The sequence below is a fragment of the Thiohalobacter thiocyanaticus genome (genome assembly GCF_003932505.1).
In the GTDB taxonomy this organism is placed as follows: Bacteria; Pseudomonadota; Gammaproteobacteria; order Thiohalobacterales; family Thiohalobacteraceae; genus Thiohalobacter; species Thiohalobacter thiocyanaticus.
The window spans coordinates 1,542,138-1,598,443 of the sequence record NZ_QZMU01000001.1 but is presented as its reverse complement, the minus strand read 5'-3'; the positions used below and the strand labels follow the sequence as shown (position 1 = coordinate 1,598,443).

Genomic DNA, 56,306 nt, shown 5'->3' with positions numbered 1-56,306 from the left:
GGGGTGCTGGAACTGGACGCCGACGGCCGGGTGCAGATGCCCGACCAGTACCCCGACCAGCGCCTGCAGCAGCCCGGCTCCGGCAGCTATGCCCAGGTGATCGCACCCGGCACCGACCAGTCAGCTGCACCGGTTTGGTCCTCACGTTCCCTGCTGGGCCGCGAACTGGACTACCGCCATATCCCGCTGGACTCCGGCCAGATCCACTTCGAGCGGATCGCCGCCGGCCGGGACGGTCTGTTCGAGCTGCGCTTCGGCGTGGTGTGGGAATACTCCCCGCGCGAAAGCCGGGATCTGGTGCTGCGGGTGCTGGAGTCGGACGCGGCCTTCCGCGACCAGCTGTGGCAGTTCCGCCGCAGCCTGGTGCTGTGGCTGGGCGTGGCCGGCGCCATCCTGCTGGTGGTGCAGGTGCTGGTGCTGCAGTGGGGGCTGCGTCCGCTGCAGCGCATCTCGGCCGACCTGCGCCGCATCCACGCCGGCGAGACGAGCGCCCTGGGCGGCGTCTATCCCCATGAGCTGAGGCCGCTGACTGATAATCTCAACGACTTCGTTCAGGCCGAGCGTACCCAGCGTCAGCGTTACCGCGATGCCATGGCCGATCTCGCCCACAGCCTCAAGACCCCGCTGGCCGTGATCCGCGGTGCGGTGGCCCAGCCGCAGGCGGCGGATCTGAAGCAGGTGATCGGGGAACAGACCGCGCGCATGCAGGAGATCGTCGACTACCAGCTGCAGCGCGCCGCCATGGCCGGCCGCGGCGGGCTGCGCGAGCCGGTCAATCTGCGCGCCCCGCTGCAGCGGGTGGCGGATTCGCTGGCCAAGGTGCATGCCGACAAGGGACTGGACTTCGGGCTGGAGGTCGACCCGGAGCTGCAGCTGGCCATCGAGTCCGGCGACCTGATGGAACTGCTGGGCAACCTACTGGACAACGCCTGCAAGTGGGCCGCCTCCCGGGTGCGGGTGCAGGCGGCGGTCGACAGCGATGAACTGCGCCTCAGCGTTGAGGACGACGGCCCGGGTATCAGCGCAGCCGATCGGGCCGGGATCCTCCGGCGCGGCGTGCGTGCCGATGAGTCCACTCCCGGCCATGGCATCGGCCTGGCCATGGTGCGCGACATCGTGCAGGCCTACGATGGCCGGCTGGAGATCGATGCCAGCCCGGCGCTGGGCGGGGCGCGGCTGGTGCTGGCGTTTCCCCTGAAAGGCTGAATTCAGCCGCGCCGTGCCGGGTCCATGGCCGGCGCCGGCCCGGTGACATGCAGGCGAGCCGGCTGGCGTGCCAGCTGTTCGTAGAGCCGAAGCAGCTTTGCGGTCATGCGCTCGCTCGACCAGGTGCGGGCATAGTGCCGGCCCTCGTTGCCGAGCAGGGCGCGGAAACCGGCGTTGTCCAGCAGCTGGCCCACCTTGTCGGCGAAATCCTCCACCTCTTCCCGGGCCACGATCGCCCCCCGACCCGCATCCAGGATGTCGTGCGTGCCCATGCGGGCGGTGGAGACTACCGGCACTCCCAGCGCCATCGCTTCCAACAGGACCAGGCCCTGGGTCTCCGTGCGCGAGGCGAAGGTGAAGACGTCAGCGGCGGAATAGCAGTTCCATAGCGCCGGGCCGCGCTCCAGATAGCCGATGAAATGCACGTTATTCTCGATGCCGAGTTCGGCAGTGAGTTGCTGCAGATGCGCCCTGGCCGGACCCTCGCCGGCGATGACCAGGAGTACATCCGGTACACGTGTACTCAATTCCTCGACCACCTCGAGCAGAAACCGGATGTTTTTTTCGTGCGCGACACGGCCGATGTGCATCAGGATCGGACGGTTCTGATCAATATCGTGTTCCGCGCAGAAGCGGCGGCGATCACCGCGCTGGAAGTCTTTCAGCGCCAGCCCTGTGGGGATGATGCTCATGGGACTGCGCACGCCGTAATCCTGCAGGATCCGCTGCATCGCGGTCGAGGGCACGATCAGGCCGTCGACGGCATTGCACTGGCGCCGGGTAAAGGTCCGCGCGACCTGGCGCAGCAGCCGGCGGGGCAGAAAGGGGATGTAATGGAACAGGTATTCCTCGAAATAGGTGTGGTAGGTCTCGACTACCGGAATATCGAGCCTCCGGGCCAGCTTCATGCCCAGGTAATGAGCCACGAAGGGCGTGTGTATATGGATGATGTCGGGACGCCAGGCCGCGATGTCATGTCTCTGGTGCCAGAGTGTGCCGGCGCGCATCATCCTGTCCTCCGGGTCCAGCCAGACCCGGCGGGCGTCGATGCGGATGATGTCCTGTTCCTGCGCGGCTTCGCGTCGTAGCGCGGCGCGATCAGTCTGACCTCGTGACCCAGCGCGCGCAGGCTGCGCATGAAGGTCCTGATCGAGGTCGAGACGCCGTTGACCCTCGGGAAGTAGACGTCGGAGATCATGAGAATGCGCATGCGCTTCGCCCTGGCGTGTGGATGAGGAAGAGGGGCGGGGCAGGTTCAGGCCGCATCGCGGCGGTTGTGTACCAGCCTCGGGATCGGTTCGGCCGCTGTCGCCAGCCGGTCCCAGTAGACGATGCTCAGGCTGCCGTCAGGGTCCTCGACCAGGGCGCTGCAGCTCTCCACCCAGTCGCCGTCGTTGCAATAGAGAATCCCGTCGATGTCGCGAATCTCCGCCTTGTGAATATGGCCGCAGACCACGCCGTCGACGCCGCGCTCGCGGGCGGCCTCGGCCACGGCTTGCTCGAAATCAGCGATGAACTGCACGGCGTTCTTGACCTTGCCCTTGATATAGGCGGACAGCGACCAGTAGGGGTAGCCGAAGCGGCGGCGGAAGTGATTGAACCAGTGATTGATCCAGAGCATGAACTGATAGCCCATGTCGCCCAGCACGGCGATCCACCTGGCGAACTTCACCACGCCGTCGAACTCATCGCCATGCAGGACCAGAAGCTTCCTGTCATCGGCGGTGATATGGACGGCGCTGGATCGGATTTCGATGCCGCCGAAATTCGCCTCCGCGTAATCCCGCGCAAACTCGTCATGATTGCCGGGGATGTAGATCACCCGTGTTTCCTTGCGTGCCTTGCGCAACAGCTTCTGCAGAACATCATTATGGCTCTGCTGCCAGAACCAGGAACGTTTCAGCGACCAGCCGTCGACGATGTCGCCGACCAGATATAGATAGTCGGATTCGTGATGGCGCAGGAAGTCGAGCAGGAATTCGGCCTTGCACCCACGGGTGCCAAGGTGCACATCGGAGATCCAGATGGCCCTGCAGTGTCGGGTCTCACTCATCGGCTTCACCGGCTTTGGGTTTATAGCGTTTTAGCAGCGCTGGATGACAGCCTGATGAAATATCGATTGCGATTTTAAGACATACAATATGGCTGCAATATTCACCCTGTGTAATGGCCCCCCCGTACAGGACATATCAGGTTGATCACCATGCTGAAAGCGTTTGTGCTGGTACTGCTGGGATTGTGCGCGTTGATGTCGCAGGCCGCCGAGACGCTGTTGTATCGACAGCATCAGAGCGGAGAGGATTCGGAGCTGACCTTGAGTTACCGCCAGGAGGGTGAATGGGTATTGATCGCATCCCAGTCGGACACACAGGTCTACTTCAGCCGCTGTAGTGACAGCGGGGATACCCTGCAATGGCAGGTCAGCGGCGAAGGCGTGAATCTGGAGGCGCGGCGCCAGGACGAGACCGTGGTGGTGAGCGGTACCGGCCGGGGCGGGACGATCGACTACCACTTCGCCCTGGACGGGCTGCCCTGGTATCAGGCGCTGTCTTTTGCCCTGGGCCAATGGCTGCTGCGCGCTGACGAGAGTGATGACACGCTGGAATTCTGGATGCTACGGCCGGATAATTATCGCCCGGTGCGGCTGCAGGCGTTGCGGCGTGAGCCGAGTATGCTGACGGTTGGTGCGGGGCTGCGGCAGGCACGTCGGGTGGAAGTCCGACCCACGGGATGGCGCGGCAGTCTATGGTCGGCAAGCTATTGGTTCGAGACGGACACCGGCCGCTTCCTGCGCTATGAGTCGGGCGCACTGGTGCCGGGGATGGCGCAGACGCGGATCGAACTCAGTACGATGTCACCCTGAGGGATGACTCAGGAGCCGATCTCCATCAGTTCGTCCAGCCGGCCCTCCATGTGCAGTTCGGTCAGGTCGGCGAAGCCGCCGATCCATTCCCCGTCGAGGGTGAACTGGGGTACCATGCGGGCCCCTTGGGTGAGGCGACTGAACTCGCGCAGGGCGGCCGGGTCGCCGTCGATGCGGATTTCATTGTAGGCGATGCGCCATTTCTGCAGCAACGCCTTGGACTTGTCGCAGATCGGGCAGTGCCCGGTGCTGTATACTGTCAGTCTTGCCATGCTCGTCCCCGGATCCTTACCCCACAAGTCTCCGCAGGGTGCGCACTATGTCGACCACCACAGTCCAGACCCGACCCGCCGTCATGACCGTTGCCGAGCTCGGCGGGGATACCCTGCCCGGGCTGCTGGAGCGCTATGGCCTGGCATTGGTCGCGGTGGCGGCGGAGGCTGAGATCCCCGGCAGCTTCTGGGGCGAATCCGAGGCCGGACTGATCGGCGCGCGGTTGTATGTGCGCCCCGACACCCCGGTGCACTCGGCCCTGCACGAGGCCTGTCACTATGTCTGCATGGACGCGCCGCGGCGCGGCGGCCTGCACACCGACGCCGGCGGCGACTATGCCGAGGAGGATGCGGTATGCTACCTGCAGGTGCTGCTGGCCGACCACCTGCCCGGCGTGGGCCGTGGCCGGTTGCTGGCCGACATGGATGCCTGGGGCTATAGTTTCCGCCTCGGCTCGGCCCGGCTCTGGTTCGAGAGCGACGCCGAGGACGCCCTGGCCTGGCTGCAGCGCGAGGGGGTGGTGGGTGCGCGCGGCGAACCCACCTGGAAACTGCGGGATGCCGATCTTTGAAATCTGGCTTCCGTAGCCTCATCTTTGGCAATTCGACAACTTTCAAACCGAAGCTCCGTCATTGCGAGTACCCAAAGGGCATAAACGCAGCGTGGCAATCTCATAATGCAGTCTCAGCCGGTTGGAGATTGCCGCGGCGCGAAGCGCCTCGCAATGACGATAACTGAACAGGAGCAAACCATGTCCGATGCCCCGAAAGGCCTGATGGATTTCGTCAGGGACGCCAAATCCCGCATCAGGGAGGTCGACGGTGACCAGCTCGAGTCGATGAAGCAGGAGCGCCCCGACCTGATGATCCTGGACGTGCGCGAATCCAGTGAGCACGAATCGGCCCACATCGAGGGCGCCATGCTGATCCCCCGCGGCATCCTGGAGGCCGCGGCCGATCCGCAGTACCCCAAGCGGGCGGAACCGCTGGTCAATGCCCGCGACAAGCCCGTGGTGGTGTACTGCGCCTCCGGCGGGCGTTCGGCCATGGCGGCCGACACCCTGCAGAAGATGGGCTTCAAGGAGGTCTACAGCCTGGCCGGCGGCATCGAGCAGTGGGACAAGGACAACCGACACCTGGTGCGCGAGGCGCGCTACGTCTGAGTCCTGCCCGCGGGTTGAATTTATTTAAAATCATATTGTTACTAAGTACGCCTTGCTTGCGTGTGCCCATCCCAACCCGACGACGGCCCCGGGCCGCGGCGGGTTGAGTTTTTTCCCGCCCCGCCGACACAACTCCTGTAGTCATGTAACAGCGGATTTTTCCATGGCTTTGTGGAACCTCAAAGGCAGGACCATCCTGGTGGTGGATGATTTTCCCGAGATGCGCTCAATGCTGCGCAGCATGCTGGCCATGTACGGGGCCGATACCATCGAGCAGGCGCGCAACGGGGAGGAAGCCATCGAGCGGATGCAGGCGCGTCGCTTCGAGATCGTGCTGTGCGATTACAATCTGGGCGAGGGCAAGGATGGCCAGCAGGTCCTGGAGGAAGCCAAGCATCGTGACCTGCTGCCCTATGACACCACTTTCGTCATGGTCACTGCCGAGAACACGTCCGAAATGGTCATGGGGGCGCTGGAGTATCAGCCCGACGCCTACCTGTCCAAGCCGGTGACCAAGACGGTGCTGCAGGCGCGGCTGAAGAAGCTGCTGGACAAGAAGGTCCTGCTGACGCCGGTGGCCAGGGCACTGGCACAGCAGGACTACAACAGGGTCATCAGGCTGTGCGACGAGCTCATCGACCAGGGCAGCAAGTTCCGCTACGAACTGCTCAAGCTCAAGACCGACATGCTGCTCAACATCGGCGAATTCGACCAGGCCGAGACGCTGGTCGGCGAGATACTGATGACCGCGAACTGCCCTGGGCCCGGATGGGGCTGGGCCGGGTCCAGTTCCACCGTCAGGACTATGCTGCCGCGATCGCCACCTTCGACACCGTGATCGAACAACAGCGCAATTTCGTCGCCGCCTATGACTGGCGCGCCCGGGCACTGGAGCGCAAGGGCGATCCGGCAGCGGCCCAGGACAGTCTGCAGGCGGCGGTGGCGGTCTCGCCCAAATCCGTGCAGCGCCAGCGGGCGCTGGCCGACATCGCCGACTTCAACCCAGACTATGACACCACCGAGAAGGCCAGGCGTCAGGCCCTGCGGGTCGGGCGCGCCTCGGTGCTGCGCCAGCCCACGGACTTCAGCGGCCTGGCGCGGGTGCTGGTCAAACAGGGTAACGCCAAGGAGGCGGCCAGGATCGTCGATCAATTGCGCCACGAATGCCGGAATGATCCGCGGGCCGGCCTGGTCGCGGCCGTGGCCGAAAGCGGGGTACACCAGGCCCTGGGCAGGCCCGAGCAGGCACAGGCGGTGCTGGAGGACGCGCTGGAACTGGTCCGCAACCAGCCCGAGCTGCTCGATGAGGCGGCCGGCAATGAGCTGATTCAGACCTGCCTGGCACAGGGGTGCACCGACCAGGCCCACGAGATGGCCCGTGCCCTGGTCAAGAACCACCATGATGACGAGGGCGTGCTCAGCCGCCTGTCACGGGTCTACGAGGAGGCCGGGCTGGCCGAGGCCGGTGCGGACCTGATCAGTACTGCCCGCAAGGAGGTCGTTGACCTCAATAACGAGGGCGTGGCCCTGGTCAATGCCGGGAAGATCGAGGAATCCATCGACTTCTTCACCAATGCCGTGAAGGTGATGCCCAACAATGCCGTGTTCAATCTCAACGCGGCGCACTCCCTGGTCCTGTATATGAAGCACAGCGGTCCCAGCAGGGAACACCTGAGTCGGGCGCTGGACTATATCCGGGCCGCCGAGCGTGACGAAATCCACCGTGACTGGCGCAACAATCTCAAGCGTGCCTGCCGCAGCATGGCGGGTGCCATGCAGAACGGCTGATACGAGGAGCCTGTATGTCCACCGAGCCGGAGCCTTATGACTTCTCGCTGATCCTGGCCAACTCCGTCCATGACATGAAGAATTCCGTCGGGATGCTGATTGGCGCGCTGGATGAGCTCGGCGCGGGCGAGACCGCGGCCAGCGATCCCGCCGTGCGCGACATGAGCAAGCTGCGCTACGAGGCCAAGCGGCTGAACTCCAACCTGATCCAGCTGCTCTCCCTGTACCGGATCAATGAGCTGGGCTATGCGCTCAATCTCATGGAGAACGATGTCGAGGAGGTGGTCGAGGAGTGCTTCCGTGGAAAACAAGAGGCCTTCATGCAGCTGCAGGGCGTGGATTCGAGAATGGACTTGGACCCGGATCTGGTTCTTGTTCTTTGACGCGAGCTGGTTCAGCAAGCCGTGCTCAACAGCGTGATCAACAAGCCATCGTTACCACCCGCGGACCCGCATCCGCATCGGTGCCAGGGGACCGTCGACGGCCGGTTTGGCCCTGTTACTTGGAGGACAAGGACGGGCTATCCGAGGTCCATTGCAGGTCAACTCCGCCCCACGATTTGGTCCAGGACGCATCGATTTCCGCAAGCGGCTCCACCGGGGCGGGTCTTGTATTTCACGCCCACCTCGCCCGCAGCACCGGCACAAAGGACCTTGGGGCTACATTCGAACTGGCCAACACGGTTCGACGGCGGGGGCGGTTTTACCCATGTATCTGCCGTGACCTAAGGGGGCAGGGGTCATGGGTAGGGTCGAGCGGGGGAATCTGGGCTAATGCCGATCCCGACCTGCACCTGGACCTGTCACCCTGACTCTGACCCCAAAACCCGGATGGCACTTCATCATAAGCTGGTTTCAGTCTATCCGTCATTCCCGCGAAGGCGGGAATCCAGTGCCTGGCAGTGCAGGCAAACCCTCGCGATCCCCGCTTGCGGGGATGGTCGTGGCTTTAAATCATACCATTCCCCTGACCTGTGAAAACCATGACTGACTTCATCCCCCTCAACATCGCTGTACTCACCGTCTCCGACACCCGCACCGAGGCCGACGACACCTCCGGGCGCACCCTGGCCGAGCGGCTGGAGGCGGCCGGCCACCGGCTGGCGGCGAAGGCCATCGAGCCGGACGACATCTACCGCATCCGCGCCCGGGTCTCGGGCTGGATTCGCCGCTCCGGACACTCATGCCGTTGATCAGCAAGGCTGGCCGGCACCGGCGTGACCGTGCGCGACGCACGCCGGAGGCGATCAGGTGCTGCTGGACAAGGAGATCGAGGGTTTCGGTGAGATCTTCCGCATGCTCTCGTATGACGAGATCGGTACGTCCACCCTGCAGTCGCGCGCGCTTGCCGGGGTGGCCAACGCCACCTACGTCTTCTGCCTCCCGGCTCCAGCGGCGCCTGCCGCACCGGCTGGGACAAGCTGATCCAGCAGCAGCTGGATATCCGCACCCGGCCCTGTAACCTGGCCCAGCTTATCCCGCGTCTCCGCGAGAGTAAGCGGCTCCCAGCTGCCGTCGAAATCCTGCAGGTCGACTTCCTGCAGGCGGCGGTTCACATAGAGCCGGTCCAGCGTGTCGTCGGGCAGTTCGACCGGCTCGCCCCCGCGGTCGAGATAGCGCCAGTGGCCGTGGCGGACTCAGCTCGACAACAGGGTCACCAGATGTCGTCGAAGCGGATCGGTATATTCTGTTGCCAGAGACGAAGTCATTGAGTCTTTCAAGGGATCTGCTGCGGCCTGTTACTCGTTCGTCGGCCAGCGCGGCCAGGGCGACCGGTCCATTTAGGTGGGTTGGTTTCATCAGGACATGATTGGGGATTTGCGGCTGGAGGGTTTGACCAAGTATATTCGCCCCACAGCGGTTGGGGATTCTTTTAGCGGCGGTTAAATAGTTGCAGGCGATCTTAACCATAAGAATATTCTCGTTGAAGAGGCAAAGGAAAGCGGATTTATAGCAATTGAGTGCCGTTTTTGTCTTCCCGTCCGTGAATACGTATAAGCTTATGAAAAGGCCTGCGCACCCTGGGAATGCCGAGGCTCACAAATATCCAAGCCGAGAAAGCTTACGCAAACTGCCGAGAAGATCCGGGCTGCGGACTGGATGCTGTTACAAGGATACTGGCAGTTAAACAGCTGATTTATGCCCTGGGTCGCACGCATCTTACAAAACCCGGCCCCCTATAACCTGGGTCATACAAGATCGAGATGAGAGGGCGCTGCGAGCGGTGGACGCAAAATGTGAACGAGACCTGCGATCGGCGCCTCCACCCCGGCGAAGCTGGAAGAGGCGCTGGCTACACTGAGCCTGCCGCTGGTGGCCAAGGAGGTGCGCTCGGCCCGCGGTGAGGGCGTGTTCCTGATCGACAGCCGGACCGCCCTGCAGGAGTACGCCCGGCGTAACGAGGTGTTGTACCTGCAGGAATACCTGCCCATTGAGCGTGATCTGCGCATCGTCCACGTCGGCGACCGGGTGGTCAGCGCTTACTGGCGCCGGGCCGCGCCCGGGGTATTCCACACCAATATCGCCCGCGGCGGAACAGTCAGCTTCGACGGGGTGCCGGAGGCGGCCGTCGCCCTGGTCGAGCGCGTCGCTCGCCGGCTCGGTATCGATCACGCCGGCTTCGATGTCGCCGAGGTGCAGGGCCGGTTCTATATCCTGGAGTTCAATCCCCTGTTCGGGCTGGAGGCACTCAACCGCCAGGGCATCCGTATCGCGCCGCTGATCGACGATTATCTCTCACGTGTCGATGGTGGTCCCGCCGACCGTGATCCGGACACGCCGCTGGCGGCGTGACAATCGGGCGGATTCGGTCATGTCTCCGAGCTGTAGAGCAGCTTGTACAGTGACTGCACCACCTGCTCATGGCGCGCTTCGTTGAGTTCCACGTCCTCGGCCATGTAGCGGTTGTAGCTCTTGGTCATTTCCGCCAGCCGGGTGAAGCGCAGCAGACGCAGCCGCTCTCCGTCGTTGAGCAGCATCAGGCTGCCGACATGGAACAGCCCGGCGGGAACGATATAGCTGCGGCTGTCGTCCTCGGACGTGAGTACGATACAGCGCTGGTACTGGGTGTGGGCGCCGTGACCCTCGATGCCGCGCACCGCCACGGCCCGGGTGGTCCCGGGGATCAGGCGGGCGCCCAGCTGGAGTGACAGGTCGGGCCGGGTTCGCATCCAGCGGATCACCGCCAGGCACCAGCGGTCCGTGTCCTTGCATTCCTGCACCGCCAGCAGCGAGCCCACATTGATGTTGATATGCACATCCGCCGGGCAGGTGAAGCCGAAGCCGCTGTCGCTCTCATCCAGCGTATCCAGCTGCGCCACGCTCTGGGTGATGCGCTGTTCCAGCGCGGTCTCGATCTCGGTTTTGGCGCGGCTGGAGGCGACATTGGCGCGTTTCCAGACATCGTCGTCGCGGGCGGTGTAGTCGAAGCCGTAGCTGCGCGGCTTGATCACGCCTTCCGCCAGCTTGCGACGCACATCGGACTCGCGCCAGCTTTCCTGCTCCATCGGTACCAGCGACAGGCCGCTGGTGCCCTGCATGCGGTCGCCGTGCATGTGGATCTCGAAGGACTCCGGGTCGAACTCGACCCGGCCCGAGAGGTAATGATGGGCCGGTGTGAGTCCTGCCACCACCAGTGCCTGGCTGCAGCGTTCGGCACGCGCCTCGTTGCGGGTCGGGCGCCGGCTCCAGGCGTTGCGCAGCCGTCGCAGCAGATCGCGCTCCTGGTGTTCGCGGTAGCTCAGGTCCTTGCGCTGGGTCAGCGTCCTGACCTTGTCGGCGGTGATGCGTTCCAGTTCGCGGATGTCCAGCAGGCGGGTGGCCGCGCGCTCGCCGGGACGGGCGGCCACACCGTGGCGGGGCGGGGCGTCGCTGTCCAGGTCGATGAAATAGCGCTCGGCCGTGAGTTCCTCCAGCGGTGTGTCGAACTCCTCGCCGTGGCGCAGGTGCACAGCGCCGGCCCACTTGCGCAGCCGGACATAGACATCGTGGATCTCGTTCTGGAACAGATGGAAGGGGTTGCACAGGGCCGCAACCACGATCTGGGTGTAGGCGATGCCCACCGACCAGTCCGACATGTGTTCGACCCGTTCGGTGGCCAGGTCGTGGCCCTCGGCGAAGCGATACAGCTGATGGATTTCCCGCCACACGCCGGGCGGGGCATCGCGGTAGATGGCAAAGGCGATCAGCACCCGGCGCGAGAGCTGTTCGGTGGCATGCAGCAGGCTTTCGTGCAGGATGATGCGCGTCTCACCGTCGAGCTGACCGGGATCGCGCGCCAGTTGCATGGCCAGCAGCTTGTAACCGTTGGCCATGGCCTCCAGCAGCGCCTGGGCCTGTTCGTAGATGGCGATCTTCTGCGGTTTGAGTGGAAAGTTGACCTGGCCGCACTGGGTGCAGAAACGCTCGATCAGGTGGCCAGCTTCACTGGCGAAGGCGGCCATCACGACATGGCGCGCGGGGGCCTCGAGCACGGTCTGGTTGATGCGTTTGAGCCGGCCGACGACCGCCTCGGCGAATTCGGCCTGGTTGAGCTTGGGCAGGCCGTCCAGCCAGCGCTGGATCACGGCAGGGGCGTCGTCCGCGTCGGCCTGATGAATCAGGGGAGGGATGCTGAGGTCGAGCTGTGTCATCGCGTCCCAGGAGTCTCCCGCTCAGGATGGTGGAGGGGACGGCTCGCCGCCGGCCCCGGTTTCATCCTCCTCGACCTCCACCCGGGGGTCAAGTTCCAGGACCGCGGGCGAGGTGCGGGCCATGGCGACGAACTCGCCCTGCTCCTCAGTCGGGATGATCGCCCCCACGCGCCGGCGGCGGGCGGAATACAGGGCCAGAATGACCAGCAGGATGGCGAAATACAGCATCAGGCCTTGGCTGCCCGACCATTCGATGGCCACACCGGCCAGGATAGGGCCGATGCTGGAGCCGATGCCGCTGAGCAGCAGCAGGCTGCGGCTGGACTCGAGCATCTGGCTGGCGTCCAGGTGGTCGTTGGTGTGGGCCACCGACAGCGAGTAGACCGAGAAGGCGCAGCCGCCCAGGGCTACCGACAGGATCAGGGCGTACCTGAGTTCGATGGCGGCCAGGAAAAACACGGCCAGGGCCGCGGCCGCGCCGAGCAGGCTGACATTCTGCAGTACCAGCCGGCGGTCGTGGTTGTCGGACAGATGGCCGATGGGCCACTGCAGCAGGGCGCCGCCGAAGATCACCGCGCTCATGAACAGGGCGATGCCGAAATCGGTCAGACCCACGCCGGTGGCATAGATCGGCCCCAGGCCCCAGAAGGCGCCGCTGACCAGCCCGGAGATCAGGGCCCCGATCACGCCCAGCGGCGAGGTGCGATACAGTTGGCGCAGGCCCAGGCTGGGCACGCTGACCGCGGCCGGCTGGAGCATGCGGGTCAGCGCGATCGGCACCAGGGCGAGCGAGAAGAACAACGCGCTCAGGGCCAGGGGTTCGGTACCGTCGAAGCCGTAGATCAACAGCATGTACTGGCCCGAGCCCAGAGCCAGGAGGTTGATGGTCATGTAGATGGCGAACAGCCGGCCGCGATTCTCGTTGGTGGCCAGATTGTTCAGCCAGGACTCGATGGCCAGGTACATGCCCAGCATGCTGATGCCGGTGAGGATGCGCAGCAGCCACCAGACGATCGGGTCGACCCACAGAGCGTGCAGAATGACCGAGGCGCAGCCGATGGCGGCGAAGGCCGAGAAGCTGCGGATGTGCCCGACATTGTGCTGGATGCGCGGGCAGATGTAGGAGCCGATTACGTAACCCAGGAAGAAGCCCGACATGATGATGCCGGTCAGGTCGTTGGACAGGAACTCGGCGCTGGCGCGCAGGGCCACCACGGTGCCGAGCAGGCCGGAGCCGAGCAGCAGCAGGGCGACCGCCGTAAGTAGCGAGTAGATGGAGTAGAAGGTTCTCAGCATGGCGGCCCGGCCAGTTGATAGCGCGTGAGCATAGCAATGACGCTGCGGTGAGGGAAGCGATCAGATCGACGGTCGGCGTCAGGGTTTGAGCGCCGGTTCCTGCACCAGCACCCAGGGCGCGGTGACCACCGCCCACAGCTCCGGATCGCGCTCGCGCCAGTCACGGGCGGTGTCGGTGTCCAGATGATTGAGAGCGCCGCCTTCCAGCCACGCCTCGACCGCCGCCCTGTCGTCGTTGGCGAAGGCCACGGCGACCGCGACCAGGTCCAGTTCCCGGGCCACCCGGATGACCACGCCGCGGGCGAAGTGACGTTCCAGCTCCGCCCAGCGGATGCGGGCGGTTTCCTGGTTGAGTGACTCCGGCGTGTGTGGCGGGTGTGACTGATCCATTCCTGCTACCGCTGTTCGCGTTGCTCCGCACAGGCCAGGCACAGGGTGATGGCCGGGTCGAAGTTCAGACGGCCGGCACCGATCGGATCGCCGCAGTCCAGGCAGTCGCCATAGTCGCCGCTGTCGATGCGCTTCAGCGCGGCCTGGATGCGGCGGTATTCGTCCTGCGCCCGGGCCTCGCCCGCGTGCGCCATGGCCTGGGCCTGCATGGCGTCCATGCGTGACAGCCGGCCGGTGCGGCTCTGGTCAAGCTCCACGGTCCGGCCGGCCTGGCGCCGGGTCTCGGCCATCGCCTCCAGCTCGCGGGCACGATCCAGCAGGCGCTGGCGCAGGGCCTCGATGTCGATGTCGTCGCGCATGGATACTAACGTTCTCATTAATAAATGATAACGCAGGCCGGAACAACCCGATACGGTACTACCTCAGTCCGGCTCAGCGTGGACCACGACGCGGTTGCGGCCGCCTTCCTTGGCCCGGTACAGGGCCTGGTCGGCCTGTTCCAGCCAGGCCTGATGGCTGGCCAGTCCGGGGGTGAGTTCGGCCACGCCCAGGCTGATGGTGTGGTCGATCGCCTTGCCCTCGTATTCCACCGTCAGCGCCTCGATCTTCTTGCGCAGCCGCTCGGCCACGTAGCGGGCGCTGGCGGCATCGGTGTCGGTAAGGATGACGACGAATTCCTCGCCGCCGTAGCGCCCGGCGATGTCGGTGGTGCGGACGGTGTTGAGCAGGGTGGCGGCGGTCACCCGGATGACCTCATCCCCGGCCTGATGGCCGTGGGTGTCGTTGACCGGCTTGAAGTGGTCGATGTCGAACATGATCAGGGAGCAGGCTGCCTTGCTGCGCTGGAAGCGGGCGAACTCCTGCTGCAGGCATTCCTCCCAGTAGCCGCGGTTGTTCAGGCCGGTGAGCCGGTCGGTGCGTGAGAGTTGGGCGAGCTGATCGTTGGCGCTCTCCAGCTCCAGTTTGCCCAGGGCGGTGTCGGTGACGTCGTAGATGATCACGCCCACGTGACGGATCCGGCCGTCGGCCGAGCCGACCGGGATCAGGGTGACGTTCTGGTACATGTGCTCGGCCGGTGAGCTGATGGGGCGATAGGTACGGAATTTCAGCAGATAGGGGCGCTGCTCCCAGGTGGTGAAGGAACGGGTATTGAGTTCGAACACCATGTCCAGCTTGCGCTTGAACCAGGCCTCGGGGATCTCGCCGAACAGGCTGAACAGGTTGTGGCCCATCACATGCGCGGGCGTCAGGCCGCTGTGGTTCTCCATGAAGCTGTTCCACATCTGTACCCGGTAATCGCGATCCAGCACCACCAGGCCGACATCGATGGTCTGCAGCATGTCCATCAGCCAGTGGATTTCCTTGATGTCGATCTTGCTTTCCATGCTCAGGCGTATTTCAGGTAGGCGATGCGTTCGTTGAGCAGCGCGAGCGATTCGCCGCTGATGAACAGGATCAGGTCGCAGTGGATGTCGCGGTCCTCGATGGCGTAGTCCAGTTCGATGACCAGTATCTGCTCGTTGCTGTCCTGCCGGGCGCGCAGCAGTTCCTCCCAGGAGGTGTGGCGGCCGAGTACGGTGGGATGGCTCTGGCTGAAGTCGATGTCCAGCTGTTCGGCGATGCCGTTGAGGCAGGCGCCGATCAGGATGCCGGCCGTGTCCATGATCAGCTCGGTCTCGGCGCTGGCGTCGAGTGCGCCTTCATAGTGCATCAGCTCGGCCAGCTGGGCGAAGCTGGACTCGGTGAAACTCAGCAGCGCCTCGCCGCCGATGCCGGCGCCGATGAAGCCCTGGCTGACCACGAAGACGGCCTCGCTGAGACTGGCCTGGGCCAGGGCCTGCTGCAGGGCGTTGCGTTCGACCAGCTGGAGTTGCGGCACCGGCAGCTTGACGAATACCCCCAGGCTGCGGGCCAGCAGATCGGCGGCCCGGCCCATGGCGATGTTGACGATCTCCTGGTGCACGTCCAGTGCCTCGACGGCGATGTCGATCTCGCGCGGGGTCTGGTGGGCGGCGTCGAAGCGGATGCCGAACTTGTTCAGAATGGCCTCGACCTTGTCGACGTCGATGGGTTTCCTGATATAGTCCATCGCCCCGAGTGCCAGCACCCGGTCGCGGGCCTCGGGCTGGACATCGCCGGAGACCACGATGACCATCGCGGGCAGATCGCGGTGGCGGATTTCGGCCAGGGTTTCGTAACCGTCGAGCACCGGCATGTTCAGATCCAGGAACAGGACATCGCCCTTGCCGGCGGCGATCGCCTCCAGGGCCTCCTGACCGTTGGTGGCGAAGCTGATCTCGACATCCCAGCCCGGCGGCAGGGCGCGCGCCATCTGCTTGCGGGCGAAGCTGGAGTCGTCACAGATCAGAACGGGTGTCGGCATCGGTTGTGTCTGGCTATACCGGCGCGATACGCGGTAGTTGTTATGTACGATGTGCGGCCATTATCCGGGTGCATCGGCCGCTTTGCCATAGCCGGGCAGGCTCAGTCGCCGCCGCCGGCCATGCCGTCAAACAACCGGCGGGCATTCTCCAGCTGCAGCTTCCGGGCCAGCTCCGGTTCCAGCCGTCCCAGCCAGTCCCGGTGGAAACCGATGAAACGGCCATATTCCTCCCAGCCGGTATCGGTGCGGTCCCAGCCGTCCATGGCATCGACCGGCCAGACCGGATCCGAGCCGACCATGAAGCGTGCCGGAAAGCGCCGGATCAGGCTTTCCCATTCCGGCAGCAGGGCGCCGTCGTCAGCGGTGATCGGGTGGCGCACGAACCGCCAGGGGTCGCGGGCCGACAGCTCCGCCCAGACATTGGGGCAGGCGGCAAGCACCTCAGCGACGGCTTCAGGCGCGAGGATGGCGCCGGCGTGGGCCCACAGGATGCGGGTCTGCGGATGGGCCCGGCACAGCTCCAGCAGATAGGTGTTGCGGCTGAATTCGGTGTGCAGCATTACCGGCACCTCGAACTCCGCGCCCAGTTCCAGCAGGGTGCGGATCACCGGGGTGTCCCAGCGCGGGGAGAAGCCGCCGATCAGGTGCAGCTCGCCGATACCCCGGTAGTCTCCGCCGGCCAGGGCCTCCCGGGCGCGTTGCGGGACCTCTTCGTCGAAGGCCCAGCGCGACCACTCGCCGCTGTCGCGGTAGGGACTCCAGATGGGGATGACGCGCTGCGGGGCCAGCCGCTGCAGTTCCAGCGCCAGTTCCGGCGGGGTGCCGATCACCACGGCCAGTTCGACGCGGTGGTCGGCAAGGATATCCACTGCCTGCTGCGCGGAGGTCGCATCCTTCTGGCTCCACTTGTAATGGATATGGACATCGGCCAGCGGCCGGAGCTCGGCGGCAAAGGTGTTGCCGCCAGGCAACAACAATGACAGGAAGAGGGCAAGGTGCCGGAAAGGCGCCATCGTATGCGGCTTCATGATCCCGTCAGTTGATTCTGTGCCGACGCCAGCAACTGCAGCTTGGCATGGCGCGGCAGCCGTTTGATGGCAACTTCCCGGCGGCTGGCGGTGGCCCGGGAATGGCCGGCCTCGAGGTAGACCACCGCCTCGGGTGTGCGGCCGCGGAAATAGCGTGCGCCGCGGCGGCTCGCATGCTGCCTGAAGCGGCGTTCCACGTCAGTGGTGATGCCGGTGTACAGGCTGCCGCAGCTGCAGCGGATGATGTAGACCTGCCAGTTCGTGCCCGTGTTTGCCATGACGCAGAAATATACCCCCGGATTGACGTATGACAAAATCCGGCGAAATACCGCCTCCGAATGCCGCCGCAGGATTGACAGTCGGGGCTCAGGGTCTAGCCTTTCAGTAAGTGAACCCTGTCATATTTTCAGGCGCTATACCATGCCTGGATGCGCCAGGGCCGGAACCGGATGGCGGCTCAGCTGTCTCCGGGAATGCATACCGCAAACAAATAATGAGGAGACGCAGATGTTTCGTAACATGTTTGGCGATACCCCTCGCCTCAGTCGTGTCGGGGCCGGCCTGATAACCGGCCTGTCCCTGCTGGCCGTTCCGGCCGCGCAGGCGGACGAGCCCTCGGGCTATGTCACCGATAGTCCCGGCACTATCGTTCGCACAGATTTCGGCGAATGCGTGCACACCTCCAGCTGGAAGGAAGGCATGGCCATCATGGAATGCGAGCCGAAACTGGCCGAGGCGAACCGGCCCGAACCCGAGACCGAAGTGGCGGCCATGGAGCCCGAGCCCGAACCCGAGCCCGTGCTGCGTCGCATCAGTCTGAGTTCGGATACCTATTTCGAGTTTGACAAGGCGGAACTGACACAGGAGGGCAAGGACAAGCTGGGTGATATCGCCCGGACCCTCAAGCAGTCCCGCGATCCCAGCATCCGTATTGTCGGCCATACCGACCAGATCGGTTCCGAGGAGTACAACCTGAAACTCTCGCGGGAACGCGCACAGGTTGTGGAGCGGTACCTGCTGGAGCAGGGTGTACCCGCCCAGGCGCTGGAGGTACAGGCCATGGGCGAGGCCAACCCGGTGAAGCAGTGCGAAGGGATGCGCGGACAGGCACTGATCGACTGCCTGGGCCCCAACCGGCGTACCGACATCGAATTCTCCGCCTTCGAGGTGGTGGAGGATCCGGCGAGGTAGAACCGGACCGACCGTGCCGATGCTGTATCGCGCACGGTGGACAGATGACGCCACCCTTGTTTGACGAGGGTGGCGTTTTTTGTTTCCCGGCTTTCTTCCGCCGCCGGCATGGATTACTGTGTCGGCAAACCGGGCAGAAAAGGGATAACCAGATGCAGCAGGAGCCGACCTTTCGCGAGAGTGTCAATCTGATGGTCGATCGCGCGATCAGCGCTGTCGGTCTGGACGAGGGCACGGCCAACGCCATCAAGGCCTGTAACGAGGTGCTGCAGGTACAGTTTCCGGTCAAGATCCGCGGCAAGATCGAGGTCTTCACCGGCTGGCGCGCCACGCACAGCACCCACCGCCTGCCGGCCAAGGGCGGTATCCGTTACGCCTCCTATGCCGACCAGGACGAGGTCGAGGCCCTGGCCGCGTTGATGACCTACAAGTGCGCCATCGTGGACGTGCCCTTCGGCGGCTCCAAGGGGGCGCTCAACATCGATCCGAACCTGTATGAGCGCGAGGAGCTGGAGCTGATCACACGCCGCTTCGCCCTGGAGCTGGTGCGCAAGGGTTTTCTCAACCCCTCTACCAACGTGCCCGCGCCCGACATAGGTACCGGCCAGCGCGAGATGGCCTGGATGGCCGATACCTACAAGCAGCTGCATCCCGAGGACATCAACTACACCGCCTGTGTCACCGGCAAGCCGGTCCATCACGGTGGTATCCGTGGCCGGGTCGAGGCCACCGGGCGCGGCGTGCAGTACGCGCTGCGTGAATTCTTCCGCCATTCAAAGGATGTCAGGCGCGCCGGGCTGGACAGCGGCCTGGACGGCCAGCGCGTTGTCATCCAGGGGCTGGGCAATGTCGGTTATCACGCTGCCAAGTTTCTGTCCGAGGATGACGGCGTTCTGATCACGGCCATCATCGAGCGCGACGGCGCCCTGATCAACGACGCCGGCCTGAACGTGGAGGAGGTCTATCAGCACATCATCCAGCACCACGGCATCAGGAACTTCCCGGGCGGTACCTACGAGGAAAATGGCGATGCGGTGCTGGAGAAGGAATGCGACATCCTGATCCCGGCAGCGATGGAGGGCCAGATCACCCTGGACAACGCCGAACGGATCCAGGCCCGGTTGATCGTGGAGGCGGCCAACGGCCCGGTCACCTACGGCGCCGACGAGGTGCTCAACAAGCGCGGCGTGGTCATCGTTCCCGACGCCTTCGCCAATGCCGGCGGCGTGATCGTGTCCTATTTCGAATGGATCCGGAACATCTCCCATATCCGCTTCGGGCGTATGCAGCGCCGCCATGACGAGGTGCGCGGCCACCAGATGGCGGCCTTCCTGGAGGAGATGACCGGGGCCAGTATCACCGATGAGATGCGCACCCGGATCGCCCACGGTGCCGACGAGGTGGACCTGGTGCGTTCCGGCCTGGACGACAGCATGCGCATGGGGTATCAGGAGATCAGCGAGGCCCTGCGCGAGAGCGAGACCATCAACGACCTGCGCACGGCTGCCTATGCCGTGTCCATCCGCAAGATCGCGCGCTCCTATCTGGATGTGGGGTTATTCTGAGTGAGGAGGCGCAGGATGGGTGAAGCGCAGCGCAACCCATCGCGTCATCGCGGAGCGATTGAATGATGGGTTACGGCACAGGTGCCTTCACCCATCCTGCAGTTACGGGTCACCCGCCTGCGGGTTGTCCTGCCGCGGCAGTTCGAGAATGACATGTTTGCCCAGCGCCCTGCGCATCTCGTCGATGCTGGGCGTCTCCGCCCGGGACGGGTGATCGAAGGCCCCGCCGCAGATCAGGGCGCGCACCTCCGGCCGGTTCTCGGCGTGCAGCCGCATGTGCCAGGCCTGCATGATATCGCCCACGTCCGAGCCGAACAGGCCGATGCCGATGCCGATCCCGAACCGAGTCGCCACCCGTACTTCGCCCGCCTCAACCACTTCATGACTGCGCCGGCTCACGCCGGTGATGACGAATTCACCCGCGCGCACCGTCTGCGTGGTGTCGCTGACCGTGTTGATCTCCAGCTGGCAGTGTGGTGCGAAATGATTCACGCCGCCCCCGGTGATCCGGCCGTCCTGGAAATACGCCCGTGCAGAGCGCGCCGGAATGGTGATCGCCTCGGGCAGGATCACCCGCGTGCCCACCGGCGGTGCATACCAGGGGCTGGCGGTTCCGCGCGGGGTTTGCGTGGCGCAGCCCGACAGACCCGTTGCCACAGTGACAACAACGCAGAGGACGCAGAGACGCAGAGACGCAAAGGCGAGTAAGGCAGAACTTTCTGCGCCTTTGCGTTTCTGCGTCCTCTGCGTTGACATCGCCACTGCCTGGAAGGATTACCGGATAGACTCGATGCTGTGGCGCCGCTCCAGTACCTGCGGCGTGATCAGCGCATAGCCCTGCTGCTGCCAGTGGGCCAGCTCCGTGATCGCCGACGGGGTCACGACGATGAAGTCCTGGAAATCCTCGAGGCGATAGCCGTAGTCCTCCGCCGCCAGGCCGCAGACCCGGAATTCAACGCCCAGCTGGGCGTAGTAGCGCATGCGGTCGACCGCGTCCTGATATTTTTTCTCGTTGTGCGCGGCGACGGTGACGATTTCGGTGCCGTGAATAATAACCTTGATGTCCATGAACTCCGGTGCCTGGCCGTAGGGCTCCTCGGTCAGGGGGTTCATGTAGGAGCGCAGCCAGTAGAGCGCGCTGTTGATCTTGGCCGGTTCGTCGAAATAGAAGTCGAATATGACCCTGGCCTCACCATAGGGGGTTTGCTCGAAGCGGGCGCCGGCGGTGTCGGTCTCCGCCGGCGCCCCCGGCAGCCAGAGCAGCAGGACGAGGGCGGACAGGATACGCAGCAGGGGCATGGCGGGCCTCCGTGAACGGGGTGTGCTTCAGGCAAGCATAGTTCCCGCCGGCGTCCAGGCAATAAAAAACCCCGCCGGTTGGCGGGGTTTGGCTTGCGCCCGGGATGGTAAGGGTTCAGCCCTGGGCCACCACGTTGGCAGCCTGCAGGCCCTTGGGACCCTGTTCCACGTCGAAGCTCACGGCCTGGCCTTCGGCCAGGGTCTTGAAGCCGCTGCCCTGAATCGCGGAGAAGTGCACGAACACGTCATCGCTGCCGTCAGCCGGCGAGATGAAGCCGTAACCCTTGGACTCGTTGAACCACTTAACAGTACCAGTACTCATGTAGATTACCTCAGTAAATCATGTTTCAAGATTGTGAATCTAATTGCAGTCGGGAAAGGCAAGGTGCAGGAGTAACCAAAGGGTGCTTCTGATGACCTAACGAACGTGCAACTAAATCTTTCTGCGGTCGCGGGAGCGGTTTTCGTCTCGCCTGCACGCGCCACATGACGAAGTATACACGATTATAAAAAAATGCAAGCAGAATTTTCTCAGCCGCGCGCGGTGCTGGAATCGGGGTCCGGCGCGGCGTGACGCGGCCAGGCGCTGGCATCGATGGTATCGCGATAGGCGTGCCAGGTGGCGTGTCCCAGCAGCGGCAGCAGTACCACGAAGCCCAGCAGGGCGGTGGCAAAACCCGCCAGCACAGAGGTGAAAATGATCAGCGCCCAGACCAGCAGCGCGGTCTTGTTGCGCAGCACCGCGTTGGCGCTGGTGATTACGGCGGTGATGGCGTCGACCCGCCGGTCCATGATCATGGGCAGGGAGAAGGCGCTGGCGGTGAAGACCACGGCGGCGAACACGGCGCCCACCGCGCTGCCGACGAGCAGGAAGCCCGCCAGTTCGCGCAGGCCATAGTCGGCCTCGACCGGAAAGAAGATATGCACCATGGTGGCCGCGCGCGCCCAGATCAGAAAGATCACCAGCAGCACCATGGAGAAGATCAGCAGGTCCTTGAGGTGGCGCCCGCCTTCGCGCAGGCAGTGGCCGGGTACCGGCCGCTGGCCGGCCTCGATCTGGCAGCTGAAGGAGTACAGCCCGATGGCCAGCACCGGACCGATGAACAGGAAGCCGGTGGCCAGCCCGAGATACAGGCCCAGGGTGCCGAAGCGCCAGCTCAGGGCCGCGATCAGTGCGCTGAGCAGGGTCATGACCACCCCGTAGCCCAGGCTCAGGGCCGGGGCCCGGCGCATGTCCTCCAGCCCTGCGCGCAGCCAGCACAGCGGCGCGGTGGGCTCCAGCGTACGCGCCGGGGCGGCAAAGGGCAGGGCGTCGCTGTCTGCGCTGTCCTCGCGCTCGTCCATGGAGGTCTCGCCCTCAGATGAATTCTGGTTGTAATCAAGGCAGGAATATCAGCATAAGAATCGGACGCAAGGGCGAGAAATTCAAGCGGCGGCCAGGAGGACAGTGTCACGAATTTTTACAGTTTCTGCAGGGCAGATATTTTTTCCCTAGTAATAACAATCAAATGCAGCTCTTGCACGATTCGTGCATAGGTCTGTCATCACGCAAGACGCTGCCGGATTCCCAGGGCTCCGGCACCAATACCAATAAAGGAGAAACAGAGATGAAACTGATAAAAACACTCGCGCTGGCGGCTACCGGACTGCTGGTCTCCGTGCAGGCACAGGCCGTTGCCGTGGACCTGAGCGGCTGGACCGCGGAAGGCGGCAGCTCCAGCTGGAATGTCCAGGCCGGCAACGACTCGGTACTGCAGACCGTCAATGGTGCGCCCACGGTCTTTTTCGACCCCACCGCCACCAGCAGCCAGAATACGGCCCTGAGCGGCAACATCCGGGTCGGCTCCGACGGCGATGATGATTTCATCGGCTTCGTGCTGGGCTACAACAGCGGCGAGATCTTCTCCTCCAGCGCCGATTTCTACCTCATCGACTGGAAACAGGGCGATCAGTCTGGCTGGGGCCAGGGGTTGGCCATCTCCCATGTCACCAATGGCTCCAATGGCAACACCACCGGCACTGGCGGTTCCTACTGGCAGCACACAGCAGGCGAGGTGAGCCTGATCACACGGGCGAACAGCCTGGGCAACACGGGCTATGCCGACCTGGTCGACTATGCTTTCAACATCATCTTCACCAGCAACCTGATCGAGGTGAGCGTCAATGGCACCACCGAGCTGAGCATCACCCCGGCGGATGTTTCCGGCGTGTCCAGCTTCACGGACGGCAGCTTCGGGTTCTACAACTATTCGCAGGCCCAGGTGCTCTACAGTGCCATCCGCTCAACTGACTGCTCGCAGACCCCCGATGCCCCCGAATGCCAGACAGGTACCATCCCTGAACCAACGACCGTGGCACTGCTGGCCATCGGCCTGATCGGCATGGGCGCGGCCGGCAGGCGCAAGCTGGTGCGATAATCGGCAGCGGTTGCCCCTCAAGCCAGGCCCCGTTCCGCAGGAACGGGGTTTTTTATGCCGGCAATCCCCGGTGGAACATATAAAGAAGCCCGCCGGGATACGGCGGGCTTCTGTGACTGGCCGTCGATTCCGACCCTGCATCAGCTATGTGGAGCCCCGCCACGGGACCGGTTTCCCACTCAGGGACAGGCGCTTCACAGAGCGGTATTGAGCGATTGCACGCGACCGGAAATACCGGTTATAGCTGCGCAAGGCCAGCAGGCTGATCAGTCCGATCAGCAACAGCCTCTGCACCGGCGGCGCTTCAGTCGCTGCCTGATGGCTGGTACCGGCCGTCGCCGGTACCTGATAGCACTGACACTCGGCCTGCAGGCCGGCGCCGGACAGTCCTGCCTTCAGTGCAAGTGACGCTCCGAGTACGAGCACGAGCGCCCCGCACAGACGTGTCAGCCGGGTTACTGGACGAAGTTTCTTTGTTCTCATCATCTCCCCACCTCCTCATGACCATCACTCTGTCTCGTCATTTTTTTGTCTATCAATTTCCACCTTACATACCGGAATCCGGAAAAATATCGGCAATACCGGCGGTCATGCGTAGGACATCAGGCAGTATCGGGGTCGGGCGGAAGCAGGGGCACTGATTGGGGTATGCCTGACAGCGGCGGCAATCAATTGATTATTTGTAAGATTAAGCCATCCAATACTCGAGCCCACCGGGGCGCTGAGCTGGCCGGCGTTGTGCCAGGCAAAAAAAACCCGCCGGGATGCGGCGGGCTTGTCGTGCGGGCCTGTTATCAGCCGGCGGCCTTCTTCTGCTCGGAAGGCGCGTCGTCCGGGTCGTAGCCCAGGTTCGGCGCCAGCCAGCGCTCGGCCTCTTCCAGGCTCATGCCCTTGCGCCGGGCGTAGTCCTCGACCTGGTCGCGGTTGATCTTGCCCACGCCGAAGTAGCGCGCCTCGGGGTGGCCGAAGTAGAAGCCGCTCACGGCCGCGGTCGGGACCATGGCGAAGGACTCGGTCAGCGCCAGGCCGGCGTTGTTGACCGGGTCGATCAGCTTCCACAGCAGCGCCTTCTCGGTGTGCTCGGGGCAGGCCGGGTAGCCGGGGGCGGGACGGATGCCCTGGTACTGTTCCTTGACCAGGGCATCGTTGTCCAGCGCCTCGTCACTGGCATAGCCCCAGAACTCCTTGCGCACCCGCTCGTGCAGCAGCTCAGCGAAGGCCTCGGCCAGACGGTCGGCCAGGGCCTTGAGCATGATGGAACGGTAGTCGTCGTGCTCCTGCTCGAAGCGTTCCACATGCTCGTCGATGCCGATGCCGGCGGTCACGGCAAAGGCGCCGAGATAGTCCTTCAGGCCACTGTCCTGCGGCGCCACATAGTCGGCCAGGCACTGGTTGGGCCGGCCCGGCGGCTTCTGGTTCTGCTGGCGCAGGTGATGCAGGGTGAGCAGCGACTTGCCGCGTGAGTCATCGGTGTAGAGCTCGATGTCGTCATCATTCACCTGGTTGGCCGGGAACAGGCCGAACACGCCGCGTGCCTCGAGCCACTTCTCGTCGATGATCTGCTGGAGCATCTCCCGGGCGTCGTTGAACAGCGAGCGGGCATGCTCGCCGACCACCTCGTCGTCGAGGATCTTCGGATAGCTGCCGGCCAGTTCCCAGGTCTTGAAGAACGGCGTCCAGTCGATGTACTCGGCGATCTGCTCCAGCGGATAGTTGTCGAAGCGCAGCACGCTGTAGCCGTCACCATGCACGACTTCCGGTCTGGGCTTGTCACCCGCCGTGGCGTCGGCACCCTTGTCGAAGGCCGCCGGCCGGGTCGGGGTATAGCTATCCCAGTCGATCGGGGTCTTGTTGGCCCGCGCGGCTTCCAGAGTCACCCAGTTGGTCTTGGCCTTCTTGCCGGCGTGCATCTCGCGGACCTTTTCGTACTCGGCCTTGATCTCGGCGACGTAGTTGTCCCTGTTGGCCTCGGAGACCAGGTTCTGGGCCACGCCCACGGCGCGCGAGGCATCCTTGACGTAGACGGTTGCGTTGCGGGTGTAGTGGGGCTGGATCTTCACCGCCGTATGTACGCGCGAGGTGGTCGCGCCGCCGATCAGCAGCGGGATGTCGAAGCCTTCGCGCTCCATCTCCTTGGCCATGTGCGCCATCTCGTCCAGCGAGGGCGTGATCAGGCCGGACAGGCCGATGATGTCGACGTTCTGCTCGCGCGCGGTGTCGAGGATCTTCTGCGCCGGCACCATCACGCCGATGTCGATGACCTCGAAGTTGTTGCACTGCAGCACCACGCCGACGATGTTCTTGCCGATGTCGTGCACGTCGCCCTTCACCGTGGCCATCAGGATCTTGCCCTTGGCCTGCTGGCCCTCGGACTTCTCGGCCTCGATGTAGGGGATGAGATGGGCCACGGCCTTTTTCATCACGCGCGCGGACTTGACCACCTGCGGCAGGAACATCTTGCCCTCGCCGAACAGGTCGCCGACCACGTTCATGCCGTCCATCAGCGGGCCCTCGATCACGTGGATCGGGCGCTCGGCGTTCTGGCGGGCGGCCTCGGTGTCCTCCTCGACATAGGCGTCGATGCCCTTGACCAGGGCGTGTTCCAGGCGCTTCTCGACCGGCCATTCACGCCACTCGAGGTCTTCCTTCTTCTCGACGGTGCCGCCCTCGCCCTTGTACTTGTCGGCGAGATCCAGCAGCCGCTCGGTGGAATCGTCACGGCGGTTGAGCACCACGTCCTCCACCGCCTCGCGCAGTTCCTCCGGCAGGTCGTCGTAGATGGCCAGCTGGCCGGCGTTGACGATGCCCATGTCCATGCCCGCCTTGATAGCGTGGTACAGGAACACGGCATGGATGGCCTCGCGCACCGGGTTGTTGCCGCGGAAGGAGAAGGAGACGTTGCTTACCCCGCCGCTGACCTTGGCGTGCGGCAGGCTCTGCTTGATCTCGTGGACGGCTTCGATGAAGTCCACGCCGAGTTGTTGTGCTCATCGATGCCGGTGGCGATGGCAAAGATGTTGGGGTCGAAGACGATGTCCTCTTCCGGGAAGCCGATCTGCTCGGTCAACAGCTTGTAGGCCCGGGTGCAGATCTCGATCTTGCGTTCCTTCGTATCCGCCTGGCCTTCCTCGTCGAAGGCCATGACGATGACAGCCGCGCCGTATTTGCGGCACAGTTTCGCCTGACGGATGAACTCCTCCTCGCCTTCCTTCATGGAGATGGAGTTGACGATGCCCTTGCCCTGGATGCACTTCAGGCCGGCCTCGATGATGTGCCACTTGGAGGAGTCGATCATCACCGGTACCCGCGAGATGTCGGGCTCGGAGGCGATCAGGTTGAGGAATTTAACCATTGCCTCCTCGCCGTCGAGCATGCCCTCGTCCATGTTGATGTCGATGATCTGGGCGCCGTTCTCCACCTGCTGGGCGGCGACCTCCAGGGCCTCGTCGAATTTCTCATCCAGGATCAGGCGCTTGAACTTGGCCGAGCCGGTGACGTTGGTGCGTTCGCCGACATTGACGAACAACGAGTCCTCGGTGATGTTGCACGGCTCCAGACCCGACAGGCGCATGGTGTCGACGTCATGCTGCGGGATCTTGCGCGGCTGAAATTCGGCCACTGCCTCGGCGATGGCCTGGATGTGCGCCGGGGTGGTGCCGCAGCAGCCGCCGATGATGTTGAGAAAGCCGCTCTCGGCCCACTCGCGGATCTCTGCGGCCATGGCCTCGGGCGACTCGTCATATTCGCCGAACTCGTTGGGAAGCCCCGCGTTGGGGTGTGCGTTCACGCCGCAGTCGGCGATACCGGACAGCTCCTCGATGTGCTGACGCAGTTCCTTTGCGCCCAGGGCGCAGTTGAAGCCCAGCGAGACCGGGTCGGCGTGGCGCAGCGAGTTGAAGAAGGCTTCAGCGGTCTGGCCCGAGAGCGTGCGCCCGGAGGCGTCGGTGATGGTGCCGGAGATGATCACCGGCAGCTTCTCCCTGCCGGTGTCCTCGAAATACTGTTCGATGGCGAACACCGCCGCCTTGGCGTTCAGGGTATCGAAGATGGTCTCGATCAGCAGTACGTCCACGCCGCCGTCGACCAGTCCGCGCACATTTTCGTAGTAGGCGTCCTTGAGCTGGTCGAAGTTGACGTTGCGAAAGCCCGGGTTGTTTACGTCCGGCGAGATGCTTGCAGTGCGGTTGGTCGGGCCCAGGATGCCGGCGACATAGCGCGGCTTGTCCGGGGTCTTCTCGGTCATGGCATCGGCGGCCTCGCGGGCCACTTCGGCGCCGGCTTTGTTCAGCTCATAGGCCAGGTCCTCCATCTGGTAGTCGGCCATGGCGATGGAGGTACAGGAAAAGGTGTTGGCCTCGATGATGTCCGCGCCGGCCTCCAGGTAGGCGGTGTGGATGTCGCGGATGATCTTGGGCTGGGTGAGCTGCAGCAGGTCGTTGTTGCCCTTCAGGTCGCAGGGCCAGTCCTTGAAGCGCTCGCCGCGGTAATCGGCCTCTTCGAGCTTGTAGCTCTGGATCATGGTGCCCATGGCACCGTCGAGGATAAGGATTCGTTCTCGGAGACTTTCCTTGAATGTCTTCATACGTCAGTCTCTTGGTTGCTAAATATTGGGAAATTTGGGGAAAAATCCCGATAATTCTAACAGCTGGAGGCGCCGGCGTCACATCGATACCCGCAGTTGGGGCGGTGTAAATGGTGCTAATAACCTGAACTGTCTGGAGAAAAAACGGCTTTGGAGAGGCTCCGCCCAACCGCCTCTAAAACCCTGTGCAATACCTGATTATTGCCCGGATCCGGGGTGACCGGGCCACTGACACGATAAATTCACCTGCCTGACCCGATAGCTTCATCCTGCGCGGCAACAATGCCTCTGCCAACTGTCAGGGGCTGCACGTCCCTGGTGTCTGTTCACAAAGGGAGATACCGCAAGATGATGAAGAAAAATCTGCTCGCCTGTGCCGTCGCTACCGTGCTGGTCTCGGGGACCGCGCTGGCCGACGACAAGGGCCATCACGGCTTCAATTTCAAGCCACTGGATGAGTCCGCCAACGCGGCCGACTGGAATCCGGCCGCCCCCTGGAAACTGCCCATGGGCTTCACCCAGGCAGTGGTTTCCGACGAGACCGACCTGAACATCTATGACGGCGGCCGCGACGACTGGCACGACATGAACACCGTCAACGAAACCGGCCCCATGGCCGGCCGCTTCATGTACCGTACCCACGAAGTGCGCGGCGTGCCGGAAGGCGGCGCCGTGTCTGTGGTCGACCTCAGGACCGGCGAGACCCGCATCCTGGCCCAGGATGTCTCCTGGACCGCGCTGGACGGCATCCGCTGGACCCCCTGGAACACCCTTGTGTTCGCCGAGGAGACCACCGGCGGCCGTTTCTTCGAGATCGTCCTGAATGAAGACATGATGAGCGTGAAGGAGGTCATCGACCGTCCGCTGGTCGGCCGTCTGGCCCACGAAGGCATCGATATCGACGCCGACGGCAATGTCTACGTGGTCGACGAGCATCGCGGCCGCACCTCCGGCTGCAGCGGGGTGGTGCCCTGTGGTGGCGGCGTCTACAAGTTCGTGCCCGAGGTTTACGGTGATCTGTCCCGCGGCTCACTGTACGTGCTGAAGGTCGACGGCGCCGACGGCGTCGGCCAGGGTGAATGGGTCGGCCCGATCGATCCTCTGACCGCGCGTGAGTCCGGCACCGCCGCCGGTGGCCAGAGCTACCAGCGCCCCGAGGACGTCGAGATCATCGACGGCAGGCTCTATGTCGCCATCACCGAGGGGCCGCGTGACGTCGTCACCGACCCTGCCACTGGCATGCCGACCTTCACCCGCGAGCTGTACGAGGGCCGTGTGATCGCCATCGACCTGGACAGCCTGGAAGTGACCAACTTCGTCAAGCCCGGCGTCAATGTCCCGGTGGAGATCGGCAGGCCGGGCGATGCCGGTCACCAGAGCGGCTTCGACAGTGTCGACAACCTGGCCGAGGCTCCGAACGGCGACCTGATCATGATCGAGGACAACAAGCCGTCCGACATCTGGTTCGCAAGCACCGACACCAATGAGTTCGGCGCTTCCGAGAAGGTCGGGCTGTTCGCCTCCCTGACCGATCCGGAGGCCGAAGGTACCGGCATCTACTTCAGCCCGCTGGATCCGCATACCCTGTATGTCAATGTCCAGCACTCCGCTGCCGAGGATGGCGACGGCACCTGGGCAATCACCCGGGAAGGCAGGGGCGGCAAGGGCGGCAGGGACCGTGGACGGCGGGATCGCGATTGATCCATGACGTCCGGGTAAAGCCGAGAGGGCGGCCAGTGGCCGCCCTTTTTTTTATGAATTCAATTCCCTGTGGGGTGATTGCCTCGACATTTTTCCTGTATGGTCTAGCTTTGATGTAAGCCATATGCCGCAATTCGAATAACCGGGTGCGGCGTTTGACTCAGGTCATACGCCGCTGATCGGCCGCGGACCATACTGCGGCCGAAACCCAACTGTCAGGAACAATGCAGGACGTGATACCAGCCACAGTGCCCGGCCGCCGGGCCGCCACCCTTTTCGCCTTCTATCTGTTGCTGGGACTGCTTGCCGCCCTGCCGGTGCGCGCCGCGCTGCCGGATGCCGATCTGGTGAAGCAGTTCTTTCCCGACTCCGACGGTTTCGGCGAATACGAGGGCGAGCCGCCGGTGGCGAAGGTGTTCCAGGGCAACCGTCAGCTGGGCTATGTCTTCCGCACCCTGCCCATTGCGCCCATCCCGGCGTATTCCGGCAAGCCCATCGATATGCTGGTGGGGCTGGACATGGACGGCAACATCACCGGCGTGCGGGTGATCGAACACCACGAGCCCATCCTGCTGGTCGGTATTCCAGAGACCAGTCTGGACCGTTTCACCGACCAGTACCGGGGCAAGTCAGTCGAGGACCGGCTCAAGGTGGGCGCCGGCTCGCGCGAGGGCTATGTGAACATCGACGCCGTCACCGGCGCCACGGTCACGGTGATGGTGATGAACGAGGTCATTGTGCAGGCCGCGCGCAAGGTGGCCACGGAGTACGGCCTGATCGAGGCGGTGCGCGAGGCCCGGCGCAAGCCGGCGCGGGTGCGCGACGATTACTACCGCGAGGCGGACTGGAAGGAGCTGACCGGTAACGGTGCCATCCGCCGCATGCTGATCACCCGCGGCGAGGTGGATGCGGCCTTCGCCGGGACCGAGGCCGAGGACATCGACACCGCCGGCCCGGGCGAGCAGGACCAGATCTTCATCGATCTCTACTACGGCCATCTCAATCCGCCCACCATGGGCCGCAACCTGCTCGGCGAGAGCCAGTACAACTGGCTGATGGCAGAACTCGAACCGGGGGAGCACGCCGTTGCCGTCATGGGCCGGGGCATCTACTCCTTCAAGGGCTCGGGTTATGTGCGCGGCGGCATCTTCGATCGCATTCACCTGCGTCAGGGCGATCGTGAAATCGCCTTCCGCGATCTGGATCATCACCGCCTCAACGATACCTATCTGCCGGGTATGCCGGAAATGGACGAAATGGCCATCTTCATCGTCCGTGCCGAGCATGCCTTCAACCCCGGCGCGCTGTGGGAGATCGAGTTGCTGGTGCGACGCCAGACCGGCCCGCTGGACAGTGTATTCACCAGCTTCGCCTCCACCTACGAGATCCCCGAGGCCTATATCGAAAGACCCGAGCCGGAAATCGCCGAGGACGCCGAACCCGTGCCCATGTGGCTGTCGGTGTGGCAGGAGCGCAAGTTCCGCATCGGCGTGCTGGCGGGCAGCCTGGGGCTGCTGACCCTGATCATGATGCTGCAGGACTGGCTGGTGCGCTACCCGAAACTGATGCGCTATCTGCGCAACGGCTTTCTGGTCTACACCCTGTTCTTCATCGGCTGGTACCTGCTGGGCCAGCTGTCGGTGGTCAATGTCTTCACCTTCACTGCTGCGCTGCTGCATCAGGACTTCAGCTGGAGCACCTTCCTGATCGACCCCACCATGTTCATCCTCTGGGTGTTCGTGGCCGCCTCGCTGCTGCTGTGGGGGCGCGGGGTCTACTGCGGCTGGCTGTGTCCGTTCGGTGCCCTGCAGAAGCTGACCAACGAGATCGCCCGCAAACTGAAGGTGCCGCAGCTCCAGTTGCCGCAGGTGGTGCACGACCGGCTGTGGGGCATCAAGTACATCATTCTGCTGGTGCTGTTCGGCATCTCGCTGCAGTCGCTGGGCCAGGCCGAGCGCTATGCCGAGATCGAGCCCTTCAAGACCGCCATCACCCTGCGCTTCGACCGGGAGCTGCCCTTCGTGGCCTATGCCCTCGGCCTGGTGGTGATCTCGGCCTTCAACTGCAAGTTCTTCTGCAAGTACCTGTGCCCGCTGGGGGCGGCGCTGGCGGTGCCGGGCAAGTTCCGGCTGACCTTCGGCCTGCGCCGGCGCAAGGAGTGCGGCAACCCGTGCCAGATCTGCGCCAATGAATGCGAGATCCAGGCCATCCACCATACCGGCGAGATCAACATGGACGAGTGCCACTTCTGCATGGATTGCCAGATCACCTACTGGGACAACCACAAGTGCCCGCCGCTGATCGAGAAGCGCAAGAAGCGCGAACGCGCTGCCCGGCGGCAGCGCCAGCAGCAGGGAGAGAATCGTAAGGGTAGCGGCCCGGGTGGGCTGCCCCTGGAGATCGAGCCGGCGGGATCCGCCCCCGGCTCTCAGTGAGTCAACAAAAACACACCATGATGGAGGTGCGACGATGAGCAGCAAATCAGATCACTTTGGCGTTACCCGGCGCGGTTTCCTGGGTGCGGCGGCCGCGGGTGCGGCCGGCATGAGCCTGGGCTCGATGAGCTTTCGCCCGGCGGAGGCGGCCGAGTCCAATCCGGCGCATGTGGGTCCGGGCGAGCTGGATGAGTACTACGGCTTCTGGAGCGGCGGCCAGTCCGGCGAGGTGCGCATCTATGGCATTCCGTCCATGCGCGAACTGATGCGCATCCCGGTGTTCAATTACTGCGGTGCTACCGGCTGGGGCCAGACCAACGAATCCAAGGCCATCCTGGGCGAAGGGGCGCCGCTCAACGGCGACAGCCACCATCCGCACATGAGCTTCACCGACGGCACCTATGACGGCAGGTATGTCTGGATCAACGACAAGGCCAATACACGCGTGGCGCGTATCCGCTGCGACGTGATGAAGACCGACAAGATTACTGACATCCCCAATGTCCAGGCCATCCATGGCCTGCGGCCGCAGAAGGCGCCCAAGACCAAGTACGTCTTCTGCAATGCCGAGTTCCGCATGCCGCATCCCAACGACGGTTCCAACATGCTGGACAACGACCAGTACTACACCATGTTCAATGCCGTGGATGCCGAGAGCATGGAGGTGGCCTGGCAGGTGATTGTCGACGGCAATCTGGACAACACGGACGCCGACTACAAGGGGACCTATGCCGCTTCCACCTGCTACAACTCCGAGGGGGGCTTTACCCTGCCCGAGACCATGCGCAACGAGCGCGACTGGGTGGTGGTGTTCAACATCCCCCGCATCGAGGCGGCAGTGAAAAACGGTGACTATCAGACCCAGGGCGATTCCGACGTGCCGGTGGTCGACGGCCGCCACGGCTCGAAGCTGACCGCCTACATCCCCACGCCCAAGAGTCCGCACGGTCTGAATACCTCCCCGGACGGCAAGTACTTCGTCGCCAACGGCAAACTCTCTCCGACGGTGACCGTGATCAGCATCGACAAGCTGGACGACCTGTTCGACGGCAATCTCAGCGACGAGCGCGACGTGGTGGTCGCCGAGCCTGAACTGGGCCTGGGGCCGCTGCACACCGCCTTCGACGGCCGCGGCAATGCCTATACCACCCTGTTCATCGACAGCCAGATCGCCAAGTGGAATGTCGACGATGCCATCCGCGCCTACCAGGGCGAGGAGGTCAACTACATCCGCCAGAAGCTGGACGTGCACTACCAGCCCGGCCACAACCACACCAGCATGGGCGAGACCAACGAGGCCGACGGCAAATGGCTGATGTCGCTGTGCAAGTTCTCCAAGGACCGGTTCCTGCCGGTGGGTCCGCTGCGGGCGGAGAACGACCAGTTGATCGACATCTCGGGCGATGAGATGAAGCTGGTGCACGACGGCCCCGCCTTTGCCGAACCGCACGACTGCATCATCGTGCATCGGAGCAAGATCCGCACCAAGAAGGTGTGGGACCGCGATGATCCCATGTTCGCCCCAACCCTGGAGCGGGCCAAGAAGGATGGCATCACCCTGGAGAAGGACAACAAGGTGATCCGCGACGGCAACAAGGTGCGGGTGTACATGACCTCGGCCGCCCCGAACTTCGGGCTTGAGGACTTCACCGTCAATCAGGGCGACGAGGTGACCGTGACCATCACCAACGTGGACAAGATCGAGGATCTGACCCACGGTTTCACTCTGATCAATCACGGTGTGGCGATGGAGATCGGGCCGCAGCAGACCTCCTCGGTGACCTTCACTGCCGACAAGCCCGGCGTGCACTGGTTCTACTGCCAGTGGTTCTGTCACGCCCTGCATATGGAGATGCGCGGGCGGATGTTCGTCGAACCGGCGTGAGGTCTTGATCGCCGGGTCGCCCCGGCAATCCTGTAGGGGCGGGCTTGATCACGAGCCCCGTGCACTGCGTGCATGGCTGCTCGCGGGCAGGCCCGTTCCTGCGACAACCCATTCCATACATGAATTCATCCGTGTTCATCCGTGTTCATCCGTGGCTGAAATTCCTCGCAGCCCTGTTGCTCTATGGCCTGACGGTCCAGCTTGCGGCCGAGCCCATGCAACCCCTGCAGCAGCGCGTGGATGCGGCCGCGGCGGGTGCGGTGATCGAAGTCCCCGCCGGCACCTACACCGGCAATCTGGTCATTTCCAGGGCGCTGACACTGAAAGGTTCGGGTGAGGTGATCCTCGACGGCAACAACAGTGGCGACGTGGTCCGGGTCAGGGCCGCTGATGTCACCATTGCCGGCCTGGTCATCCGCAATTCCGGCAAGAACCTGACCGATATGAACGCCGGCATCTTCGCCGAGAAGGCCGCTGAAAACCTGCGCGTCATCGGCAGCCGCTTCGAGAACAATGCTTTTGGCCTGTGGCTGGATGGCTGCCGTGCGCCCGAGGTGATTGATAACCGCATCCAGGGCGCGCCGCAGCTGCGCTCCCAGGACAACGGCAACGGCATTCATCTGTTCGCCGTCCACGACGGCCTGGTCAGGGGTAACCACATCAGCGGGACACGCGACGGCATCTATATCGACACCAGCCAGCACAACCGGCTGGAAGACAACCTGATGGAAGACCTGCGCTACGGCATTCACTACATGTACTCCTACAACAACGAAGTCATCGACAACCGTACCCGCAACACGCGCACCGGCTATGCCCTGATGCAGTCCAAGAACCTGGAGGTGAGGGGTAATGCCTCGGACGGCGATCTCAATTACGGGATGCTGCTGAACAATATCGTGGGCAGCCACATCAGCGGCAACCGTATCAGGGGCACCCGTACCGGGCGCGCCTTCGTCACCGGCGGCGATGACGTGGCTGGCGCCGACGGCAAGGCGCTGTTTATCTACAACTCCCAGTACAACGAGATCAGCGGTAATTTGCTGGAGGATGCCGACATCGGCATTCATCTGACCGCCGGCTCCGAGGACAATGCCATTCACGGCAACGCCTTCATCCGCAACCGGGTGCAGGTGAAGTATGTCGCCACCCGCGAGCAGGAATGGTCCGATGAGGGCCGAGGCAACTACTGGAGCGACTACCTGGGCTGGGACATGAACGCCGACGGCGTCGGCGACCGGCCCTACGAACCCAACGACGCCGTGGACAAGCTGCTGTGGCGCTACCCCATGGCGCGGATACTGATGAGCAGCCCCGCCATCGAGACCCTGCGCTGGGTGCAGCGCCAGTTCCCCGTGTTCAAGCCCCAGGGCGTGCGCGACAGCCACCCGCTGATGCAGATGCCCGTTTCCGGTCTGGGCGGAACAATGGCCACGGATGAACACGGATGAAACGGATACAAGCAATGTCATTGCGTGTTGCGAAGCGACACGGCAATCTCGTGAGGTTGCCGCCAGCCGGCCGGGGATTGCCGCGGCGCCGGGGTGTTTCGCAATGACGCAGGCGGGATTCATATATTTCCGTATTCATCCGTGTTCATCCGTGGCTATCCGACCTCGTAGCATCATTTATGACCGCACCGCTGGAATTCATCAACGTCACCAAGGACTACGCCGGCTTCAAGGCGCTGGACGGCCTGTCGTTCGATGTGCAACCCGGCGAGGTGCTGGGGCTGCTCGGCCACAACGGTGCCGGCAAGACCACCAGCATGAAGCTGGTGCTGGGCGTGATCGCGCCCACGCAGGGCAGCATCCGGGTGCTGGGCGAGAGCCCCACCGGCCACGCCAGCGACCGCCTGCGCCGTGCGCTCGGCTATCTGCCGGAGAACGTCAGCTTCTACCCACAGCTCACCGGGCGCGAGGTGCTGCGCTACTTCGCCCGGCTCAAGGGCGCGGCGCCGGTCTCGGTCGATGACCTGCTGGAGCGGGTGGGCCTGACGGCTGCCGCCGACCGGCGCATCCGCACCTATTCCAAGGGCATGCGTCAGCGCATCGGCCTGGCGCAGGCGCTGCTGGGCGCGCCCCGCCTGCTGCTGCTGGACGAGCCCACCGCCGGGCTGGACCCGCAGGTCACCCGCGAGTTCTACCGCATGATCGACGATCTGCGCGGCCAGGGGGTGTCCATCCTGATCTCATCGCACGTTCTGCCCGGGGTGGAGGCGCACATCGACCGCGCCGCCATTCTCGGCCGCGGCCGGCTGCTGGCCCTGGGCAGCCTGCCCGAGCTGCGTGACCGCGCCCGCCTGCCGCTGCGGATCCGTCTGCAGGGACAGCCCGATCCGGAACAGACCGCGCGGGTGATGCAGCCGCTGGGCTTCGCGCTATGCCCGCCCGGCCCGGTGCTGGAGCTGCAGGGCGATCCGGCCCGCAAGCTGGAGGCGGTGCGCGCGCTGCTGGCGCTGCCGGGCGTGACCGACTTCGAGCTCATCCAGCCGGCACTGGAAGACCTCTATGCCCATTTCAATCGCCATGACGGGGAGGCTGCTCCATGCATGCCGTGATCACGGTCGCCGTCAAGGAATACCGCGACGGCCTGCGTAACCGCTGGATCCTGGCCATCACCGTACTGCTGGCCGCTTTCGCCGTGGGCCTGGCCTACTTCGGCGGTGCGGCCTCGGGCAGTGTCGGCGTGACCAGCCTGTCCACCACCATTGTCAGTCTGGCCAGCCTGGCCATCTTCATCATCCCGCTGGTGGCCCTGATGCTGGCCTATGACACCCTGGTGGGCGAGGAGGAGCAGGGCACCCTGCTGCTGCTGCTGACCTATCCGCTCACCCGCGGCCAGCTGCTGCTGGGCAAGTTCGCGGGCCATGCCGCGATCCTGGCCACCGCCACCCTGATCGGTTTCGGCGCCGCCGGTCTGCTGGTGGCCGGGGATACCGGAGAGCTGGGCGATGTCGAGGTGTGGCGGGCCTTCGGCTTCTTCATCCTCTCCTCCTGGCTGCTGGGCTGCGTGTTCCTCGCCCTGGCCCAGCTGATCAGCGCCTGGGCCGGCGAGAAGTCAGTCGCCGCCGGCGTGGCGCTGCTGGTGTGGATCTGGTTCGTGCTCATTTTCGATCTGCTGCTGCTGGGCGGGCTGGTCATGGCCGAGGGGCAGGAGGGCGGCTGGCTGGCCCGGCTGCTGCTGCTCAACCCCACCGATATCTTCCGCCTGGCCAACTTCGCCGGTTTCGAGGCCGCGCGCAGCTATACCGGGCTGACCCACATCGCGGTCGGGCCCTGGTTCCAGCCGGCCGTGCTGCTCGGCCTGTTGCTGGTCTGGATCATTGTCCCGCTGCTGCTGGCGCAATGGCGCTTCGCCCGCCGTGCCCTGTGAATCCCGACGTCTCCTGGAGAGTCTGTATGCTGAACCCCCGCCTTTACATGTTTCTGCTGCTGCCCTGGTTGCTGGCCGGCTGCGACGAGGCGCCCGAGCCCGGGCGCAGCCTGGAGCCGGTCGCCATCGAGGCCGGCGACGAGTGCCATGTCTGCGGCATGATCATCACCCGTTTCCCCGGCCCCAAGGGTGAGGTCTTCGTCCAGCGCCGGGAGGCGCCGCTCAAGTTCTGCTCCACCCGCGACCTGTTCGTGTGGCTGCGCCAGCCCGAATCCGCCGCCATCGTCGAGGCCGTGTACGTGCACGACATGGGGCAGGCCGCCTGGGACAGCCCCGGCCTGGAGCACCTGATCCCGGCCGGGTCGGCCTGGTATGTGGTGGGGAGCGGGCAGCGCGGGGCCATGGGCCCGACCCTGGCCAGTTTCGCCGAACGTGGCGCCGCCGAGGCCTTCGCCGAGACCCACGGCGGCCGGGTGCTTGGCTACGAAGCGATCGATCTGGAGGTGCTGGAAGGCATGACCCGCAACGAAGCCGGTATGCAGCATGACTGACCGGCCGGGCGCCCTCGGAAAGGCGACTTAGCCCTGTTTTCCGTAATCCAGGTCATGAAAAACATGTAAGCCTTTGTCCTATATAAGCCCGGGACGTTATCCACATTTCCTGTGGATAAGCTTGTGAACGGATTGGGAATGAAGGTGCCTGAAGCCCGGGATTGTGACACTTCTGTTAAATTGGCGTTTTTTTAACCAGCTGTTTTGTTTTCAGTAAATCAATCGGTTATAAAAAGCAGGCAAAAAGGCGTTGGAAAAATGACAGTTTCCCAGGCTATCAGAAATTCCGACAGCTCCCTGTGCATAACATGCACGACGGGGGGCCGGCAAGTCTCGTAAAACCCTTGTTTGGCAGGGTAACAATGGGGCTCAAGGGTGTTTGGAGCCCCTGGCCTGGATAGGCGATAAGAATCCAATGTAAAGGTGAGCGACAATCGCTATATCAGCTCGGGCCCGGCGCCCCGTTGTCAGGGCCGCGCCGGCCGGACCGTGGCCACGGCCAGCGTCACCCCGGCCAGGGTCGCCAGCGCCGAGAACAGCAGCAGCGCCTCCGCCATGGTGATCCCGAACAGCAACTCCGGGGTGTAGCCGCAGGAGGTCTGCACCTCGAACAGCCAGGGCAACCAGTCGTCCAGCGCCAGCCAGGCCGGCAGGCCCAGGTCCATCCCGCAGCCCGCGTCCTCGATGAAACCCCGCTCCGTGCCCAGCAGCAGCCAGGACCGCTCCAGCAATCCCACCCCGATCACCCCCGTGACCAGATGCCCCGCCACCGGCGCCCGCCGCAGGATCAGCATCACCAGCGTCACCAGCCCCAGCACCGCCAGCCAGATGCGCACATGGATGCACAGCACGCAGGGCCAGTAGTCCAGCCGGTACTGGTAGAACAGTGCCACGCCCTCCAGTGCCAGCACCAGAATGAGCAGACCCAGCCAGTAGAGCGGGCTGGTGCCGATTCGGTTGAGCTTTGCGAGCATCGGTAATTCCCGGAATGACAGCCACATGAGTCAGGGCGCAATGATCGTCTCACAATTATCGCCCACGCCCAAGCAGTGAACCCCCCCCCTCCCCTCGCGGGAGTACCCATAGGGCATAAAAAGGTCAGGGTGAGGGGGGAGAAAACACCGATTTGCTAAAAGAACATAATTGAACTAAATTAATAAACATATTCGTTTACGGACTCAGAGCCATGGCCACCAGAACCGCAACCCCTGACCCGCTGGCCCACTACCACACCCACGGCGCCACCCGCGACGAAATGGCCCGCGGCGGCCTGAAGGCCTTCTTCGCCATGACAGGGGAATGGGGTCTGGACGATGAGGCCCGCCGCGTTCTGCTGGGGAACCCCGGCCGTACCCGCTACTACAAGCTGAAGGCGCTGCAGGAGCCCCCGAAACTCTCCGACGACGAACTGGGCCGGCTGAGCCACCTGATCAACATCCATGCCGCCCTGCGCATCCTGTACTCGCCGGAAAACGCCGTCGCCTGGCTCACCAATGCCCGCGCGCAGGATTCTCACACACCCTGGCGGGGCAGCTCGCCACTGGACTACATGCTCACCGGCCACTACGAGCACATCGCCGACGTCGCCCGCTACCTGGACGGTCTGCGCGGCGCCGCATGAGCAGCTTCAGACTGCCGCGGCGCTACCGCCCGCGCTGGCAGCAGCAGGTCCGTGTCATCGCCACCCGCCATCCGCCCATCGACCTGTTCGAATCGCTGGGTCTGGCCGAGGACGAACTGCGCGGCGTCTGGGCCCTGGCCGAACTCACCAACCCCCGCCTGCAGCAGCAGGCCGGCAATCTCAACCGGGTGCGCAAGGGCGACGTCGTCACCGGTTCCAACGCCAGCATCGTCATGGCGGCCTTCACCCATATCGGCTTTCCCAGCCGCTTCACCGATGGCAGCTTCGGCATCTACTACGCCGGCCGGGATCTGGAAACCGCCGTGCGCGAGACCGTCTTTCACCGCGAACTGGATGCCCGGGACGCCGGCCTGGGCCCTGATGTGTTCCAGATGCGCGCCTGGATCGGCCAGGTACAGAAGTCATGCTACGACGTGCGCGGGAAAGAGTATGACCATCTGTACGACCCGGACGTGAACAGTTACGGGATCGCCCAGGCCTTCACTCGTCAGCTGCTGAGCGAAGATCCGGGTGCATGGGGCATCGTCTACCGCAGCGTACGCCATCCGGGCGGCGACTGCCTGGCCGCACTGCGGCCGCCGTGCGTGTCACTGCCGCAGACCGGGCCGCTGCTGGCCTACCACTGGGACGGTACGCGGGTGACGCATGTGGATGAGATGGAGACGCTCTACCAATTCTGATTTCCAGGCGTTGTCACATGTATGCGGGTTGGCGTCATCCTGGTACCGGCCTGCGCCGGCACAGGCTGCGGCCGGAATCCAGGTTTTGCTTTGTCCTCAGATACATCAGCACTCGGAGTCCAATATCCCGAGGCTTACTTTGCGGAGATCAGGACAAGGAAGGCCGCCACCAGCATAACCCCTGCCGCAACACGATTGAGCAGAGCGCCCGCCCGGTCATCCAGCCGCCTGCCGACGCGGCCGGCCGCGAATGCATAAGCGAGCTTCACCCCGCCCACCGCCAGCACAGCGACCAGCGCAACCGCCGCAACATCGAGGGAAGTGAGCGAATCCAGTTCGATGAATGCGGGCAGGAACCCCAGATAGAACAACACCGCCTTGTGATCGCCGAGCGTGATCAACAGACCCGTCATGAAACTCGACCAGGAGGAGGCGGCACCCGCAGCGTCTGTCACGCGGCCACGCGTGGCCGAGCGCCACAGTGACCGGCCCAGCCAGAGCAGATAGCCGGCGGCGAGATACCTGATCAGAAAGTACATCTCCCCCAGTGCCTCGACCAGCAGCGCCAGGCCGAACAGGGCGAGCAGGATGAATAGCAGATCGCCGGTCACCACGCCAGTGGCCGTAATGGCGCCTTGAATGAATCCGGCAGACACCGCGCGGGCGGAAACTGCCGCCACGCTTACGCTCGGTACCGCTGCAAGGATGGCCATGGCCGCGAACAGGGCGGCAAGGTCGCTGGCAGAAATGTTCAACTCCATACCTGAGATGGTACCTGGAAAAGATGCGGGATTTTTCTGTTGTAAATAATGCCGGATGGTGTGACGGGGATTGGTTTGTTGGTTTTCTATCTCGTTAGGGAGTAAAAGGGTACTGACCCGAATGGTACTTACTTTAGCCCGTCATCCCCGCGAAGGCGGGGATCCAGCGTTCATTTGCTCTGCCAAGCACTGGATTCCCGCCTTCGCGGGGATGACGGATAGACTGAAATCCGGCTTATGTAAGTGCCATTCGGTACTGACCCCTTAATCCCTAATCCTGGCGGGATGAATGGTGGGCCCGGTAGGACTTGAACCTACGACCAAGGGATTCACTGTACCCTGAAGTTTCCTCCAGGAGCGGACTATCTCACCACCCTCGACCAAGTCGTTAGGGTGCGGGACGCTCTTGCCTGTGATTAAGGGCGCTCAAGCCCCCAGGTAGTCTCTGCACCTTCCGGGGGTGTACCCCCGGCTTGGCTCAGGGTTGCCGCCGGCCGCGCCGCTGCGGGTTCCCTGAATTCATCCCGTTCATTCCCCGCCTTTCGGCGGGGACGCACCTTTGTGATGAGTCCCCTGCTCTAACCAGCTGAGCTACAGGCCCGTGTTCCCGATGGATTCTATCAGCTTTGGTCGGTCTGGTGGATACATTGGGAGATTGCCACGGCCCTCTGGGCCTCGCAATGACGGGGGGTATCTCTTCGGGCGGGCAATAAAAAGGCGCCACCTTGCGGTGGCGCCGTTGAGAGGTGCGGGGCCGAGGGCCGCCGGCCACGGTACTCTTCCAGGCCGATATTGGCGTATTCAGCGCCCCTGTGGTGAATCGCCGCAAGGCGCGTCGCGCAGGCAATGGCCCGGTCCTTGTCAAGCGGCGCAACGCAGCGACGGGTCACCACAGGGGCGCCCTACGGGTTGGCCTGTCAGCATCCCTGCCTGCGTTGCGACTCTTGCAAAGGACTGCGCCATTCGCTGCGAGCCGCGCCTTGCCAGGAAAGCTGACAGGCCAACTGAATACGCCAATATCGGCCTGGAAGAGTACTAACTGTTGTTTTCGATTTCGAGGAAGGAGCGCAGCTGCTCCGAGCGGCTCGGGTGGCGCAGCTTGCGCAGGGCCTTGGCCTCGATCTGGCGGATGCGCTCGCGGGTGACGTCGAACTGCTTGCCGACCTCTTCCAGGGTGTGGTCGGTGTTCATGTCGATGCCGAAGCGCATGCGCAGCACCTTGGCCTCGCGCGGGGTCAGGCCGGCCAGCACGAACTGGGTGGCCTCGCGCAGACCCTCGCTGGCGGCGGAATCCACCGGGGAGGGGATGCTGGCGTCCTCGATGAAATCGCCCAGATGCGAATCCTCGTCGTCGCCGATCGGGGTCTCCATGGAGATGGGCTCCTTGGCGATCTTGAGCACCTTGCGCACCTTGTCCTCGGGCATGACCATGCGTTCGGCCAGTTCCTCGGGCGTGGGTTCGCGGCCCATCTCCTGCAGCATCTGGCGGGAGATGCGGTTCAACTTGTTGATGGTCTCGATCATGTGCACCGGGATGCGGATGGTGCGGGCCTGGTCCGCAATGGAGCGGGTGATGGCCTGTCGGATCCACCAGGTGGCGTAGGTCGAGAACTTGTAGCCGCGGCGGTATTCGAACTTGTCCACGGCCTTCATCAGGCCGATGTTGCCCTCCTGGATCAGGTCCAGGAACTGCAGGCCGCGGTTGGTGTACTTCTTGGCAATCGAGATCACCAGGCGCAGGTTGGCCTCGACCATCTCCTTCTTGGCGCGCCGGGCCTTGGCCTCGCCGATGGACATGCGGCGGTTGATGTCCTTGATGTCGGAGATGGCCATGCCGGTCTCCTGCTCGATGGTGACCAGCTTGTTCTGGGTGCGGCGGATCTCGTCGCGATAGGGGTCCAGCCGGGCGGCGAAGGCCTTGCTGGTCTTCATCTGCTCGTCGACCCAGGCCGGGTTGGTCTCGTTGTCCGGGAAGCTGGAGATGAAGCTCTTGCGCGGCATCTCGGCCTTGTCGACGCAGATGTCCATGATCACGCGCTCATGGGTGCGGATGCGGTCCACGATGTCGCGCAGCTGGTTGGTCAGCTCATCGACCAGACGCGGTACCAGCTTCAGCTCCATGAAACGGTCGGAGAGCTGGCCGCGCAGCTTGGCGATGGACTTCTCGGACTTGGCCGCCTGCAGCTTGGTGTAGAGCTGGCGGATCTCCTCGAAGCGGGCGCGGGCCTCTTCCGGGTCCGGGCCGGTGTCCAGCACGGTATCGTCGTTGTTGTCCTCGTCGTCATCGTCCAGGTCGGAGGCGCCCAGCTCGGAACCGACCGCGCTCGGGGCGACCGGCGCGGGGATGTTGTCGTTCTCCAGATCGGCGGGATCGATGAAGCCGCTGATGATGTCGGACAGGCGGGCTTCCTCGCGCTCGACCTTACCGTACTCGGCCAGCAGGGTGGCGAGCGAGCCCGGATATTCGGACAGCGAGGTCAGGACCTGGCGCAGGCCGTCCTCGATGCGCTTGGCGATCTCGATCTCGCCCTCGCGGGTGAGCAGCTCGACCGTACCCATCTCGCGCATGTACATGCGTACCGGGTCGGTGGTGCGGCCGAATTCGCTGTCCACCGTGGCCAGCGCGGCGGCGGCCTCTTCGGCGGCGTCCTCGTCGGTCACCGCGGCGGTGTTCAGGAGCAGGGTGTCAGCGTCCGGGGTCTCTTCATGGACAGTAATGCCCATGTCATTGATCATATTAATGATATCCTCGATCTGCTCGGGATCGACGATTTCATTGGGCAGATGATCATTGACTTCGGCATAGGTCAGGAAACCCTGCTCCTTGCCCTTTGCAATCAGTAGCTTGAGTTGGGACTGCTGCTCTTGATCCATGGTCGCCAATTGAATATCTCCGGGTTACAATATGCCGTCGCCAAGCCGGGGTGGGCTTGGCGACGGTAAAAAATCAAACGTTCAGTATAGTAAACCTGTTCCTGCTTTACCAGCCGCTAATATAGCCGGCCCCAGTCCTCAGCCTTCTCCCCGGCTTCCAGGGGGACGTTTAAACCCCTGAATCAATTCCGTATGTTCCTGCCGCTCGGCCTCGCTCCATTCGCCCGGCCGACGGCTCTCCAGATAGCGCAACCGGGCGGCGGCCTGTTCGCGCTGCGCCTCCTGCAGCAGCAGTTCGGCATAGGCGTCGAACTCGGACTCGATCCGGTCCTCGTCCAGGCCCAGGCGGCTCGTCGCCAGGCGGGCCAGATGCCGGCCGGCTTCGCTGCCACGCCAGTGCTCCAGGATCCCACCTGTTGTTACATGGGGATTGACTCGCAGAAAATCAATCAGTTCAACCAGCAGATCCACCCCCGGCCGACGTACCTGGCGCAGCAGCGCGGGGGATTCCAGCCGCTGTGCGAGCTGCGGGTGCTGCAGCAGCAGGGCGACCAGGTGGCGTACCGGGCTGATGCCGTCCTGACCGGCCCGGCTGGGCGGGATCGGCCGCGCGCTGCGGGCCGCCCCCCCGGCCCCGCCGGTCAGCGCGGCCAGCTCGCCGCCGGGCAGGGCCGCCAGGCGTTCCAGCTGCTGCACCATCATACGGCGGAACACCCCGGGCTGCAGCCGCTCCAGCAGCGGCTTGGCCTTCTCCACCAGCCGCGCCCGGCCGTCGATACTCTGCATATCGACCGATTCACTCAGATGTTCAAAGAAGAAATCGGAAAATGGGATGGCGTTGGCAGTGCGCTCGCGGAAGACCTCCGCGCCTGCCTTGCGAATGAAGCTGTCCGGGTCCTCGCCCTCGGGCAGGAACAGGAACCGCGCCTCGCGCCCCTCGCGCAGCACCGGCAGGGCGTTCTCCAGCGCCCGCCAGGCCGCGGCCAGTCCGGCGCGGTCGCCGTCGAAGCAGAACACCACCTCGGGGACGACCCGGTAGAGCTGCTCCAGGTGCTCGCCGGTGGTGGCCGTGCCCAGGGTGGCCACGGCGTTGCGCACCCCGAACTGGGCCAGGGCGACCACGTCCATGTAGCCTTCGACTACCAGCAGCCGGTCCAGTTCGCGCACCTGCCTGCGCGCCTCGAACAGGCCGTACAGCTCGTGGCCCTTGTGGAAGATGGGGGTCTCGGGCGAGTTCAGGTACTTGGGGGTATCGTCCCCCAGTACCCGGCCGCCGAAGCCGATGATGCGCCCGCGCCGGTCGTGGATGGGGAACATGATGCGGTCGCGAAAGCGGTCGTAGAGTTCGCCGTTGTCCTTCTGGATCGCCAGCCCCCCGGCGGCCAGGGCCTGGCGCCGGGCCGGGTCGCGGCCCAGGGCGCCGAGCAGGTTGTCCCACCCCGGCGGGGCATAGCCCAGGCCGAAGTCGCGCGCGACCTCGCCCGACAGGCCGCGGGTCTTGAGATACTCCACCGCCGCGCCCGCCCGCGGGTGCTCGCGCAGCATCCTCTGGAAATAGCGCGCCGCTTCCATGTGCAGCTCGTAGAGCAGGGCGTTCTGGCGGTGCTGGCCGTCGTCGGCCCGGCCGGCCTCGCGCGGCACTTCCACCCCGACGCTGCGCGCCAGTTCCTCCACTGCCTCGACGAAGTCCAGGTGCTCGTAATCCATCAGAAAGCCGATGGCCGTGCCATGGGCGCCGCAGCCGAAGCAGTGGAAGAACTGTTTGTTCGGACTGACGGTGAAGGAGGGGGTTTTCTCGTTGTGGAAGGGGCAGCAGGCGGTGTATTCGCGCCCGGCCTTCTTCAACGGCACGCGCGAATCGATCACCTCGACAATGTCGACGCGATTCATCAGGTCATCGATGAACTGCTGAGGGATCCGCCCGGCCATGGGGCTTATGGTATCAGGGGTCGGGGATCAGGGGTCAGGATTGTAGGTTGGACTTCGCTTTCTTCCAGCCAACCCGCGTACTGACTTTCTGTCATTGCGAGGCGCGTAAGCGCCGCGGCAATCTCACACGGCAACCTCTTCGTAGAAAGAGATTACCACGGTGTGCTTCGGGCCATAGAACCCCTTCGGGGTTCATCATGGCTACCCCACCCTTCGGGTCTGGGCATCGCAATGACGGCGAAATCCGGAGGGCAGGCGAGACCCGGCCTAGTCGCCCAGCTTCGCCTTGACCTGGCCGCTGACCGCGCCCATGTCGGCGCGCCCCTGCAGCTTCGGTTTGAGCTGGCCCATCACCTTGCCCATATCCTTGATGGATGAGGCGCCGCTGGCGGCGATGGCGTCGTCGATCAGCTGGCTGATCTCGGCCTCGGTGAGGGGTTCGGGCAGGTAGTCCTGGATGACCTCGATCTCCTGCTGCTCTTTCGCAGCCAGTTCCTCGCGGCCGGCGGACTGGTATTGTTCGATGGACTCGCGCCGCTGCTTGACCATCTTGTCCAGCACGGCGGTGACCTGGGCGTCGTCGAGCTCGATGCGCTCGTCGACCTCTCGCTGCTTGATCGCGGCCATGATCAGCCGGATGGTCGCCAGGCGTGACTTGTCGCCACCGCGCATGGCGGCCTTCATGTCCTCCTGGATCTGTGCCTTGAGTGACATGGGCTGATTTTTCCGCAGGATATCAGTACTGGCGGGTACGGCGGGCGACTTCGCGCGACACCTTCTTCATGTGGCGCTTGACGGCCGCGGCGCGCTTGCGCTTGCGTTCCTGGGTGGGTTTTTCATAGAACTCGCGGCGGCGCACTTCGGAAAGAATGCCGGCCTTTTCACAGGAACGCTTGAAGCGGCGCAGGGCGACTTCGAAGGGTTCGTTTTCCTTGACACGAACGTTCGGCATGCAGTCGATATCCTCTTACGTTGCGGTTGTTTGACCATAACTCGCCCTCTTTCGGGACGAAGGGCGGGCATTCTAATCCGTTGGGGGAGAGAAATCAAAATCCTGCTGGCGTCGAGCGGCCTCGGCAGGGAAAATAGGCCGGATGCGGGTACTCGGCATTGAAAGCTCCTGTGACGAGACCGGTCTGGCGCTGTACGACAGCGAGGCCGGGCTGCTGGCGCACGCCCTGCATTCGCAGGTGGCCATGCATGCTGATTACGGCGGCGTGGTCCCGGAGCTGGCCTCGCGCGACCATGTGCGCCGCATTATTCCACTCATGAATCAAGTACTTGACGAGGTAGGCATGGGCCGGGACGGCATCGACGGGGTGGCTTACACCGCCGGTCCCGGCCTGATCGGCGCCCTGCTGGTGGGGGCCTCGGTCGGCCGCAGCCTTGCCTGGGCCCTGGGCGTGCCCGCCATCGGGGTGCATCATATGGAGGGCCACCTGCTGGCGCCGCTGCTGGAGCCCGACCCGCCGGCCTTTCCCTTCGTGGCCCTGCTGGTCTCGGGCGGTCACAGCCTGCTGGTGCGGGTCGCGGGCGTGGGCCGCTACGAACTGCTGGGCGATTCCCTGGACGACGCCGCCGGCGAGGCCTTCGACAAGACCGCCAAGCTGCTGGGGCTCGGCTACCCCGGCGGCCCGGCGCTGGCGCGGCTGGCCGCGCAGGGCGATCCCGGCCGGTTCCGCTTCCCCCGGCCCATGACCGACCGCCCGGGGCTGGATTTCAGCTTCAGCGGGTTGAAGACCTTTGCGCTTAACACCTGGCAGGCGCATCAGGGCGAGGAGCAGGCCCGCGCCGACATCGCCCGCGCCTTCCAGGATGCCGTGGTTGACACCCTGCTGATCAAGTGCCGCCGGGCCCTGGAGGCGACCGGCCTGGACCGGCTGGTGGTCGCCGGCGGCGTGGGCGCCAACCGCGCCCTGCGCCAGGGCCTGGAAGCGATGCTGGAAAAACGCGGCGGGCAGGTGCATTTCCCGCGGCTGGAGTTCTGTACCGACAACGGCGCCATGATCGCCTTCGCCGGCTGTCTGCGGCTGCAGGCCGGGCAGCACGAAGGGCTTGGGGTGGAAGTGCGGGCGCGCTGGCCGCTGGAGGAGCTGCCAGCGGTCTGAATTTTTGACTGCGCGGTGAATAAGGCAGGGATCGCAAAGGCGCAAAGACGCAGAGAATATTAGGGATCTTTCGATTTATTATGTCATTGCGAGGCGCGCCGCGCCGCGGCAATCTCTATATGACTGAGTCTGCAGTACGAGATTGCTTCGCTGCGTTAATGCCCTCCGGGTGCTCGCAATGACCATATGGTTTTCAACAAAGAAAACTCTGCGTCTTTGCGCCCTCTGCGTTGAAGCCCCCCAGGCCTGGAAGCCGACTTACTTGCCGCCGAGGTTGATCCTGCCCTCGGTCCCCTCCAGCAGATTGCGGATGTTGCTGCGATGCCGCCAGAACAGCAGCACCGCCATCAGCGCCACGGCACCGGTGAGTGCCGGTTCGCCGAGCCAGTACCAGGTATAGACAGGCGCGGCGGCCGCGGTGACCAGTGCCGACAGCGAGGAGATGCGGGAGATCGCCGCCATCGCCAGCCAGGTAAGTATCGCCGCCAGACCGAGCCAGCCGCTCAGCCCCAGCAGTACACCAAGTGCGGTGGCAACGCCCTTGCCGCCCCTGAAGCCGAAGAACACCGGATACAGGTGGCCGAGAAAGGCGGCCAGCATCACCCCGGCCAGCACGGCCGGCTCGTCGGTGAAGGCCCGGGCGATCAGTACCGCCGCCAGGCCCTTGAGCATGTCGCCGGCCAGGGTCAGCACCCCGGCCTTCCTTCCGCCCACCCGCAGCATGTTGGTTGCCCCCGGATTGCCCGAGCCCTGGGTGCGCGGGTCGGCCGTGTGCAGCAGCCGGCCGACGATGACGGCGGCGGACAGCGAGCCCAGCAGGTAGGCCAGGATAATGAGTACAGCAGGTATCATCATGGCGCGCTATTGGACGGCTTTCGGCGCGGTGGGTCAAGTGAGCGTGGCCGGGCGCGGGCTGTCCGCGAACCTGCCAGGTGATATAGTGCGCGAAACGAAGTGGCAAGGCAGAGCATGGACATCATCTTCCTGCGCGACCTGCGCATTGAAACCGTCATCGGCATCTTCGAGTGGGAACGCCGCATCCGGCAGACCATCAGCTTCGATCTGGAAATGGCCACGGACATCCGCCGGGCCGCGGCCAGCGACAGCATCGAGGACACCCTGAACTACAAGGCCGTGGCCAAGCGGCTGATCGATTATGTGGGTAACAGCGACTTCCAGCTGGTCGAGACCCTGGCCGAGCGGGTGGCTGAGATCGTCATGAAGGAGTTCGATGTGCCCTGGCTGCGTCTGACGGTCAACAAGACCGGGGCAGTGCGCGGGGCACGCGACGTCGGCGTGATCATCGAGCGGGGTGATACTGGCGAGAAGGGCAATGGCTGAGGTCTTTGTCAGCATCGGCAGCAACATCGACCGCGAGCGCAACGTGGCCCGCGGGGTGGAACTGCTGCGCGAACGTTTCGGTGAGCTGCGCTTGTCGCCGGTTTACGAGACCCGCGCCGTGGGTTTCGACGGCGAGAACTTCTACAACCTGGTCGCCGCCTTCACCACCGACGCGCCGGTCGAGGTCATCAACGACGAACTGCACCTGATCGAGGACGCCTGCGGCCGCGATCGCAGCGGCCCGCGCTTTGCCTCCCGTACACTGGATATCGACCTGCTGCTCTACGACAACGAGGTGCGTGAGTCCGAGTCGATGACGCTGCCGCGCCGGGAGATCACCGAACAGGCCTTCGTGCTCAAGCCGCTGGCCGATATCGCCGGCGAACGCCGTCATCCCGTGCTGGGCAAAACCTATAACGAACTCTGGCAGGCCTTCGCACACAGCGAGTCCGACCTGCATGAGGTTCCCTTTCCGTTCTGATGTACTCGTCATGGCGAGTTAATAATGCCCGGGTCTGAGCCGCCTTCCCCCTGGGCGATTCCCGCCGACTGGCCCGCGCCGGCGCCCGAGGCCCTGGCGGTCAGCGAGCGCCTGGTTGAGGTGCTTCGGGCCCGCATGCAGGCGGCCGGCGGCAGCCTGCCGTTCGCCGACTACATGCACTCGGTCCTGTACGAACCCGGGCTGGGCTACTACAGCGCCGGGGCGCGCAAGTTCGGTGCGGCGGGCGATTTCGTCACCGGGCCGGAACTCTCGCCCCTGTTCTCGCAGTGCGTGGCCGTGAGCTGCGCGGCCGTGCTGGAAGCGCTGAACCATGGAGCGGTGCTCGAGCTGGGCGCGGGCAGCGGTGCGCTGGCAGTGGAGGTGCTGCGAAGTCTGCAGGCAATGGACCGCCTGCCTGAAAGCTATCTCATCCTTGAGCCCAGCGCGGACCTGCGCGAGCGTCAGCGTCAGCGGTTGAACGAAGAAGCGCCGGCGCTGCTCGAACGCGTGACCTGGCTGGACCGCCCGCCCGAGCGCTTCGCCGGCATGGTGATCGCCAACGAGGTGCTCGACGCCTTGCCGGTGGAGCTGTTCCACTGGGACGGTACTGACGTCTGGCTGCGCCGGGTGCAGTGGGAGCAGGCCGGCTTCGGCTGGACCGATCAGCCCGCCGATGCCGGGCTGGCGGAACAGGTCCGGCGGCTCGCCGAACAGTATGACTGGCCGCCGGACTACAGTTCGGAACGGGCGGCCTGGCTGTCCGGCTGGCTGAGTGAACTGGCGGCGAGCCTGACGCAGGGGGCGATGCTGTTCATCGATTACGGCTACCCGCGTGGGGAGTATTATCATCCCCAGCGCGGCGCGGGCACCCTGATGTGCCATTATCGGCACCGTGCCCATCCCGATCCGCTGCGGCTGCCGGGCCTGCAGGACATCACCGCCCATGTGGATTTCACCGCCGTGGCAGAGGCCGCCAGTGCGGCCGGGCTGCGAGTCGCCGGTTTCACCGATCAGGCCCATTACCTGATCGATGCCGGCATCGAGGATACTATGGCCGCGGCCGCCGGCGCGGATCCGGTGGCCGGGATGCGCCTGGCCCAGCAGGTGCGACAGCTGATGCTGCCCGGCGAGATGGGCGAGCGCTTCAAGGCGATGCTGCTGACCCGCGACTGCGACGCGGTGGTGCCGGGGTTCCGGCAGCAGGATCTGCGCAACCGCCTGTAGGTTGGGCTGAGCAACGCGAAGCCCAACATAATGCCGCTGTCCATGCTGGGTTTCACTTTGTTCAGCCCAGCCTGTGGAAGTATTTTCATAACATAAAAACAGGTAACCCATGGACCTGATTCAGATCCTCGCCCTGGCCCTGCTGCAGGGCCTGACCGAATTCCTGCCGATCTCCTCCTCGGCGCATCTGATTCTGCTGCCGGTGCTGCTGGGCTGGCAGGACCAGGGGCTGGCCTTCGACGTGGCGGTGCACGTGGGTACCCTGCTGGCGGTGGTCGTCTACTTCCGCGTTGAGTTGCGCCGGATGCTGGCCGACTGGCTGGCCTCGCTGGCCGGCAGCGGTCAGACCGCCGACAGCCGGCTGGCCTGGGCGGTGGGCTTCGGCACCATCCCGGTGGGCCTGGCCGGCCTGCTGTTCGCCGATTCCATCGAGCAGCATCTGCGCAGTCCGCTGGTGATCGCCGCCACCACGGTGCTGTTCGGCCTGCTGCTGTGGTGGTCGGACCGCAGCGGCGCGCGCCGGCGCGACGAGTACAGCATCGGCTGGAAGGACGTACTGGTGATCGGCTGCGCCCAGGCCCTGGCACTGATCCCGGGCACCTCGCGCTCGGGCATCACCATGACCGCGGCCCTGATGCTGGGCCTGAGCCGCGAGGGCGCGGCCCGGTTCTCCTTCCTGCTGTCGATCCCGGTGATCCTGCTCGCCGGCGGTTTCGAGGCCCGCGAACTGTTCCGCCAGGCCGGTCCGGTGGACTGGCAGGCCCTGGGTGTCGGTACCCTGGTCTCGGCCGTCAGTGCCTACCTGTGCATTCACTTCTTCCTGAAACTGGTCGCGCGCATCGGGCTGACGCCCTTCGTGATCTACCGGCTGCTGCTGGGGGCCTTCCTGTTCTGGGTGTTTGTTTGATCGGCGTTGTCAGGAATATTAACAAATACTGAAATTTATTAACTTATTGAAAAAAATAAAAATACAATCTTTCCTGCTGTCGGAAGGATTTACGTTATCGCTAATACTTGTCTGAAAATCAAGGGATTTTGTTTTGTAACATATTGTTTTTATTAAAGACGGTGTTTTCTGGCATGCATCCTGCCTATTAGAAAACACTTATTTACTGATTTCAGGGTGCGCGTCATGTTCCGCTTCCGCTGCCAGTGTCTGGGTTTCATCTTCGGTCTCATGCTGAGCATGGGGGTGTCCGCCGCGACCGGCTGGCTCGGGGTGGAAGAGATGCCGGCGCGGTCCGTGCCCCTGTCCACGCCGGCGGCCGGTTTCGCCGACAGTGAAGCCGTGCCGTCGCCCCTGCCGCTGATCCTGATGGCCTCGGGCCTGCTGGGACTGGTGCTGGTGGTCGGCAAGGTGCGCGGTCAGGCATAGGCGGCAGGAATAAGGGTCCAAGCCGAATGGCACTCGCATAATCGTCATTGCGAGCGAAGCGCGGCAATCTCATAACGCAGAATCAACCGGATGGAGATTGCCACGTTACTTCCTCCATAGAACCCCTGTGGGGTTCATCATGGGTACCTTTGTTTCACCTCCCGCACGGCCGCGATCCGCCGTTCCCGCAATCTCTCTCCCACCGCCGGGCCGCTCAGGCCCTGTTCCACCAGTTCCCGCGCATTGATGGCACTGGCGGCGGTGAAGGCTGTGCGCAGATAATCGGCCTGCGGGTAGGGTGCGTCCTCGCGTCCGGCGCGGCCGCGGTGATCGGCCTCGCAGGCCAGCAGAAACAGCTCCAGCCGCTCCGGACGGCGGAAGACATCCAGCGAATCGAGCAGGTCGTGCACGCTGGCCGGGCGCAGTTCCAGGGCGCGGTGGCACTGGCTGTGATGACGCGCCACCAGCCGGGCCAGGTCGCGGTACTCGTTGGGGATCTTCAGCCGCGCGCACATGCCCTCGATCAGTTCGACACTGCGCGCCTCGTGACCGATGTGGCGCGGCAGTTCCGCTTCCGGCGTCCCGCACTTGCCCAGGTCGTGCACCAGGGCGGCAAAGCGCACCCGCGGATCGGGGCTCAGGCGCGCGGCCTGTTCCAGCACCAGCAGACAGTGCACGCCGGTATCGATCTCGGGATGGGCGTGCGCCGGCTGATCCACGCCGAACAGCCGATCCAGTTCGGGGAAGACATGCGCCAGCGCGCCGCAGCGGCGCAGCACCTCGAAGAACTCCACCGGCCGGTCCTCACTCAGGGCCTTCAGGGTTTCCGCCCAGACCCGTTCCGGCACCAGGGCGTCGACCTCGCCCGATTCGACCATGCGCTTCATCAGGGCGTGGGTACCGTGCGCGACCTTGAATCCCCATCTGGCGAAGCGGGCCTTGAAGCGGGCGATGCGCAGGATGCGCACCGGATCCTCGGCGAAGGCGCTGGAGACGTGGCGCAGCAGGCCGGCGTCCAGATCCTCGCGGCCGTTGAAGGGATCGATCAGATTGCCCTCGGCGTCCTCGGCCATGGCATTGATGGTGAGATCCCGGCGCCTGAGATCCTCCTCCAGGGTGACATCGGGATCGGCATGGAACTCGAAGCCGGTGTAGCCCGGGCCGGTCTTGCGCTCGGTGCGCGCCAGGGCGTATTCCTCGCCGGTCTCCGGATGCAGGAAGACGGGAAAATCCTTGCCCACCGGCCGGTAGCCCAGGTCCAGCATCTGCTGCGGCGTGGCGCCGACCACCACCCAGTCGCGCTCCCCGACCGGCAGTCCCAGCAGCTTGTCGCGCACGGCGCCGCCGACCAGATAGATTTCCATGTCAGAACCTTTGCGTTGAAATGGCCACGGAAGCACACGGAAAGACACGCAATTATAATAAGCTGCGGAACTTCTTTAGGGGTTCTATCCCGTCATTCCGGCGTAGGCCGGAATCCATTGACCACGGCGGCTTCTGGATCCCGGCCTACGCCGGGATGACGGAAAGGCGGTGATCGAAATCGCCTGCCGTTTCTGTTTCCGTGCCTTTCGATGTGCTTCCGTGGCGATTGTTGCTCACCGCCGGGCCTGCTCCCGGAACGCCTGATACCGCCGCTGCGAGGAGCCGTTGCCGATGTAGCCCGGTACCACGGCGGCGATGGCGGTGGGCGTGATGTCCAGATCGAGCAGGCAGTTCTCGTGGCAGACACCTTCCTTCTGCAGCGACCAGAAGTTGTCCCGCGAAAAGGGCTTGCCGGGTACGAACTCCAGCAGTCGTGCCTGCAGCCAGGAGGTGGTGTTGCCCAGACGCAGGACGTGCCGCCTGAGCCCGGCTGCACGGGCGGTGTATTCGACCAGCTGCTGCAGGGTGTAGGTCTCGGGGCCGCAGATGTCGCAGTGGCGGCCGATGGTGGCCGGATCCTGCAGGCTGCGGGCGAAGGCCTCAACCACATCGCCGACATAGACCGGCGACATCTTCGCGTCCGGGCAGGCCAGCGGAAACAGCCAGGGCGTGAGTTTGAGCAGACCGTGAAAGCGATTGAAGAAGCTGTCGTCAGGCCCGAAGATCACCGACGGCCGGAAACTGGTGACCTGCATGCCGTCCCTGGCCGCGGCGTGGACCAGATCCTCGGCCACGCCCTTGGTGCGCAGGTAGTGGCTGTGTTCCTCGCGCGGGTGGGCATTGAGTGCACTCATGTGCAGCAGCCGGCGGGTGCCGGTGACATTGCAGGCGCTGAGGATCCTGCGCGGCAGTTCCACGTGGGCATGCTCGAAGCCGCTGCCGTCGTTGCCGGATTCATTGAGGATGCCCACCAGGTTGATCACCGCATCCGTGCCCTGGATCAGCTCGCGCAGCACACGGGTGTCGTAGACGTCGGCCTCGATCAGCTTGATGCGCGGATTGACCAGCAGCTCGCGATGGCGCTCGCGGTGCCGGGTCGGGATGCGGACATAGTGGCCGTCACGGGTGAGTCGCTGGGCCAGGTGGCGACCCACAAAGCCGGTACCGCCGAAGACACAGACGGTTTTTGTTGTTGTATGCATTAAACCCCCTAAGCAAGGCAACCCTGCCATAGTGGCGAGACTGTCGGGACCGGTCAAGCCGGTACAGTAGGATGGGTGGTGCGAAGCGCAACCCATCAGCGGCGGTCCGGCCGTCGTTGCAGATGTCGACTCAGGCCAGCAGTCCCAGCACCAGCCCCAGCAGCGCCAGTGCCATGATCACCCAGGGCCAGCGTGCGATGCGGCGTTCAAGGTCCGGCAGCGCAAGCCCCGTGATGGCAGCAGCGGAACCGGAACGGCGCAGGCTCACTACGCCGCGCAGCAGCCTCTGGTGCAGGCGTTCCAGCGGCGGCTGCAGCCTTCCGAACCAGGCCCAGGGCGGCTCATTGCCGAGCCCTGCCGCGGACACTGCCGATTGCAGCCACAGCAGCAGGGCCGGGAGCAGTCCGGTCAGGACCAGCAGAGGTGCGGACCACGCGATCCAGCCCTCACTGCCGGTCGGATCGACCAGGTACTGGCCGAAACCCAGCACCAGAGCGCCGGTCAGGGCCGGAAGCAGCCAGCAGGGCTGCGGGCGCCGCAATAACTGCGCCAGGGCGTAGCCCAGGGCCGCCGTGCCCAGGACGCGGCACAGCTGACCCGCCAGCTCCAGACCCTGGCCCGCGGGCAGCCAGCGCCACAGACCCAGCAGGGCCATGACCACCGGTCCGCCGGCCAGCAGCAGTCGCGCCGGCGGCGGGGCCGTGCGCAGGGCGCCCGTGACCCAGGCATGCAGCGGCCAGATCCCGGCCTTGAGCAGGAAAGCGGTCAGCACCAGGGCGGCGTAGAGCCCGGTGGAATCACCCTGCAGTGGGAAGTCGAAGTCATCGAAACGCGGCGTCTCCTGCATGTAGGCGGCCAGCAGCAGGGCCTCGAACAGCAACAGATCGGCCAGGATCAGCACCACGATGTACAGGCGTGCCACGCGCCGGCTGTCCGCCCCGCCACCGTGGACCAGCAGGCCGAAGAAGCCATAACCCAGCAGGGTGGAGAAACACAGAAAACCCACCGGTTCGCTGGCCAGGATCATGCCGAGCTGGCCGCTGAAGGTGAGCAGCAGCAGGGTGAAGGTGGCCTGCTGTTGCGCCGGATCGAGCCGGGCGGCCTGCCGGCCCGCGGCCAGCCACAGCAGCAGGCTCATGCCCAGCAGCCAGCGGCGGTCGCCGTCCAGCATCAGTCCGCTGCCGAACACGACCCAGGGCATGTCCAGTTCCGCCGCGCCGGTGGTGACCAGAATCACGGCGGCCGGCGTCAGCGCCAGCAGCCAGGGCCGGGGCAGATGCCGGTATACCCCGGGCAGGGCGACC

51 protein-coding genes and 2 pseudogenes (2 of these 53 cut by a window edge) are annotated in these 56,306 nt (G+C 64.3%); 27 read left to right on the top strand and 26 right to left on the bottom strand.

Annotated elements, in window-relative coordinates; translation table 11 throughout:
* Positions 1-1,206, top strand: the 3' portion of a protein-coding gene (locus D6C00_RS07465; protein ID WP_125181141.1) for an ATP-binding protein. It extends 156 nt beyond the left edge of the window; only the last 1,206 of its 1,362 coding nucleotides appear in the window; its start codon lies off the left edge, out of view; it ends in the stop codon at positions 1,204-1,206.
* 2 nt (positions 1,207-1,208) lie between these two features.
* On the opposite strand, the gene D6C00_RS07460 is transcribed toward D6C00_RS07465, so the two are convergent.
* Together D6C00_RS07460 and D6C00_RS07455 are read right to left on the bottom strand one after the other, a co-directional pair.
* On the bottom strand, positions 1,209-2,459 hold the full coding sequence (locus D6C00_RS07460) for a glycosyltransferase (protein WP_399361221.1): 1,251 nt from the start codon (positions 2,457-2,459) through the stop codon (positions 1,209-1,211).
* A gap of 2 nt (positions 2,460-2,461) precedes the next feature.
* A complete protein-coding gene (locus tag D6C00_RS07455; RefSeq protein WP_125181140.1) occupies positions 2,462-3,259 on the bottom strand; it encodes a UDP-2,3-diacylglucosamine diphosphatase in 798 nt (265 codons plus the stop codon).
* 150 nt (positions 3,260-3,409) lie between these two features.
* On the opposite strand from D6C00_RS07455, the gene D6C00_RS07450 reads away from it, so the two are divergent.
* Complete coding sequence (locus D6C00_RS07450) at positions 3,410-4,069, top strand: hypothetical protein (protein WP_125181139.1); 660 nt, start codon at positions 3,410-3,412, stop codon at positions 4,067-4,069.
* A gap of 8 nt (positions 4,070-4,077) precedes the next feature.
* Here D6C00_RS07450 and D6C00_RS07445 read toward each other — a convergent pair whose 3' ends face one another.
* Positions 4,078-4,341, bottom strand: a complete 264-nt coding sequence (locus D6C00_RS07445; RefSeq protein ID WP_125181138.1) for a glutaredoxin domain-containing protein — start codon at positions 4,339-4,341, stop codon at positions 4,078-4,080.
* A gap of 47 nt (positions 4,342-4,388) precedes the next feature.
* Between D6C00_RS07445 and D6C00_RS07440 the strand changes: the two genes are divergently transcribed.
* The 7 genes and pseudogenes from D6C00_RS07440 (at position 4,389) to D6C00_RS07410 (ending at position 10,084) form a co-directional block, all read left to right on the top strand.
* Positions 4,389-4,913 carry a hypothetical protein gene (locus D6C00_RS07440; RefSeq protein ID WP_125181137.1) on the top strand — a complete coding sequence of 175 codons (525 nt, stop codon included), beginning with the start codon at positions 4,389-4,391 and terminating at the stop codon, positions 4,911-4,913.
* A 180-nt stretch (positions 4,914-5,093) separates the two neighbouring features.
* Positions 5,094-5,504, top strand: a complete 411-nt coding sequence (locus tag D6C00_RS07435; protein WP_125181136.1) for a rhodanese-like domain-containing protein — start codon at positions 5,094-5,096, stop codon at positions 5,502-5,504.
* A gap of 163 nt (positions 5,505-5,667) precedes the next feature.
* Positions 5,668-6,342, top strand: coding sequence for a response regulator (locus tag D6C00_RS07430; RefSeq protein WP_125181135.1), 675 nt, complete (start codon positions 5,668-5,670; stop codon positions 6,340-6,342).
* Positions 6,273-7,292, top strand: a complete 1,020-nt coding sequence (locus tag D6C00_RS07425; RefSeq protein WP_158675349.1) for a tetratricopeptide repeat protein — start codon at positions 6,273-6,275, stop codon at positions 7,290-7,292. Before D6C00_RS07430 ends, D6C00_RS07425 begins: the two co-directional genes overlap by 70 nt.
* 14 nt (positions 7,293-7,306) lie before the next feature.
* Positions 7,307-7,675, top strand: coding sequence for a hypothetical protein (locus tag D6C00_RS07420; protein WP_125181133.1), 369 nt, complete (start codon positions 7,307-7,309; stop codon positions 7,673-7,675).
* A gap of 599 nt (positions 7,676-8,274) precedes the next feature.
* Positions 8,275-8,784 (top strand): annotated as a pseudogene (gene moaB, locus D6C00_RS07415) (molybdenum cofactor biosynthesis protein B); the annotation flags it as partial.
* A gap of 820 nt (positions 8,785-9,604) precedes the next feature.
* Entirely contained in the window at positions 9,605-10,084 is a 480-nt protein-coding gene (locus tag D6C00_RS07410) for an ATP-grasp domain-containing protein (protein WP_158675348.1), read from the top strand.
* Positions 10,085-10,101: 17 nt separating this feature from the next.
* Here the strand turns inward: D6C00_RS07410 and D6C00_RS07405 are convergent, their stop codons facing one another.
* The 8 genes from D6C00_RS07405 to D6C00_RS07370 form a co-directional block, all read right to left on the bottom strand.
* Positions 10,102-11,922 carry a hypothetical protein gene (locus D6C00_RS07405; protein WP_125181131.1) on the bottom strand — a complete coding sequence of 607 codons (1,821 nt, stop codon included), beginning with the start codon at positions 11,920-11,922 and terminating at the stop codon, positions 10,102-10,104.
* A gap of 21 nt (positions 11,923-11,943) precedes the next feature.
* Positions 11,944-13,218, bottom strand: coding sequence for an MFS transporter (locus tag D6C00_RS07400; RefSeq protein ID WP_125181130.1), 1,275 nt, complete (start codon positions 13,216-13,218; stop codon positions 11,944-11,946).
* Between the two features lie 78 nt (positions 13,219-13,296).
* Positions 13,297-13,608: a DUF2288 domain-containing protein gene (locus D6C00_RS07395; RefSeq protein ID WP_125181129.1), complete on the bottom strand. Its 312-nt coding sequence runs from the start codon at positions 13,606-13,608 to the stop codon at positions 13,297-13,299.
* Positions 13,609-13,613: 5 nt separating this feature from the next.
* Positions 13,614-13,985: a TraR/DksA family transcriptional regulator gene (locus tag D6C00_RS07390; RefSeq protein ID WP_241546822.1), complete on the bottom strand. Its 372-nt coding sequence runs from the start codon at positions 13,983-13,985 to the stop codon at positions 13,614-13,616.
* 45 nt (positions 13,986-14,030) lie between these two features.
* Positions 14,031-14,993 carry a sensor domain-containing diguanylate cyclase gene (locus tag D6C00_RS07385; protein ID WP_125181128.1) on the bottom strand — a complete coding sequence of 321 codons (963 nt, stop codon included), beginning with the start codon at positions 14,991-14,993 and terminating at the stop codon, positions 14,031-14,033.
* A 2-nt stretch (positions 14,994-14,995) separates the two neighbouring features.
* A complete protein-coding gene (locus D6C00_RS07380; RefSeq protein ID WP_125181127.1) occupies positions 14,996-15,991 on the bottom strand; it encodes a response regulator in 996 nt (331 codons plus the stop codon).
* A 101-nt stretch (positions 15,992-16,092) separates the two neighbouring features.
* A complete protein-coding gene (locus D6C00_RS07375) occupies positions 16,093-17,019 on the bottom strand; it encodes an amidohydrolase family protein (protein ID WP_125181126.1) in 927 nt (308 codons plus the stop codon).
* On the bottom strand, positions 17,016-17,297 hold the full coding sequence (locus D6C00_RS07370) for a GIY-YIG nuclease family protein (protein ID WP_125181125.1): 282 nt from the start codon (positions 17,295-17,297) through the stop codon (positions 17,016-17,018). Before D6C00_RS07370 ends, D6C00_RS07375 begins: the two co-directional genes overlap by 4 nt.
* A 229-nt stretch (positions 17,298-17,526) precedes the next feature.
* Here D6C00_RS07370 and D6C00_RS07365 point away from each other — a divergent pair, with 229 nt between their 5' ends.
* Both D6C00_RS07365 and D6C00_RS07360 read left to right on the top strand, forming a co-directional pair.
* Positions 17,527-18,210 (top strand): OmpA family protein, encoded by a 684-nt coding sequence (locus tag D6C00_RS07365; RefSeq protein WP_158675347.1) that lies wholly within the window; start codon positions 17,527-17,529, stop codon positions 18,208-18,210.
* Positions 18,211-18,362: 152 nt separating this feature from the next.
* Positions 18,363-19,775 (top strand): Glu/Leu/Phe/Val family dehydrogenase, encoded by a 1,413-nt coding sequence (locus tag D6C00_RS07360; protein WP_170165446.1) that lies wholly within the window; start codon positions 18,363-18,365, stop codon positions 19,773-19,775.
* Positions 19,776-19,877: 102 nt separating this feature from the next.
* Here the strand turns inward: D6C00_RS07360 and D6C00_RS07355 are convergent, their stop codons facing one another.
* The 4 genes from D6C00_RS07355 to D6C00_RS07340 all read right to left on the bottom strand — a co-directional run bounded on the left by D6C00_RS07355 (position 19,878) and on the right by D6C00_RS07340 (position 22,418).
* Positions 19,878-20,432 carry a hypothetical protein gene (locus tag D6C00_RS07355; RefSeq protein ID WP_125181123.1) on the bottom strand — a complete coding sequence of 185 codons (555 nt, stop codon included), beginning with the start codon at positions 20,430-20,432 and terminating at the stop codon, positions 19,878-19,880.
* A 117-nt stretch (positions 20,433-20,549) separates the two neighbouring features.
* Entirely contained in the window at positions 20,550-21,074 is a 525-nt protein-coding gene (locus tag D6C00_RS07350) for a DsrE family protein (RefSeq protein ID WP_125181122.1), read from the bottom strand.
* A 115-nt stretch (positions 21,075-21,189) separates the two neighbouring features.
* Positions 21,190-21,396 (bottom strand): transcription antiterminator/RNA stability regulator CspE, encoded by a 207-nt coding sequence (gene cspE / locus D6C00_RS07345; protein WP_096364248.1) that lies wholly within the window; start codon positions 21,394-21,396, stop codon positions 21,190-21,192.
* Between the two features lie 209 nt (positions 21,397-21,605).
* Positions 21,606-22,418 (bottom strand): DUF2189 domain-containing protein, encoded by an 813-nt coding sequence (locus D6C00_RS07340; protein WP_125181121.1) that lies wholly within the window; start codon positions 22,416-22,418, stop codon positions 21,606-21,608.
* A gap of 263 nt (positions 22,419-22,681) precedes the next feature.
* Here D6C00_RS07340 and D6C00_RS07335 point away from each other — a divergent pair, with 263 nt between their 5' ends.
* Positions 22,682-23,491 (top strand): PEP-CTERM sorting domain-containing protein, encoded by an 810-nt coding sequence (locus D6C00_RS07335; protein WP_158675346.1) that lies wholly within the window; start codon positions 22,682-22,684, stop codon positions 23,489-23,491.
* A gap of 794 nt (positions 23,492-24,285) precedes the next feature.
* Here the strand turns inward: D6C00_RS07335 and metH are convergent.
* Positions 24,286-28,073, bottom strand: a pseudogene (gene metH / locus D6C00_RS07330) (methionine synthase).
* A 348-nt stretch (positions 28,074-28,421) separates the two neighbouring features.
* Between metH and D6C00_RS07325 the strand changes: the two are divergent.
* The 7 genes from D6C00_RS07325 (at position 28,422) to D6C00_RS07295 (ending at position 38,020) form a co-directional block, all read left to right on the top strand.
* Positions 28,422-29,774: an alkaline phosphatase PhoX gene (locus D6C00_RS07325; protein ID WP_206609529.1), complete on the top strand. Its 1,353-nt coding sequence runs from the start codon at positions 28,422-28,424 to the stop codon at positions 29,772-29,774.
* 224 nt (positions 29,775-29,998) lie between these two features.
* Positions 29,999-32,209, top strand: coding sequence for a transcriptional regulator NosR (gene nosR / locus D6C00_RS07320; RefSeq protein ID WP_125181120.1), 2,211 nt, complete (start codon positions 29,999-30,001; stop codon positions 32,207-32,209).
* A 34-nt stretch (positions 32,210-32,243) separates the two neighbouring features.
* On the top strand, positions 32,244-34,094 hold the full coding sequence (gene nosZ / locus D6C00_RS07315) for a TAT-dependent nitrous-oxide reductase (RefSeq protein WP_125181119.1): 1,851 nt from the start codon (positions 32,244-32,246) through the stop codon (positions 34,092-34,094).
* Between the two features lie 215 nt (positions 34,095-34,309).
* On the top strand, positions 34,310-35,545 hold the full coding sequence (locus D6C00_RS07310) for a nitrous oxide reductase family maturation protein NosD (protein WP_125182406.1): 1,236 nt from the start codon (positions 34,310-34,312) through the stop codon (positions 35,543-35,545).
* A gap of 179 nt (positions 35,546-35,724) precedes the next feature.
* Complete coding sequence (locus tag D6C00_RS07305; RefSeq protein WP_125181118.1) at positions 35,725-36,654, top strand: ABC transporter ATP-binding protein; 930 nt, start codon at positions 35,725-35,727, stop codon at positions 36,652-36,654.
* Complete coding sequence (locus D6C00_RS07300; protein ID WP_125181117.1) at positions 36,642-37,469, top strand: ABC transporter permease subunit; 828 nt, start codon at positions 36,642-36,644, stop codon at positions 37,467-37,469. The genes D6C00_RS07305 and D6C00_RS07300 overlap by 13 nt, the downstream gene beginning before the upstream one ends.
* 26 nt (positions 37,470-37,495) lie before the next feature.
* On the top strand, positions 37,496-38,020 hold the full coding sequence (locus D6C00_RS07295; protein ID WP_125181116.1) for a nitrous oxide reductase accessory protein NosL: 525 nt from the start codon (positions 37,496-37,498) through the stop codon (positions 38,018-38,020).
* A gap of 467 nt (positions 38,021-38,487) precedes the next feature.
* On the opposite strand, the gene D6C00_RS07290 is transcribed toward D6C00_RS07295, so the two are convergent.
* Positions 38,488-38,994: a disulfide bond formation protein B gene (locus D6C00_RS07290; RefSeq protein ID WP_125181115.1), complete on the bottom strand. Its 507-nt coding sequence runs from the start codon at positions 38,992-38,994 to the stop codon at positions 38,488-38,490.
* A 212-nt stretch (positions 38,995-39,206) separates the two neighbouring features.
* Between D6C00_RS07290 and D6C00_RS07285 the strand changes: the two genes are divergently transcribed.
* Together D6C00_RS07285 and D6C00_RS07280 are read left to right on the top strand one after the other, a co-directional pair.
* The gene (locus D6C00_RS07285; RefSeq protein WP_125181114.1) at positions 39,207-39,641 is read left to right on the top strand and encodes an antitoxin Xre/MbcA/ParS toxin-binding domain-containing protein; all 435 of its coding nucleotides are present in this window, start codon (positions 39,207-39,209) and stop codon (positions 39,639-39,641) included.
* A complete protein-coding gene (locus D6C00_RS07280) occupies positions 39,638-40,342 on the top strand; it encodes an RES family NAD+ phosphorylase (RefSeq protein WP_125181113.1) in 705 nt (234 codons plus the stop codon). The genes D6C00_RS07285 and D6C00_RS07280 overlap by 4 nt, the downstream gene beginning before the upstream one ends.
* Before the next feature lie 134 nt (positions 40,343-40,476).
* On the opposite strand, the gene D6C00_RS07275 is transcribed toward D6C00_RS07280, so the two are convergent.
* The 5 genes from D6C00_RS07275 to rpsU form a co-directional block, all read right to left on the bottom strand.
* Positions 40,477-41,103: a LysE family translocator gene (locus tag D6C00_RS07275; protein WP_125181112.1), complete on the bottom strand. Its 627-nt coding sequence runs from the start codon at positions 41,101-41,103 to the stop codon at positions 40,477-40,479.
* Positions 41,104-42,138: 1,035 nt separating this feature from the next.
* Complete coding sequence (gene rpoD, locus D6C00_RS07265) at positions 42,139-43,977, bottom strand: RNA polymerase sigma factor RpoD (RefSeq protein ID WP_125181111.1); 1,839 nt, start codon at positions 43,975-43,977, stop codon at positions 42,139-42,141.
* 138 nt (positions 43,978-44,115) lie between these two features.
* A complete protein-coding gene (gene dnaG, locus D6C00_RS07260; protein WP_125181110.1) occupies positions 44,116-45,906 on the bottom strand; it encodes a DNA primase in 1,791 nt (596 codons plus the stop codon).
* Positions 45,907-46,173: 267 nt separating this feature from the next.
* A complete protein-coding gene (locus D6C00_RS07255; protein ID WP_125181109.1) occupies positions 46,174-46,620 on the bottom strand; it encodes a GatB/YqeY domain-containing protein in 447 nt (148 codons plus the stop codon).
* A gap of 22 nt (positions 46,621-46,642) precedes the next feature.
* Complete coding sequence (gene rpsU, locus D6C00_RS07250) at positions 46,643-46,858, bottom strand: 30S ribosomal protein S21 (protein ID WP_096364283.1); 216 nt, start codon at positions 46,856-46,858, stop codon at positions 46,643-46,645.
* A gap of 142 nt (positions 46,859-47,000) precedes the next feature.
* Here rpsU and tsaD point away from each other — a divergent pair, with 142 nt between their 5' ends.
* Positions 47,001-48,014 (top strand): tRNA (adenosine(37)-N6)-threonylcarbamoyltransferase complex transferase subunit TsaD, encoded by a 1,014-nt coding sequence (tsaD, locus tag D6C00_RS07245; protein WP_125181108.1) that lies wholly within the window; start codon positions 47,001-47,003, stop codon positions 48,012-48,014.
* 258 nt (positions 48,015-48,272) lie between these two features.
* Here tsaD and plsY read toward each other — a convergent pair whose 3' ends face one another.
* The gene (plsY, locus tag D6C00_RS07240) at positions 48,273-48,869 is read right to left on the bottom strand and encodes a glycerol-3-phosphate 1-O-acyltransferase PlsY (protein WP_125181107.1); all 597 of its coding nucleotides are present in this window, start codon (positions 48,867-48,869) and stop codon (positions 48,273-48,275) included.
* Positions 48,870-48,983: 114 nt separating this feature from the next.
* On the opposite strand from plsY, the gene folB reads away from it, so the two are divergent.
* From folB to D6C00_RS07215, 5 genes are all read left to right on the top strand, one after another.
* Positions 48,984-49,355: a dihydroneopterin aldolase gene (gene folB / locus D6C00_RS07235; RefSeq protein ID WP_125181106.1), complete on the top strand. Its 372-nt coding sequence runs from the start codon at positions 48,984-48,986 to the stop codon at positions 49,353-49,355.
* Positions 49,348-49,836, top strand: a complete 489-nt coding sequence (folK, locus tag D6C00_RS07230; RefSeq protein ID WP_125181105.1) for a 2-amino-4-hydroxy-6-hydroxymethyldihydropteridine diphosphokinase — start codon at positions 49,348-49,350, stop codon at positions 49,834-49,836. Before folB ends, folK begins: the two co-directional genes overlap by 8 nt.
* A 24-nt stretch (positions 49,837-49,860) precedes the next feature.
* A complete protein-coding gene (locus D6C00_RS07225) occupies positions 49,861-51,060 on the top strand; it encodes a class I SAM-dependent methyltransferase (RefSeq protein WP_125181104.1) in 1,200 nt (399 codons plus the stop codon).
* A gap of 109 nt (positions 51,061-51,169) precedes the next feature.
* Positions 51,170-51,967 carry an undecaprenyl-diphosphate phosphatase gene (locus tag D6C00_RS07220; protein ID WP_125181103.1) on the top strand — a complete coding sequence of 266 codons (798 nt, stop codon included), beginning with the start codon at positions 51,170-51,172 and terminating at the stop codon, positions 51,965-51,967.
* Positions 51,968-52,192: 225 nt separating this feature from the next.
* Positions 52,193-52,435 (top strand): hypothetical protein, encoded by a 243-nt coding sequence (locus tag D6C00_RS07215; protein ID WP_125181102.1) that lies wholly within the window; start codon positions 52,193-52,195, stop codon positions 52,433-52,435.
* A 137-nt stretch (positions 52,436-52,572) separates the two neighbouring features.
* On the opposite strand, the gene D6C00_RS07210 is transcribed toward D6C00_RS07215, so the two are convergent.
* The 3 genes from D6C00_RS07210 to D6C00_RS07200 form a co-directional block, all read right to left on the bottom strand.
* Positions 52,573-53,799 (bottom strand): multifunctional CCA addition/repair protein, encoded by a 1,227-nt coding sequence (locus D6C00_RS07210; RefSeq protein WP_125181101.1) that lies wholly within the window; start codon positions 53,797-53,799, stop codon positions 52,573-52,575.
* 234 nt (positions 53,800-54,033) lie between these two features.
* Positions 54,034-55,002: a complex I NDUFA9 subunit family protein gene (locus tag D6C00_RS07205; RefSeq protein ID WP_125181100.1), complete on the bottom strand. Its 969-nt coding sequence runs from the start codon at positions 55,000-55,002 to the stop codon at positions 54,034-54,036.
* A 130-nt stretch (positions 55,003-55,132) separates the two neighbouring features.
* Positions 55,133-56,306, bottom strand: partial view of a proton-conducting transporter transmembrane domain-containing protein gene (locus D6C00_RS07200; RefSeq protein ID WP_125181099.1) — the 3' portion only. It continues 56 nt past the right edge of the window; 1,174 of the gene's 1,230 nt are visible here — the last part of the coding sequence; the start codon falls outside the window, past its right edge; it ends in the stop codon at positions 55,133-55,135.

Coding starts and splice junctions, on each gene's coding strand:
- D6C00_RS07225 (WP_125181104.1), top strand. CDS start 49,861: ATGCCCGGGTCTGAGCCGCCTTCCCCCTGGGCGATTCCCGCCGACTGG.
- D6C00_RS07430 (WP_125181135.1), top strand. CDS start 5,668: ATGGCTTTGTGGAACCTCAAAGGCAGGACCATCCTGGTGGTGGATGAT.
- D6C00_RS07335 (WP_158675346.1), top strand. CDS start 22,682: ATGAAACTGATAAAAACACTCGCGCTGGCGGCTACCGGACTGCTGGTC.
- folB (WP_125181106.1), top strand. CDS start 48,984: ATGGACATCATCTTCCTGCGCGACCTGCGCATTGAAACCGTCATCGGC.
- D6C00_RS07205 (WP_125181100.1), bottom strand. CDS start 55,002: ATGCATACAACAACAAAAACCGTCTGTGTCTTCGGCGGTACCGGCTTT.
- D6C00_RS07350 (WP_125181122.1), bottom strand. CDS start 21,074: ATGCCCCTGCTGCGTATCCTGTCCGCCCTCGTCCTGCTGCTCTGGCTG.
- D6C00_RS07340 (WP_125181121.1), bottom strand. CDS start 22,418: ATGGACGAGCGCGAGGACAGCGCAGACAGCGACGCCCTGCCCTTTGCC.
- D6C00_RS07290 (WP_125181115.1), bottom strand. CDS start 38,994: ATGCTCGCAAAGCTCAACCGAATCGGCACCAGCCCGCTCTACTGGCTG.
- D6C00_RS07275 (WP_125181112.1), bottom strand. CDS start 41,103: ATGGAGTTGAACATTTCTGCCAGCGACCTTGCCGCCCTGTTCGCGGCC.
- D6C00_RS07300 (WP_125181117.1), top strand. CDS start 36,642: ATGCATGCCGTGATCACGGTCGCCGTCAAGGAATACCGCGACGGCCTG.
- D6C00_RS07400 (WP_125181130.1), bottom strand. CDS start 13,218: ATGCTGAGAACCTTCTACTCCATCTACTCGCTACTTACGGCGGTCGCC.
- rpoD (WP_125181111.1), bottom strand. CDS start 43,977: ATGGATCAAGAGCAGCAGTCCCAACTCAAGCTACTGATTGCAAAGGGC.
- D6C00_RS07255 (WP_125181109.1), bottom strand. CDS start 46,620: ATGTCACTCAAGGCACAGATCCAGGAGGACATGAAGGCCGCCATGCGC.
- folK (WP_125181105.1), top strand. CDS start 49,348: ATGGCTGAGGTCTTTGTCAGCATCGGCAGCAACATCGACCGCGAGCGC.
- D6C00_RS07435 (WP_125181136.1), top strand. CDS start 5,094: ATGTCCGATGCCCCGAAAGGCCTGATGGATTTCGTCAGGGACGCCAAA.
- D6C00_RS07385 (WP_125181128.1), bottom strand. CDS start 14,993: ATGGAAAGCAAGATCGACATCAAGGAAATCCACTGGCTGATGGACATG.
- tsaD (WP_125181108.1), top strand. CDS start 47,001: ATGCGGGTACTCGGCATTGAAAGCTCCTGTGACGAGACCGGTCTGGCG.
- D6C00_RS07405 (WP_125181131.1), bottom strand. CDS start 11,922: ATGACACAGCTCGACCTCAGCATCCCTCCCCTGATTCATCAGGCCGAC.
- D6C00_RS07445 (WP_125181138.1), bottom strand. CDS start 4,341: ATGGCAAGACTGACAGTATACAGCACCGGGCACTGCCCGATCTGCGAC.
- D6C00_RS07440 (WP_125181137.1), top strand. CDS start 4,389: ATGTCGACCACCACAGTCCAGACCCGACCCGCCGTCATGACCGTTGCC.
- D6C00_RS07455 (WP_125181140.1), bottom strand. CDS start 3,259: ATGAGTGAGACCCGACACTGCAGGGCCATCTGGATCTCCGATGTGCAC.
- D6C00_RS07395 (WP_125181129.1), bottom strand. CDS start 13,608: ATGGATCAGTCACACCCGCCACACACGCCGGAGTCACTCAACCAGGAA.
- cspE (WP_096364248.1), bottom strand. CDS start 21,396: ATGAGTACTGGTACTGTTAAGTGGTTCAACGAGTCCAAGGGTTACGGC.
- D6C00_RS07285 (WP_125181114.1), top strand. CDS start 39,207: ATGGCCACCAGAACCGCAACCCCTGACCCGCTGGCCCACTACCACACC.
- D6C00_RS07310 (WP_125182406.1), top strand. CDS start 34,310: ATGCAACCCCTGCAGCAGCGCGTGGATGCGGCCGCGGCGGGTGCGGTG.
- nosR (WP_125181120.1), top strand. CDS start 29,999: ATGCAGGACGTGATACCAGCCACAGTGCCCGGCCGCCGGGCCGCCACC.
- D6C00_RS07380 (WP_125181127.1), bottom strand. CDS start 15,991: ATGCCGACACCCGTTCTGATCTGTGACGACTCCAGCTTCGCCCGCAAG.
- D6C00_RS07450 (WP_125181139.1), top strand. CDS start 3,410: ATGCTGAAAGCGTTTGTGCTGGTACTGCTGGGATTGTGCGCGTTGATG.
- D6C00_RS07370 (WP_125181125.1), bottom strand. CDS start 17,297: ATGGCAAACACGGGCACGAACTGGCAGGTCTACATCATCCGCTGCAGC.
- D6C00_RS07280 (WP_125181113.1), top strand. CDS start 39,638: ATGAGCAGCTTCAGACTGCCGCGGCGCTACCGCCCGCGCTGGCAGCAG.
- nosZ (WP_125181119.1), top strand. CDS start 32,244: ATGAGCAGCAAATCAGATCACTTTGGCGTTACCCGGCGCGGTTTCCTG.
- D6C00_RS07305 (WP_125181118.1), top strand. CDS start 35,725: ATGACCGCACCGCTGGAATTCATCAACGTCACCAAGGACTACGCCGGC.
- D6C00_RS07325 (WP_206609529.1), top strand. CDS start 28,422: ATGATGAAGAAAAATCTGCTCGCCTGTGCCGTCGCTACCGTGCTGGTC.
- D6C00_RS07360 (WP_170165446.1), top strand. CDS start 18,363: ATGCAGCAGGAGCCGACCTTTCGCGAGAGTGTCAATCTGATGGTCGAT.
- D6C00_RS07425 (WP_158675349.1), top strand. CDS start 6,273: ATGGGGCTGGGCCGGGTCCAGTTCCACCGTCAGGACTATGCTGCCGCG.
- D6C00_RS07210 (WP_125181101.1), bottom strand. CDS start 53,799: ATGGAAATCTATCTGGTCGGCGGCGCCGTGCGCGACAAGCTGCTGGGA.
- D6C00_RS07420 (WP_125181133.1), top strand. CDS start 7,307: ATGTCCACCGAGCCGGAGCCTTATGACTTCTCGCTGATCCTGGCCAAC.
- plsY (WP_125181107.1), bottom strand. CDS start 48,869: ATGATGATACCTGCTGTACTCATTATCCTGGCCTACCTGCTGGGCTCG.
- rpsU (WP_096364283.1), bottom strand. CDS start 46,858: ATGCCGAACGTTCGTGTCAAGGAAAACGAACCCTTCGAAGTCGCCCTG.
- D6C00_RS07215 (WP_125181102.1), top strand. CDS start 52,193: ATGTTCCGCTTCCGCTGCCAGTGTCTGGGTTTCATCTTCGGTCTCATG.
- D6C00_RS07390 (WP_241546822.1), bottom strand. CDS start 13,985: ATGAGAACGTTAGTATCCATGCGCGACGACATCGACATCGAGGCCCTG.
- D6C00_RS07375 (WP_125181126.1), bottom strand. CDS start 17,019: ATGAAGCCGCATACGATGGCGCCTTTCCGGCACCTTGCCCTCTTCCTG.
- dnaG (WP_125181110.1), bottom strand. CDS start 45,906: ATGGCCGGGCGGATCCCTCAGCAGTTCATCGATGACCTGATGAATCGC.
- D6C00_RS07220 (WP_125181103.1), top strand. CDS start 51,170: ATGGACCTGATTCAGATCCTCGCCCTGGCCCTGCTGCAGGGCCTGACC.
- D6C00_RS07295 (WP_125181116.1), top strand. CDS start 37,496: ATGCTGAACCCCCGCCTTTACATGTTTCTGCTGCTGCCCTGGTTGCTG.
- D6C00_RS07365 (WP_158675347.1), top strand. CDS start 17,527: ATGTTTCGTAACATGTTTGGCGATACCCCTCGCCTCAGTCGTGTCGGG.